This is a genomic window from Bradyrhizobium sp. ARR65 (genome assembly GCF_000472385.1).
GTDB lineage: Bacteria > Pseudomonadota > Alphaproteobacteria > Rhizobiales > Xanthobacteraceae > Bradyrhizobium.
Genome location: NZ_AWZU01000016.1, coordinates 57,405 through 113,673, shown reverse-complemented (window position 1 = coordinate 113,673; position 56,269 = coordinate 57,405). Strand labels below are relative to the sequence as shown.

The 56,269-nt window shown below is 63.8% G+C and carries 54 protein-coding genes (2 of these 54 only partly in view); 26 read left to right on the top strand and 28 right to left on the bottom strand.

Annotated elements, in window-relative coordinates; all coding sequences use genetic code 11:
* The 6 genes from F758_RS0119040 to F758_RS0119015 form a co-directional block, all read left to right on the top strand.
* Window positions 1-226, top strand: the final stretch of a protein-coding gene (locus tag F758_RS0119040; protein WP_024509360.1) for an ABC transporter substrate-binding protein. 806 nt of this gene lie to the left of the window's left edge; 226 of the gene's 1,032 nt are visible here — the last part of the coding sequence; its start codon lies beyond the left edge, outside the window; the stop codon is at window positions 224-226.
* Window positions 227-229: 3 nt separating this feature from the next.
* Window positions 230-1,039 carry an ABC transporter ATP-binding protein gene (locus tag F758_RS0119035; protein WP_024509359.1) on the top strand — a complete coding sequence of 270 codons (810 nt, stop codon included), beginning with the start codon at window positions 230-232 and terminating at the stop codon, window positions 1,037-1,039.
* Window positions 1,036-1,857, top strand: a complete 822-nt coding sequence (locus F758_RS0119030; RefSeq protein ID WP_024509358.1) for an ABC transporter permease — start codon at window positions 1,036-1,038, stop codon at window positions 1,855-1,857. Before F758_RS0119035 ends, F758_RS0119030 begins: the two co-directional genes overlap by 4 nt.
* Window positions 1,857-2,843, top strand: a complete 987-nt coding sequence (locus F758_RS0119025) for a 2-hydroxyacid dehydrogenase (RefSeq protein ID WP_024509357.1) — start codon at window positions 1,857-1,859, stop codon at window positions 2,841-2,843. Before F758_RS0119030 ends, F758_RS0119025 begins: the two co-directional genes overlap by 1 nt.
* Window positions 2,844-2,846: 3 nt before the next feature.
* Window positions 2,847-3,536, top strand: coding sequence for an AprI/Inh family metalloprotease inhibitor (locus F758_RS0119020; RefSeq protein ID WP_024509356.1), 690 nt, complete (start codon window positions 2,847-2,849; stop codon window positions 3,534-3,536).
* Window positions 3,537-3,633: 97 nt separating this feature from the next.
* Window positions 3,634-4,011, top strand: coding sequence for a hypothetical protein (locus F758_RS0119015; RefSeq protein WP_024509355.1), 378 nt, complete (start codon window positions 3,634-3,636; stop codon window positions 4,009-4,011).
* Between the two features lie 2 nt (window positions 4,012-4,013).
* Here F758_RS0119015 and F758_RS49655 read toward each other — a convergent pair whose 3' ends face one another.
* The gene (locus F758_RS49655) at window positions 4,014-4,166 is read right to left on the bottom strand and encodes a hypothetical protein (RefSeq protein ID WP_157450070.1); all 153 of its coding nucleotides are present in this window, start codon (window positions 4,164-4,166) and stop codon (window positions 4,014-4,016) included.
* Window positions 4,167-4,414: 248 nt separating this feature from the next.
* Here F758_RS49655 and F758_RS0119005 point away from each other — a divergent pair, with 248 nt between their 5' ends.
* Both F758_RS0119005 and F758_RS0119000 read left to right on the top strand, forming a co-directional pair.
* Window positions 4,415-6,154, top strand: a complete 1,740-nt coding sequence (locus F758_RS0119005) for an acetolactate synthase catalytic subunit (protein ID WP_024509354.1) — start codon at window positions 4,415-4,417, stop codon at window positions 6,152-6,154.
* Window positions 6,155-6,568: 414 nt separating this feature from the next.
* Window positions 6,569-6,874 (top strand): YMGG-like glycine zipper-containing protein, encoded by a 306-nt coding sequence (locus F758_RS0119000; protein ID WP_024509353.1) that lies wholly within the window; start codon window positions 6,569-6,571, stop codon window positions 6,872-6,874.
* A 215-nt stretch (window positions 6,875-7,089) separates the two neighbouring features.
* Here F758_RS0119000 and F758_RS0118990 read toward each other — a convergent pair whose 3' ends face one another.
* The 3 genes from F758_RS0118990 to radC all read right to left on the bottom strand — a co-directional run bounded on the left by F758_RS0118990 (window position 7,090) and on the right by radC (window position 8,397).
* Window positions 7,090-7,275 carry a hypothetical protein gene (locus F758_RS0118990; RefSeq protein WP_024509351.1) on the bottom strand — a complete coding sequence of 62 codons (186 nt, stop codon included), beginning with the start codon at window positions 7,273-7,275 and terminating at the stop codon, window positions 7,090-7,092.
* Window positions 7,276-7,384: 109 nt separating this feature from the next.
* A complete protein-coding gene (locus tag F758_RS0118985) occupies window positions 7,385-7,597 on the bottom strand; it encodes a hypothetical protein (RefSeq protein ID WP_024509350.1) in 213 nt (70 codons plus the stop codon).
* A 77-nt stretch (window positions 7,598-7,674) separates the two neighbouring features.
* The gene (gene radC / locus F758_RS0118980) at window positions 7,675-8,397 is read right to left on the bottom strand and encodes a RadC family protein (protein WP_024509349.1); all 723 of its coding nucleotides are present in this window, start codon (window positions 8,395-8,397) and stop codon (window positions 7,675-7,677) included.
* Between the two features lie 461 nt (window positions 8,398-8,858).
* Between radC and F758_RS0118970 the strand changes: the two genes are divergently transcribed.
* Entirely contained in the window at window positions 8,859-10,052 is a 1,194-nt protein-coding gene (locus tag F758_RS0118970; RefSeq protein WP_024509348.1) for an MFS transporter, read from the top strand.
* A 188-nt stretch (window positions 10,053-10,240) separates the two neighbouring features.
* Here F758_RS0118970 and F758_RS0118965 read toward each other — a convergent pair whose 3' ends face one another.
* The 3 genes from F758_RS0118965 to F758_RS0118955 are packed head-to-tail and all read right to left on the bottom strand — an operon-like array spanning window position 10,241 to window position 14,152.
* Window positions 10,241-11,215: a substrate-binding domain-containing protein gene (locus F758_RS0118965; protein ID WP_024509347.1), complete on the bottom strand. Its 975-nt coding sequence runs from the start codon at window positions 11,213-11,215 to the stop codon at window positions 10,241-10,243.
* Window positions 11,202-12,536 carry an ABC transporter permease gene (locus tag F758_RS0118960; protein WP_024509346.1) on the bottom strand — a complete coding sequence of 445 codons (1,335 nt, stop codon included), beginning with the start codon at window positions 12,534-12,536 and terminating at the stop codon, window positions 11,202-11,204. The genes F758_RS0118965 and F758_RS0118960 overlap by 14 nt, the downstream gene beginning before the upstream one ends.
* Complete coding sequence (locus F758_RS0118955) at window positions 12,533-14,152, bottom strand: sugar ABC transporter ATP-binding protein (protein ID WP_024509345.1); 1,620 nt, start codon at window positions 14,150-14,152, stop codon at window positions 12,533-12,535. The genes F758_RS0118960 and F758_RS0118955 overlap by 4 nt, the downstream gene beginning before the upstream one ends.
* Before the next feature lie 165 nt (window positions 14,153-14,317).
* Here F758_RS0118955 and F758_RS0118950 point away from each other — a divergent pair, with 165 nt between their 5' ends.
* Window positions 14,318-15,031, top strand: a complete 714-nt coding sequence (locus tag F758_RS0118950) for a GntR family transcriptional regulator (RefSeq protein ID WP_024509344.1) — start codon at window positions 14,318-14,320, stop codon at window positions 15,029-15,031.
* A gap of 72 nt (window positions 15,032-15,103) precedes the next feature.
* On the opposite strand, the gene map is transcribed toward F758_RS0118950, so the two are convergent.
* Both map and F758_RS0118940 read right to left on the bottom strand, forming a co-directional pair.
* Window positions 15,104-15,931 carry a type I methionyl aminopeptidase gene (gene map, locus F758_RS0118945; RefSeq protein WP_024509343.1) on the bottom strand — a complete coding sequence of 276 codons (828 nt, stop codon included), beginning with the start codon at window positions 15,929-15,931 and terminating at the stop codon, window positions 15,104-15,106.
* Window positions 15,932-16,029: 98 nt separating this feature from the next.
* Window positions 16,030-17,346 (bottom strand): mechanosensitive ion channel family protein, encoded by a 1,317-nt coding sequence (locus F758_RS0118940; protein WP_024509342.1) that lies wholly within the window; start codon window positions 17,344-17,346, stop codon window positions 16,030-16,032.
* 310 nt (window positions 17,347-17,656) lie between these two features.
* On the opposite strand from F758_RS0118940, the gene F758_RS0118935 reads away from it, so the two are divergent.
* The 6 genes from F758_RS0118935 to F758_RS0118905 all read left to right on the top strand — a co-directional run bounded on the left by F758_RS0118935 (window position 17,657) and on the right by F758_RS0118905 (window position 25,033).
* Entirely contained in the window at window positions 17,657-19,450 is a 1,794-nt protein-coding gene (locus F758_RS0118935; RefSeq protein ID WP_024509341.1) for a potassium/proton antiporter, read from the top strand.
* 284 nt (window positions 19,451-19,734) lie between these two features.
* Entirely contained in the window at window positions 19,735-20,928 is a 1,194-nt protein-coding gene (locus F758_RS0118925) for an ABC transporter substrate-binding protein (protein WP_024509340.1), read from the top strand.
* A gap of 12 nt (window positions 20,929-20,940) precedes the next feature.
* Window positions 20,941-21,813 (top strand): branched-chain amino acid ABC transporter permease, encoded by an 873-nt coding sequence (locus tag F758_RS0118920; RefSeq protein WP_051386960.1) that lies wholly within the window; start codon window positions 20,941-20,943, stop codon window positions 21,811-21,813.
* Window positions 21,814-21,818: 5 nt separating this feature from the next.
* Window positions 21,819-23,630 carry a branched-chain amino acid ABC transporter ATP-binding protein/permease gene (locus tag F758_RS0118915; RefSeq protein ID WP_024509338.1) on the top strand — a complete coding sequence of 604 codons (1,812 nt, stop codon included), beginning with the start codon at window positions 21,819-21,821 and terminating at the stop codon, window positions 23,628-23,630.
* Window positions 23,611-24,360, top strand: a complete 750-nt coding sequence (locus tag F758_RS0118910) for an ABC transporter ATP-binding protein (RefSeq protein ID WP_051386958.1) — start codon at window positions 23,611-23,613, stop codon at window positions 24,358-24,360. The genes F758_RS0118915 and F758_RS0118910 overlap by 20 nt, the downstream gene beginning before the upstream one ends.
* Before the next feature lie 193 nt (window positions 24,361-24,553).
* Entirely contained in the window at window positions 24,554-25,033 is a 480-nt protein-coding gene (locus tag F758_RS0118905) for a hypothetical protein (protein ID WP_024509336.1), read from the top strand.
* 218 nt (window positions 25,034-25,251) lie between these two features.
* Here the strand turns inward: F758_RS0118905 and F758_RS0118900 are convergent, their stop codons facing one another.
* From F758_RS0118900 to F758_RS0118875, 6 genes are all read right to left on the bottom strand, one after another.
* Entirely contained in the window at window positions 25,252-25,947 is a 696-nt protein-coding gene (locus F758_RS0118900) for an ABC transporter ATP-binding protein (protein WP_024509335.1), read from the bottom strand.
* Window positions 25,947-26,696 (bottom strand): ABC transporter ATP-binding protein, encoded by a 750-nt coding sequence (locus F758_RS0118895; protein ID WP_024509334.1) that lies wholly within the window; start codon window positions 26,694-26,696, stop codon window positions 25,947-25,949. The genes F758_RS0118900 and F758_RS0118895 overlap by 1 nt, the downstream gene beginning before the upstream one ends.
* Window positions 26,693-27,997: a branched-chain amino acid ABC transporter permease gene (locus F758_RS0118890; protein ID WP_024509333.1), complete on the bottom strand. Its 1,305-nt coding sequence runs from the start codon at window positions 27,995-27,997 to the stop codon at window positions 26,693-26,695. Before F758_RS0118890 ends, F758_RS0118895 begins: the two co-directional genes overlap by 4 nt.
* Window positions 27,994-28,941 carry a branched-chain amino acid ABC transporter permease gene (locus F758_RS0118885; protein ID WP_024509332.1) on the bottom strand — a complete coding sequence of 316 codons (948 nt, stop codon included), beginning with the start codon at window positions 28,939-28,941 and terminating at the stop codon, window positions 27,994-27,996. Before F758_RS0118885 ends, F758_RS0118890 begins: the two co-directional genes overlap by 4 nt.
* A 144-nt stretch (window positions 28,942-29,085) precedes the next feature.
* Window positions 29,086-30,318: a branched-chain amino acid ABC transporter substrate-binding protein gene (locus tag F758_RS0118880; protein ID WP_024509331.1), complete on the bottom strand. Its 1,233-nt coding sequence runs from the start codon at window positions 30,316-30,318 to the stop codon at window positions 29,086-29,088.
* Window positions 30,319-30,464: 146 nt separating this feature from the next.
* Window positions 30,465-31,253, bottom strand: a complete 789-nt coding sequence (locus tag F758_RS0118875; protein ID WP_024509330.1) for an IclR family transcriptional regulator — start codon at window positions 31,251-31,253, stop codon at window positions 30,465-30,467.
* A gap of 248 nt (window positions 31,254-31,501) precedes the next feature.
* Here F758_RS0118875 and F758_RS0118870 point away from each other — a divergent pair, with 248 nt between their 5' ends.
* The 7 genes from F758_RS0118870 (at window position 31,502) to F758_RS51900 (ending at window position 37,015) form a co-directional block, all read left to right on the top strand.
* Window positions 31,502-32,119 carry a flavin reductase family protein gene (locus F758_RS0118870; RefSeq protein WP_024509329.1) on the top strand — a complete coding sequence of 206 codons (618 nt, stop codon included), beginning with the start codon at window positions 31,502-31,504 and terminating at the stop codon, window positions 32,117-32,119.
* Between the two features lie 41 nt (window positions 32,120-32,160).
* Complete coding sequence (locus tag F758_RS0118865) at window positions 32,161-33,486, top strand: MFS transporter (protein WP_024509328.1); 1,326 nt, start codon at window positions 32,161-32,163, stop codon at window positions 33,484-33,486.
* Window positions 33,487-33,509: 23 nt separating this feature from the next.
* Window positions 33,510-34,370, top strand: a complete 861-nt coding sequence (locus F758_RS0118860) for a fumarylacetoacetate hydrolase family protein (RefSeq protein WP_024509327.1) — start codon at window positions 33,510-33,512, stop codon at window positions 34,368-34,370.
* Between the two features lie 4 nt (window positions 34,371-34,374).
* The gene (gene hpaH / locus F758_RS0118855) at window positions 34,375-35,178 is read left to right on the top strand and encodes a 2-oxo-hept-4-ene-1,7-dioate hydratase (RefSeq protein WP_024509326.1); all 804 of its coding nucleotides are present in this window, start codon (window positions 34,375-34,377) and stop codon (window positions 35,176-35,178) included.
* Window positions 35,179-35,198: 20 nt separating this feature from the next.
* Window positions 35,199-35,591 (top strand): RidA family protein, encoded by a 393-nt coding sequence (locus F758_RS0118850; protein ID WP_024509325.1) that lies wholly within the window; start codon window positions 35,199-35,201, stop codon window positions 35,589-35,591.
* 15 nt (window positions 35,592-35,606) lie between these two features.
* Window positions 35,607-36,482, top strand: a complete 876-nt coding sequence (locus F758_RS0118845) for an amidohydrolase family protein (protein ID WP_024509324.1) — start codon at window positions 35,607-35,609, stop codon at window positions 36,480-36,482.
* 182 nt (window positions 36,483-36,664) lie between these two features.
* Window positions 36,665-37,015 (top strand): Rossmann-fold NAD(P)-binding domain-containing protein, encoded by a 351-nt coding sequence (locus F758_RS51900; protein ID WP_245286532.1) that lies wholly within the window; start codon window positions 36,665-36,667, stop codon window positions 37,013-37,015.
* A gap of 566 nt (window positions 37,016-37,581) precedes the next feature.
* On the opposite strand, the gene F758_RS0118835 is transcribed toward F758_RS51900, so the two are convergent.
* The 4 genes from F758_RS0118835 to F758_RS0118820 form a co-directional block, all read right to left on the bottom strand.
* Window positions 37,582-38,169, bottom strand: coding sequence for a hypothetical protein (locus tag F758_RS0118835; protein WP_024509323.1), 588 nt, complete (start codon window positions 38,167-38,169; stop codon window positions 37,582-37,584).
* A 203-nt stretch (window positions 38,170-38,372) separates the two neighbouring features.
* Complete coding sequence (htpX, locus tag F758_RS0118830; protein ID WP_024509322.1) at window positions 38,373-39,314, bottom strand: zinc metalloprotease HtpX; 942 nt, start codon at window positions 39,312-39,314, stop codon at window positions 38,373-38,375.
* Window positions 39,315-39,422: 108 nt separating this feature from the next.
* Window positions 39,423-41,474, bottom strand: a complete 2,052-nt coding sequence (locus F758_RS0118825; protein ID WP_024509321.1) for an acetoacetate--CoA ligase — start codon at window positions 41,472-41,474, stop codon at window positions 39,423-39,425.
* Window positions 41,475-41,616: 142 nt separating this feature from the next.
* Window positions 41,617-42,117, bottom strand: a complete 501-nt coding sequence (locus F758_RS0118820) for a hypothetical protein (RefSeq protein ID WP_349542957.1) — start codon at window positions 42,115-42,117, stop codon at window positions 41,617-41,619.
* A 442-nt stretch (window positions 42,118-42,559) separates the two neighbouring features.
* Between F758_RS0118820 and F758_RS0118815 the strand changes: the two genes are divergently transcribed.
* Complete coding sequence (locus F758_RS0118815) at window positions 42,560-43,489, top strand: glycine/sarcosine/betaine reductase selenoprotein B family protein (RefSeq protein WP_024509319.1); 930 nt, start codon at window positions 42,560-42,562, stop codon at window positions 43,487-43,489.
* A 41-nt stretch (window positions 43,490-43,530) separates the two neighbouring features.
* The gene (locus F758_RS0118810; protein WP_024509318.1) at window positions 43,531-44,724 is read left to right on the top strand and encodes a CaiB/BaiF CoA transferase family protein; all 1,194 of its coding nucleotides are present in this window, start codon (window positions 43,531-43,533) and stop codon (window positions 44,722-44,724) included.
* A gap of 96 nt (window positions 44,725-44,820) precedes the next feature.
* On the opposite strand, the gene modC is transcribed toward F758_RS0118810, so the two are convergent.
* From modC to mepA, 5 genes are all read right to left on the bottom strand, one after another.
* Window positions 44,821-45,486, bottom strand: a complete 666-nt coding sequence (gene modC, locus F758_RS0118805; protein WP_024509317.1) for a molybdenum ABC transporter ATP-binding protein — start codon at window positions 45,484-45,486, stop codon at window positions 44,821-44,823.
* Between the two features lie 2 nt (window positions 45,487-45,488).
* A complete protein-coding gene (modB, locus tag F758_RS0118800; RefSeq protein ID WP_024509316.1) occupies window positions 45,489-46,184 on the bottom strand; it encodes a molybdate ABC transporter permease subunit in 696 nt (231 codons plus the stop codon).
* A 1-nt stretch (window position 46,185) separates the two neighbouring features.
* A complete protein-coding gene (gene modA / locus F758_RS0118795; protein WP_024509315.1) occupies window positions 46,186-46,983 on the bottom strand; it encodes a molybdate ABC transporter substrate-binding protein in 798 nt (265 codons plus the stop codon).
* Between the two features lie 168 nt (window positions 46,984-47,151).
* Window positions 47,152-47,682, bottom strand: a complete 531-nt coding sequence (locus tag F758_RS0118790) for a hypothetical protein (RefSeq protein ID WP_245286531.1) — start codon at window positions 47,680-47,682, stop codon at window positions 47,152-47,154.
* Window positions 47,683-47,853: 171 nt separating this feature from the next.
* Window positions 47,854-48,813, bottom strand: a complete 960-nt coding sequence (gene mepA / locus F758_RS0118785; protein ID WP_024509313.1) for a penicillin-insensitive murein endopeptidase — start codon at window positions 48,811-48,813, stop codon at window positions 47,854-47,856.
* Between the two features lie 506 nt (window positions 48,814-49,319).
* On the opposite strand from mepA, the gene F758_RS0118780 reads away from it, so the two are divergent.
* Window positions 49,320-51,545 (top strand): putative bifunctional diguanylate cyclase/phosphodiesterase, encoded by a 2,226-nt coding sequence (locus F758_RS0118780; RefSeq protein WP_024509312.1) that lies wholly within the window; start codon window positions 49,320-49,322, stop codon window positions 51,543-51,545.
* 1 nt (window position 51,546) lies between these two features.
* On the opposite strand, the gene F758_RS0118775 is transcribed toward F758_RS0118780, so the two are convergent.
* The 4 genes from F758_RS0118775 to lepA all read right to left on the bottom strand — a co-directional run.
* Window positions 51,547-51,948, bottom strand: a complete 402-nt coding sequence (locus tag F758_RS0118775; RefSeq protein ID WP_035722448.1) for a DUF1801 domain-containing protein — start codon at window positions 51,946-51,948, stop codon at window positions 51,547-51,549.
* Between the two features lie 156 nt (window positions 51,949-52,104).
* A complete protein-coding gene (locus tag F758_RS0118770) occupies window positions 52,105-54,072 on the bottom strand; it encodes a methyl-accepting chemotaxis protein (protein ID WP_024509310.1) in 1,968 nt (655 codons plus the stop codon).
* Window positions 54,073-54,190: 118 nt separating this feature from the next.
* Complete coding sequence (locus F758_RS0118765; RefSeq protein WP_024509309.1) at window positions 54,191-55,363, bottom strand: acyl-CoA dehydrogenase family protein; 1,173 nt, start codon at window positions 55,361-55,363, stop codon at window positions 54,191-54,193.
* Between the two features lie 186 nt (window positions 55,364-55,549).
* On the bottom strand, window positions 55,550-56,269 hold the final stretch of the coding sequence (gene lepA, locus F758_RS0118760) for a translation elongation factor 4 (RefSeq protein WP_024509308.1). Its footprint extends 1,092 nt past the window's final position; 720 of the gene's 1,812 nt are visible here — the last part of the coding sequence; the start codon falls outside the window, past its right edge — the gene reads right to left on this strand; its stop codon occupies window positions 55,550-55,552.

Genomic DNA, 56,269 nt, shown 5'->3' with positions numbered 1-56,269 from the left:
CGAACTGCTCGCCAATTCCGTCAGCAAGATGAAGGAATACGGCATCGTCGATTCCGGCGACTCGTTGAAAAGCGGCGTCGGCGCCATGACGGACGAGCGCGTGACCAGCTTCTTTCAGAAAATGGTGAAGGCGGGCGTCGTGCGCCCCGACCTCGACTATCGCAAATCCTACACGCTTCGCTTCGTCAATAAGGGCGTTGGCCTGGATTTGCGGCCAAAGAACTGACGGATGGTGCAGGTCTTGTCCGATATCGACGCGGATCTTGCGGGACTCTCCGTCAGCCTGCGCGGCGTCACCAAAACCTTTGAAGGCGGAATTTCGGCGCTCGGACCTCTGGACCTGAAAGTCCGCAAGGGCGAATTCCTGGCGCTGGTGGGCCCCTCAGGTTGCGGCAAATCGACGGCGCTACGCCTGATCGCGGGGCTTGCCACGCCGACCACGGGCACCGTCCAGACATCCCGCCATGATCGTGATGCGCGGCCGGGCCACGCCATCGGCTTCGTGTTTCAGGAGCCGACGCTGATGCCGTGGACCTCGGTGTGGGAGAACGTGCGCCTGCCCTTGAGACTCGCGCGCACTCCGGCCGCCGCGGCGGACGTGCGCATCAGGGAGGCGCTGGAGCGCGTCGGTCTTGCCGAATTCGCGCAGAGCTATCCCCGCGAACTCTCCGGTGGCATGAAGATGCGCGTATCGCTGGCCCGCGCGCTGGTGACCGACCCCGATATTCTCTTGATGGACGAGCCGTTCGCCGCGCTCGATGAGATCACCCGCTTCCGGCTCAACAACGACCTGCTTGCGCTGTGGCGCAATCTGCGCAAGACCGTCATCTTCGTCACCCACTCGGTGTTCGAGTCCGTTTATCTGTCGCAGCGCGTGGTGGTGATGACCTCGCGCCCGGGCCGCATCGCAGCCGAGATCGGCATCGCAACGGTCGAGCCGCGCGGCGAGGAGTTCAGAACGTCCGCCGCCTATGCCGATTACTGCCGTAAGGTTTCCGCGGCGCTGGCGCCGGCCTATTCCGGGCGGTCCGCGCTATGAGCGCTCAAGGCAAGAAGCAGGTTGCCGACGGTGGCAACGCCTTGCGGCTGTTGCGGATCGTGCTGCCGGTGCTCGTGCTGGCGCTGGGCCTGATCGTCTGGGAACTCGTGGTGCGCCTCAATGACATTCAGCCCTATGTGCTGCCCGGACCGGTACTTGTCTTCAAGACCTTGATCAGCGATTGGGACGTGCTGTGGCAGTCGCTGCTGACGACGCTGCTTACGACGCTTGAAGGTTTCATTGCCGCATCCGTCGGCGGTATCGGGCTGGCGCTTCTGTTCAACCAATCAAAGCTCCTGGAATATTCGTTGTTCCCCTATGCGGTGATCCTGCAGGTGACGCCTGTCATCGCGATCGCCCCGCTGCTGCTGATCTATCTGCCGCAGCAGACCGCCGTCGTCGTCTGCGCCTGGATCGTCGGATTTTTTCCGGTGCTGTCCAACACCACGCTGGGGTTGAACTCGGTGGACCGCAATCTCGCCGGTCTGTTTCAGCTTTATGGCGCCTCGCGCCTCCAGGCACTGCGGCTGCTCAAGTTGCCCTCGGCCTTGCCCTATATTCTCGGGGGCTTGCGCATCGCCGGCGGATTGTCGCTGATCGGCGCCGTGGTCGCGGAGATCGCGGCGGGCACCGCGGGGGCAGGGTCCGGACTTGCCTATCGGATCGCCGAATCCGGTTATCGTCTGAACATTCCCCGCATGTTCGCGGCGCTCCTGCTGTTGTCGCTTGCCGGGATTGTCATCTATGGGTTGCTGGCGCTAATTTCGCATCTCGCATTGCGGCGCTGGCATGAAAGCGCGCTTGGAAAGGAAAGCTGATGGCGGCCGGAACAATCTCCTCCGAAAAAATCGATCTCCTCGTGCATGGACCGCGCAAGCCGATCGTTGATGACGGTTTTCCCGATCAATTCGTGCTGCATCATTTCGAGACCACGGGCGATCTGGAACGGCTGACGCCGGAAGTAGCCGCAAAAATCCGCGGGCTCGCGATTACCTACAATTCGGTGCGCGCCGATGCCAAGACGCTGGCGCGGTTTCCGAAGCTCGAGATCGTGTCCTCCTTCGGCGTAGGTTACGATCATGTCGATGCCGCCTATGCCCGCGATCACAACATCATGGTCACCAACACGCCTGACGTGCTGACCGAAGAGGTCGCCGATCTCGCCATGGGCCTTCTGATTGCGACCCTGCGCGAGTTCGTCAAGGCGGACAAATATCTGCGCGCCGGTCTGTGGCAGACGCAGCAATATCCCTTGAGCGCCGGCTCGCTGCGCGACCGCAAGGTGGGCATGGTCGGCATGGGCCGGATCGGACAGGCGATCGCGCGGCGGCTTGAGGCCTCGCTGGTGCCGGTGGTCTATCACACCCGCAATCCGGTTCCGGGCCTGTCCTATCAGCATTATCCCAACCTGATGGAGATGGCGAAGGCGGTGGATACGCTTGTCGTCATCGTCCCCGGCGGGGCGGGAACGGCGAAGATGATCAACGCCGAGGTCATGAAGGCGCTGGGGCCGCGCGGGGTCATCATCAACGTTGCGCGCGGCACGGTTGTGGATGAGCAGGCGCTGATCCACGCGCTCAAGTCTGGGACCATTCTGGCGGCCGGGCTCGACGTGTTCGAGCGCGAGCCGCACGTGCCGGATGAGCTGAAGGCGATGCAGAACGTCGTGTTGCTGCCACATATCGGCTCGGCCTCCGTGGTCACGCGGAATGCGATGGACCAACTCGTCGTCGACAATCTCAAGGCCTGGTTCGCCGGCAAGCCGCCGCTCACACCGGTGGCGGAAACGCCCATAAAGGCTTAAGCGATGAAACATGCCGCGTTGCTTGCGTGTGCGCTCCTGGCGATGCCGGCCGTGTCGCCCGTGTGCGCGCAGGACGCGGCAAGCCTGAAGCAGGAGATGATCGGCCAGTGGGAGCTGTCCACGACCGATCGCAGCAAGACCTGCGTGGTGACGCTGAAAGGGGATTCGACCTCGCATGGGTTGAAGCTCGCGCTCGAGCCCGGCTGCGCAGCGGCACTGCCCTTCACCAAGGACATCACCAACTGGAGCATCAAGGGGCTCGATATCGTCCGGCTGCAGGATGCCAAGGAGGAATCGGTCCTCGATTTCACCGAGGTCGAGACCGGCATTTTCGAAGGCGTTCGCCCCAACGAGGGCGTCTATATCCTGCAGAACCTCGCCGCCGCCCGCTCGCTCGCCAAATCGATGGACCAAATGATCGGGGACTGGGCCATGGTCCGCGGCGACGGCAACACCGTCTGCGGCCTGACGCTGACCAACAACGATGCCGGCAGCGATAATTTTCAGGTGTTCCTGAAACCGAAATGCGATCCTGTCATCGCTGCGTTCGCGCCGACGCAATGGCGCCTGGAGCGCGGCCAGATCCTCCTGATGTCCGATCGCGGCGAGACCTGGCATTTCGAGGCGGATGATAATGCACAGTGGCGGCTGGTGCCCGATAGTGCCGATCCGCTGATCATGCTGCGGCAGTAAGCGGCTTCGGCCCCCCGGGGGCGGAACCCTGGCGAGCCAGCAAGCGTTGGCTCCATCTCATGTTGTGCGATGCCTGCCGGCCACTGGAGCAGCAGCCATGGCGAAGAAAAAGGTCTTGGCGATCGGGATCGATCCGTCCTTCGTGGATTTTTCGGCCCTGCCGCAATTCACGCCCGAGCTGTTTCGCCAGCACATCGATACCCAGGTCGATCGGGTGCGCGATCTCGGCTACGACGTCACGCTGTGCTTGATCGATCTCGGCGATACCGCGGAGGCGGTGACCGCCGACGCGCTCAGGGCCGTCGCCTTTGATTGCGTGCTGATCGGCGCGGGCCTCAGGCAGCCGCCGGAGCGGCTGCTGCTGTTCGAAAAGATCCTCAATCTCGTGCACCGGCTCGCGCCGACCGCCGCGATCTGCTTCAACACTACGCCCGCCGATACGGCAGAGGCCGTGCAGCGCTGCATCGGGTCTTGAAGCTAGTGTCCTGAACCAGAAGTTCGCGGTATTTGCCGGGCGGTTGCCGAGGTATTGTATCGGCAGAAGCGTTCGATGGAAGCGAGGATGATCAGACCGTCGTCGTTCAGTTCCATGACTTCGCCAAAATCCATCTGCTCGCCTTTGCCCGGCATCGCGCGGATACTCCCAGATCAGGCGCTTGCCGTCGGTGAGCTAGCCGGTCTGATAATACGGCCGGACGTGCGACTTGCGTTAGCCAGGCTGCGCAATTAGCAGCCGCAGTGTCGCAACTCCCGTGCGAATTGCGCATATCGTCATTTCCGAACGCCCGCGATGCAGGAACGATGATCGCCCGCGCCAATTGACGCAACAGATCCGCTCGGCGGATTTGCCGGAAACAACGCATCAAGGATGATCGATCATGCTCGACCGCACTCAAACCGTTGCCGATCGCATCGCCAATGCGCTTCAACGTCACGGGGTTTCGTTCGCCTTCGGACAGAGCGTGCCGTCCGCGGTAATACTCGCGTGCGAGGCGCGCGGCATCAGGCAAATCACCTATCGCCAGGAGAACATGGGCGGTGCGATGGCCGACGGTTTCGCGCGCATCTCGGGCCGGATTCCCGTGATCTTCTGTCAGAATGGACCTGCGGCGGCCATCATGGTCGCGCCGTTCGCCGAGGCGATGAAGGCCGGCAGCCCGATCGTGGCGCTGATCCAGGACGTCGAGCGTGCGCATATCGGCAAGAATGCGTTCCAGGAATATGATCATCAATCGTTGTTTGCGCCGGTCACCAAATGGTTCCGGCGCCTGGAGGACCCGGACCAGATCGACGATTTGATCGATGCGGCATTCGTTGCCGCCGGTACCGGCCGCCCCGGCCCCGCGGTGCTCATGCTGCCGCTCGATCTGCAGCGCGCTAAAGCGAGCGGCCGCTTGCGTCGCAGCCTTCGGCTCGACGCCTGGCCCATCGATCGGCCGCGTCCGCCGCAATCGCTGATTGTGCAAGCGGCTGAACTGATCGCATCCGCCGAGAATCCGGTGATCGTTGCGGGAGGCGGTGTTCACGCATCGCAAGCGAGCGCCGTGCTTGCAAGGCTGCAGGAAGAAGCAAGCCTGCCGGTTGTGACCACCAATATGGGCAAGGGCGCAGTCGCTGAAACGCACCCGCTCTCGGCGGGGCCGCTTGGCGCGTTGAATGGACCCGGCTCGCTCGGCCGCCACACCAGGCCTTTCTTGGATGAGGCGGACGTCATCCTGCTGGTCGGCACCAGGACCAATGAAGACGGCACTGACGCATGGACACTGATCCCGCGGCAGGCGCGGCTGATTCACATCGACATCGATCCGGAAGAGATCGGCCGCAACTATGAAGCCATGCGGTTGCTCGGCGATGCGCGCGAGACGCTTGCGGCGCTTGCAGAGACGACCTTCGCCTGCGACCTCGCGAAGCGGCGGGCGGCGCGCGCGAAGCTTGAGAGGCGGATCGCCGATGCCTGGGCCGCCTTTGATGTCGACCGGGCAAAGGAGGCCCGCAGCGACGCCGCGCCGATCCGGCCCGAGCGGATCATGACTGCGCTGCAAGCGCATCTCGACGACGATACGATCGTCGTCGCCGACGCAAGCTATGCCTCCAACTGGGTGGTCGGCTATTTGCGCACCGCCTCACCACAAACGCGCATCATCACGCCACGTGGGCTGGCGGGTCTCGGCTGGGGCTTTCCGCTTGCGATCGGCGCCAAGCTGGCGCGGCCGCAGGCGAAGGTTGTCGCTGTGGTGGGAGATGGCGGTTTCGGCCATGCCTGGGCGGAGCTTGAAGCGGCCGTCCGCACGGGTCTCGCGCTGACGGTGGTCGTGCTCAACAACGCCGTGCTCGGCTACCAGAAAGATGCCGAACAGGTGAAGTTCGGCCGCTACACGTCGTCGGGACATCTCGGCCGTGTCGATCATGCGGCGATCGCCCGCGCCTGCGGCGGAAGAGGTGAGGTGATCGAGACCGTCGCCGATCTGGACGTTGCGCTCGATGCCGCGCTCGGGGCGCAGGCCGTGACCCTGCTCGACGTCAACACTGATGCGTGCGCGCATCCGCCGGTCTCGCTCTATGCCGGCAAGCTCGACCACGCGACGGCACAGGGCATCATTCACGAAGCAGTCCCGTAGCGGCCGTTACCGAGTTTTGTTGCGGCGCTTTTTCGCAACGCGCCGCTTTGCACGTCCGCGCTCGAGATCACGGCGGGCTCTCCGCCTGGTCTGCTCGGAATATTGCCCTTTGGGCGGCGCAGGAATCCTTTTACCTGCCCGCCGTTCACGTGACAATTTGATGGCAAGGGCTTGCGCCTGCTTTTTGCTCTTGGCCATGCTGAACTCCTCTCGATGAGACATGACCATGGGTCAATAGCGGTCCCGCGACAGCGTTCCCTCACGTTCGACATCGGGCCGTCATGATTGGTTGCTGTGTCGCGGCGGCAGGTTGAAGCGCTTTTCCCGCGCGAGGCGAAGGCGAAGCGATTGACTTGCGCCAAAGCGATTGCGAACAAGCGTCGTGGAATGAAACGCAAATGGAGAACTGCACGGATGTTCAAAAAGCTTGGAATTGCCGCGTTGCTGGCGCTCTCGGTCGCGATGCCCGTTCATGAGGCCGTGGCCCAGGATACGCTGGGCGGGGCGCTGTTGGGCGGTGCTGCGGGCGCCATTGTCGGCGGCGCGGTCGGAGGGGGCCGCGGTGCAGCAATCGGCGCGATCGTCGGCGCGGGCACAGGCGCGGCCATTGCCAGCGAGGGCGAGCGCCGCCGCGGCGGCTACTATTATTATCGCGATGGTTGCTACATCCAGCGTCCCGACGGCGCCTGGATCCGCGTTCGTCCGCGCTACTGCTATTGACTGCAATATCGTCGAATGACGCCGATCAGTTCGGAGAGGCGCCCGGCGGTGCCTCTCGATTGATCGGCAATATTGCTGAACTCGGCGCAGCTTGAGCGCGACTCAGTCTCACCTTTGCGGTCGCGCCGGATCTCGCCGAAGATGATGCAGTCGTGTGTGCGAACGCCGAAGAGCGCGGCGGTCGCGCATCCGTTCAAGCTTACAGGCCGGATTGATTATATATCAGAGCGATCCGGTAGCGGGTCGATTCGCGCGACCTGGCAAGAGAACGTGTCGACTTGCGCCGGCATGATCGGGCCGCTCACTTTTTCAACCCAATCCAAGAACCTGTCGATCAGGTAAACGGGCGTCAGCATCGCCAAGCCCACGCCCCACATCCGCACCGCTGTCTCGTTCATCATCGATCCCCTCCTTCGATGACGAGCTTTTCTGACACACATCCTGCGGAACGAGAAGCGGATAGTAAATGGATGGTAAATGGGCGGATGAGCCGAATCAATTTCATCCCCTTCAGGCTTGCCTGCCGCCCTTGCCGACGCGTCGCGCTTCGGATGTCCATGGCAGCTTCGCGTTGCTGAGCTTGCGCCTTCGCAATGGCTGCAGCTTGAGCCATGCAGCCTGCTCCCGCCCCACCTCCGCTTCTGCAATGACCTCTAGTCTAATCGCATCGATCTCACCGGACGAGAGGACTGTGCCGGGACCATACTTCATCGGCTTCTCCATGGATGTGTCTCGGTCCTGGGAGTGTTTGGGTTCTTGACGGGAATACGTGGTCCGAAAGACCTTCTGGCGCGGCGGAGCTACATCAGCCGCATCCCCTTCAGGCTCGCGTGCCCGCCTCTGCCGACGATGATATGGTCGTGCACGGCAATCCCGAGCGGCGCGGCGATGTCCACGATCGCCTTCGTCATCCGCACATCCGCCTGCGATGGCGTGGGATCGCCCGAGGGGTGGTTGTGCACCAGGATGATCGCGGTGGCGGAGAGTTCGAGCGCGCGCTTGATCACTTCGCGCGGATAGACCGGGGTGTGGTCGACCGTGCCGGTCTGCTGCACCTCGTCGGAGATGAGCTGGTTGCGCTTGTCCAGGAACAGGATCCGAAATTGCTCCTTGTCCGCAAAGGCCATGCTGGTGCGGCAATAGTCGATCACGTCGCTCCATGACGAGAGCAGCGTCCGCTGCTTCAATTCACCCTTCGCGATGCGGGGGGCCGCCGCGGCGATCAGCTTGAGCTGGCTGATCGAGGCGTCGCCCATGCCGTCGACCTCGCGGAGCAGCGTTTCCGGCGCGTGGATCACTTCGGCGAAGGAGCCGAATCGTTTCAAGAGCGCCTTGGCGAGCGGCTTCATGTCGCGCCGTGGCTGCGCCGCGAACAGCACCATCTCCAACAGCTCGTAGTCGGTGAGCGCATCCGCGCCTGATTGACGAAAACGCTCGCGCAGGCGCTGCCGGTGGCCGTGATAATGCGGCTCCTCGCGTGGCCCTTTGGGCTGGTCCTGAGACGGGTCGGGTTGTTCGGCCATCGCCACCAATGTGCCGAGGCGGAAAAGATTTGCAACCCTGAAGTGCGAGGGCGGCACGATCAGGCCGCAATGCGCGCAGGGTGGGCATTCGCACGGACATTTGAGTTGAGCTCGCCGATGATGACTTCCAAAACCGGCTCATCAACGCCGTAGCTGTCCCGCTTTCGCATGTCGCGTCACGGGCCATCTTGCCAAGGCGGGAGCGATCATTAAGTCATCCTTGTAGGTCATCCTTCGCGATTTGGTCCGGCGGGGGCAGGCGGACAAATCGATTTCAAAACAAGCTTGATCCGGAGGGAGACGCCACGCGGCTCGGGGCTGCAGAGCCTTGTGCCTGCGTCCAAGGCCGGCCGTCGCTATCGGAGGTGCCGATCATCGTCGGCATCGCCGCGAACTAACTCGCCTGATCTTTTGGCAAATCTCGGGGAACGCCCGTTCCCAGCAAAGGAAAATCAAGAAACATGACCACGATCGCTTCCGATCTGCCGGGCGACTCGCAAGAGGTTTCGGGCTGGATCACTCTTCTGCTGGCCGCATCGTGCGGCCTGATCGTCGCCAATCTCTACTACGCGCAGCCGCTGGTGGGACCGATCGCCGCCGATCTGGGGCTGTCGCCGCAACTCGCCGGGCTGATCGTGACCATGACACAGATCGGCTATGGCGCCGGTCTATTGCTGATCGTGCCGCTTGGAGACCTCGTCGAGAATCGCAGGCTCGTCATTGCCGTGACCGGTCTTGGTGCCCTGGCGCTCGCCGGGGCCGCGCTGTCGAGCGCGCCGCTGCCGTTTCTCCTGGCATCCCTGCTCATCGGGCTGGGATCGGTGGCCGTGCAGATCCTCATTCCCTATGCCGGCCATCTTGCGCCCCACGCCGTGCGCGGCCGGGTGGTCGGCAACGTCACCACGGGCTTGATGCTGGGCATCATGCTGGCGCGTCCCGCCTCGAGCTTCATCGCGGCGGTGTCGTCCTGGCACGTGGTCTACGGCATCTCGGCCGCGATCATGGTCGCGCTATGCCTGGTGCTCCGCCGCTCGCTGCCGGTCAGTGAGCCGAGGGCGCGCCTCGGCTACGGCAAACTTCTGGCTTCGATGGTGCACCTGGCGCGGACCACGCCGGTGCTACGGCGTCGCGCGCTCTACCAGGCCGGTCTGTTCGGCGCGTTCAGCCTGTTCTGGACCACGGTGCCGCTGGTGCTCGCGGGCCCCGGCTTCCGTTTCTCGCAAGCCGGCGTTGCCTTGTTCGCGCTGGCCGGCGTCGCGGGTGCCATCGCTGCCCCGCTTGCGGGCCGCATTGCCGACCGCGGCTGGACCCGCCCCGCCACCGCTTTCGCCATGCTGCTGACCGCCGGCGGTTTTGCGCTGACCCGGTTCGGTGAACTGGGCTCGCCGCTGTCGCTGGCCGCATTCGTGGCGGCGGCGATTGCGATTGATTTCGGCGTGCAGGCCAATGTCGTGCTGGGTTACCGCGCGCTGTTCGTGCTGGGCGCGGAGCAGCGAAGCCGCCTCAATGGGCTTTATATGACGACGTTCTTTCTCGCCGGCGCGGCGGGCTCGGCGATCGGCGGGTGGGCTTATGTGCAAGGCGGCTGGACGCTGGCGGCCTCAATCGGCGGCGCGCTGCCGCTATTGGCGCTGATCTATCTCGCGACGGAATGAGGTAGAGCGGGATGAATTGCGTGGATCGGCCGGCGGACTCGTTCCACCTCTGCCCAAGCATTGCATCCGGCCATACGAAGCATCATCCAGCGCAATCCAGGGCACCGTGCGGGCTTACCAACGGACACAGAAGGACGACAAAAGCCGCGCCGATCTGGCGCGGCTTCCTCGCGGCATGATCGGTCCTCTCAGAGCAGCCCGTTCTTCCTCAGGATCTCCGGGGCGTTGTCCTTGGTGATCAGCATGGTGGGCAGTGTGATCACCGGCGGGATCTTCTGTCCATTGAGCAGCTTGACTGCCTGGCGCAGCCCTTCCGCGCCAGGCGTCGCATAGAGGAACGTCGCGGTCAGAAGCCCCTTGTAGACCCAGGTTGCGCCCTCGTCCGGCAGGCCATCGATGCCGATGAAGAACTTGATGTCCTTCTCACGGCCGGCATCCTTGGCGGCAAGATAGGCGCCGTAGGCCATCGGATCGTTGTGGCCGTAGACGAGATCGATATTCTCGTTGTTGCGGAGCGCCGTGGTCATGATGTTGTAGGCCTGGTCCTGCTTCCAATCGCCTGACTGGTTGTTGAGCAGGTATTTGATGCCTGGTTCCTTATCGGTGAGGGCGTGGAAGCCGTCATGGCGATCATGCGCCGGCTGCGTGCCCATGCCGCCCCAGATCTCCACAACATTGCCCTTGGCCTTGCCTGGCCCGCCCAGCAGCTTCACCGCATGCTCGCCGGCTGCGCGTCCGATTGCGAGATTGTCGCCGCCGATGAACTCGGTGATCCGCTTGGTCTCGACGTTGCGATCGAGCACGATCACCGGAATTTTGGCGTCGATCGCCTTCTCGACCACGCCGGTGAGCCCGGCCGATTCCTTGGGCGAGATCAACAACACGTTCACCTGCTGCACGATCAGGTTCTCGCAGTCCGCGACCTGCTTCTCGGTCTTGTCCTGGCCGTCGGTGATGATCAGGTCGATTTCGGGATGCTGCTTCGCCTCGGCCTGGATCTCCTTGTTGAACTGCACGCGCCACGGCTCGAGCGTCGTGCATTGGCTGAAGCCGACCCTCCATTTGGCCGCGGCCCGGGCCGGCGTCCATCCCACCGGCAGATAAATGGTCATCGCCGCACCGGCGGCGGTCGCCGACATCCGTAGAAATTCACGACGCTTCATCGAGGTCCTCCCTTGCAAATGGCGCGTTCGAGGCGCTCAGCGGCCGAATTGGTTCGGCCGATCCGGTTTCGCTCGCGCGTTTTGCGGCAGGAAGCCGCCATCGCGCGACGAGCTGTCCGAGATTCTGTTCCTGCACCAGCACGGTGCAGACGATGATCAGGCCCTTCATCACGAGCTGCACGTTGGAATCGATGTTCTGGAGCTGCAGAATGTCCGATAACAGGCCAAAGATCAGGACGCCGACAAAGGTGCCGGCGAGACCGCCGCGGCCGCCCATCAGGCTGGTGCCGCCGATCACGACGGCTGCGATGGCGTCGAGTTCGAGGCCAGTGCCGGCGTCCGGCTTGCCCTGCCGGTACTGCGCGACAAACAGCACGCCCGCGATGCCCGCGAGCAGGCCGGACAAGAGATAGGCAGTGAACTGGACCCGGGCGACCTTGATGCCGGAGAGTTTGGCGGCCTCGGCATTGCCGCCGATCGCATAGATGTAGCGGCCGAACGTCGTGAAGCGCAGGATTGCGCCGAAGATCAGGATCGCGGCGAGAAAGAACGCGCTCGGCACCGGAATGAGTCCCCAGAGCATCGAACGCAGGGCTTCAAAGGCCTCGGTCGCGTTGGTGCCGGTATAGACCGCGATCACCGCATTGTCCTGGCCGGCCGTGAGGCGCCCGATGCCGAGCGCGCTGACCATCATCGCCAAAGTGACGATGAACGGCTGCAATCGCCCGGTCACGATCAGGAGGCCGTTCACGGAGCCAAGCAGGAGCGTCACGCAAGGGGTCACCAGCAGGACGCCGAGCACGCCGAACTTGGTCGAAAGCTGGCTCGCCGCGAACCGGCAGACCAGCAGGGCGGCGAGGAGACCGAGCAGCGCCGGGATGCCAAAGCGCTGCCAGGTGCCGAGCGCGACCTCGCGGCGGGCGCCGGCCGTCACGTCGCGGCCGCGGGCAATGCCGTGCAGCACGAAGCGGGCGAGACAGGCGACCGCGGCGAAGCTGACGAGCGTCGCCGCCGGCACGCCGATCACGGAGGCCGCGGTCCAGCCCGGCTTGGTGAGCAGCATCGCGCAGACGATGGTGGAAAAACCCATCAGCGAGCCGACCGAGAGGTCGATGCCGCCGAGCAGGATGACGATGGTCATGCCGGTGGCGACGAGCCCGGTGATCGAGACCTGGCGCAATACGTCGGTCAGATTGGCGTAGGACAGGAAGATGTTGTGGCCGGAGGAGGTGCGCGGCGAGGCGGCTGCGCCGATTGCGCAAATGATCAGGAGCCCCCAATAGAGCTTGGTACGCGACAGCGCGCGAAGCAGGCGTGTCATTGGCTTTCCCACGGATGAGCGGCCATGCCCGGTGCGGCCAAGCGCATGATCCGCTCCTGCGTCGCCTCGTGGCGTCGCAAGAGGCCGGTCTGATGTCCCTCGCACATCACCAGGATCCGGTCGGACATCAGCAAGAGCTCCGGCAATTCCGAGCTCACGACGACAATGCCCAGGCCCTGCTCGGCAAGCCCGAAGATGAGCTGATAGATCTCCTGCTTGGCGCCGACATCGATGCCGCGCGTCGGCTCATCGAGCAGAAGGACGCGTGGTTCTGTGGCGAGCCATTTGCCGATAACGATCTTCTGTTGATTGCCGCCCGAAAGCGTCGCGACGGTCTGGTCGATATTCGCGCAGCGTACGGAAAGCCGCTGCACCACATCGTGCGCGAGCCGGCTCTCGCGGGCGAAATCCCGTATGCCGAAGTGAGACAACGCACCAACGGAGGGCAGCGCGACATTGCTGCGGATGGAGGCCGCAAGGTGGAGGCCGCGCGATTTGCGATCCTCGGTCACGAGCGCAAGGCCGAGCCGATAGGCGTCGGCTGGCGAGTTGATCTCGGCGATTGCGCCGTCGATGGCAATCTCGCCGCCGCGCCAGCCCGCGGCTGCGCCGAAGATCGATTCCAGAATCTCGCTGCGACCAGAGCCGAGCAGGCCGCCGACGCCCAGGATCTCGCCGCGACGCAGGTCGAAGCTCACGCCGTGGAGCACGCGTTTCCAGCCGTGGACGGCAGGCTGATCGAGTGTGAGATTGCGCACCGAGAGCACGAGCCCACCATTAGCGCTGGTAGTGCGGTGGCTCGCGGCCATGTCGCGGCCAACCATCGCCGAGATGATCGTGCCGTGCGTAAGCTCGCCGATATCAGCAGTTAGCACCCGCCGGCCGTCGCGCAAGACCGTGACGCGGTCGGCAAGCGCGAGCACCTCGTCGATGCGGTGGGACGTGTAAATGATGGCAACCCCTTCCGACCGCAACTGGCGCACCACCTTGAACAGCGTCTCGCATTCCGGCGTCGACAGCGCCGAGGTTGGCTCGTCCATGATGAGGACGCGGGCGTCGAGCGAGAGCGCTTTCGCGATCTCCACAAGCTGTTGCTCGCCGACGCGCAAAGCGGCGACGCGGCTTTCCGGATCGATGTTGACTTCAAGGCGTCGCAAGAGGCGCGCCGCAGCCCGCGTCATTCGCCGACGGTCGATGATGGTGCCGGCGATGAGCGGTTCGCGACCCAGAAAGATGTTGTCGGCGATACTCAGTTCCGGAACCAGATTCAGTTCCTGGTGGATGATGGCGACCCCGGCCGCCTCGGCGTCTCGCACGCCAGCGAATGCGGTTGCGAGGCCGCCGATCCGAACAGTGCCGGCGTAGCTGACGTGCACGCCGGCCAGGATTTTCATCAGCGTGCTCTTGCCGGCTCCGTTCTCGCCCATCAGGGCATGCACTTCGCCGCGGCGCAGATCGAAATCGACCTCGCGCAGCGCCGTCACTCCGGCGAAGCTCTTGGTGATCTGCTCGGCCGCCAGCACGGTTCGTCCCGGCGCCTGCCCTGCCTCGAGGGGGCGCTGCAGGGAAGGAAGGCGTCCATTGGGCCCGCCCGGCGCGTTCGCCTGCGTCTCCATTGGCTCACGTCCCTCCCCGGCTTGCCGGCCCCTTGTGTCCGCTGAATCGACGGCGCCTGGGGCGGGCGACTATTTTTGATTATCTGATATGCTAGTTATATGAGAGGCGGCTCGTCAAGCCTCCAAAGGGCGAAGAGAGCTTCGTCGCCAACGGGAGTGACATTGATGCATTCGATCGGGGGGTTCAGCGCGGGGGCGGTCGCGCCGCGCGGCCGCGGCGGCCGCGAATCCAAGGTTGACCGCGCGTATCGGGCGCTGAAGCAAGCCATCGTCTCCGGCAGCCTTGCCCCGGAGATGCCGATCGACAAGAACGAATGGTGTGCGCGGTTCGAGGTTTCGCGGCTGTCGATCACGAGCGCGATCAACCATCTTGCCTTCGAAGGGCTGGTGATTATCGAGCCCCAGCGCGGCTCCTATGTCGCGCGGATCCACCTTGCCGACGTCAAGCAATGGATGCTGATGCGCCGCGCGCTTGAAATGGAGGTGGTCGCCTCCTGCGCGACGAGCTTGTCAGAAGAGGGGCTCACGAAGCTCGCTCAGAATCTCGCCTATCAACGCGCAGGGCTCGCCAGCGGCGACCTGCAGGGCTTCCACGAACTCGACACGCGCTTCCACCGGCAGATGGCGGAGAGCCTGGGGCTGGCACGGATCAGCGAGGTGCTGGATCCGATCCGCACGCATCTGGAGCGTGTTCGCCGCACACTGTTGCCCGAGCCGGGGCGCATGCAGGAGACATTCGCCGAGCACGAAGCGATCTATCAGGCGATCGCGGCGCATGATGGGAATCGCGCGCGGCGTGAGATGGCAAACCATCTCGATCGCGTCGCTACCGAACTGCAGGCCTTCGTGACGCGCCATCCCGACTTCTTCGACCCGTAGCGCGAAGGCAGTTGTCGAGATTGATGTCTCTCCGCAGCCAAGCTCACTCTGCGAAACGGAGAGAGGAGATGATCACTGACCCGCGACCGGCGGTTTCTCGCCATTGCGCTCGGACAGCGTGAAGATCTCCACGCCGTCGGCGGTCACGCCGACCGAATGCTCGAACTGCGCCGACAGCGAGCGGTCGCGCGTCACCGCGGTCCAGCCGTCGGAGAGGATCTTCACATGCGGCTTGCCGAGATTGATCATCGGCTCGATGGTGAAGAACATGCCGGGCTTGAGCAGCACGCCCTCGCCGGGCCGGCCGACATGGATGATGTTGGGCTCGTCATGGAACATGCGGCCCAGCCCATGGCCGCAGAAATCGCGCACCACGCTCATGCCCTGCGGCTCGACGAAGCTCTGGATGGCGTAGCCGACGTCGCCGGTGGTGGCGCCCGGTTTCACCGCGGCGATGCCGCGCATCATGGCTTCATAGGTGACCTCGATCAGACGCTCGGCCTTTCGCGCGATCGGCTGGATCGCATACATCCGGCTGGAATCGCCGTACCAGCCGTCGACGATGAAGGTCACGTCGATATTGATGATATCGCCTTCCTTCAGCGCGCGGTCGCTCGGCATGCCGTGGCAAACCACGTGATTGAGCGAGGTGCAGGTCGAATACCGATAGCCGCGATACATCAACGTCGCGGGATAGGCCTCATGGCTGAAGGCGAATTCCCGCACGAACTCGTCGATCCGCGAGGTCGGAACCCCGGCCTTGACGATGTCGGTGAGTTCGTCGAGGCACTTTGCCACCAGCGCGCCCGCCTTGCGCATGCCGGCGAACCCGCTCGGCCCGTGCAGCTTGATTTGCCCGGTCTTGCGTAGGGACGTATCGGTGGCTTCGACGTAGCTCATGAAGGGATCGCGGTCTTTCCGGGAAAATGGGGTGATTTGCGCCCTAATCTAGTGATTACGGCATCTTTCGCAAGCCGAGTTGCGCCTTGAGATCCCGTTTAGGTTGAAGACTCCACCGTGGTTTCTACCGGCAGCACCCCGCCGCGGACGCGGATTTCGCGCACCGGATAGGGAACATGGATGCCCTCGCGCTTGAAGGCGTCCCAGAGCGAGAGCATCACCTCGCTCTTGACGCTGTCCATGCCATCGGGGTCGGCGATCCAGAAGGTCAGGGAGAACTTCATGCCGGCGTCGGTGAACTCGGTGAGCAGGCAGCCCGGCGGCTTGGCTTTGAGCGCGCGCGGGGCGCTTGCGGCGATATCGATCGCCAGTTTGCAGACCAGCCGCGGATCGGCGTCGTAATTGGTGGCGAAGTTGACCTTCACCAGCGTGTTCTTGTCGGTGTAGGTCCAATTGGTCACCTTCTGCGTGATCAGGTCCTCGTTGGGGATCAGGAACTCGCGTCCGTCGCCGGCGGCGACGGAGATGTAGCGGGTGTTCATGGCGCTGATACGGCCCGAATTGTCGCCGATGGTCACGAGATCGCCCGGTTTCACCGACTTGTCGACCAGGAGGATAATGCCGCTGATGAAGTTGGCGACGATCTTCTGCAGGCCGAAGCCGATGCCGACGCCGGCGGCGCCGGAGAAGATCGCGAGCGCCGAGAGGTTGATGCCGACCGCGCTCATCGCCACCGCGACGGCGAAGATCATCAGCCCGACCCGGATCATCTTGACCAGAAGCACCTGCAGCGAGGGCGTCAGGTCGCCGGATTGGGTGATCCGGCTCTCGGCAAAATTACTGACGACATTGGTCAGCCACAGCGCCAGGATCAACAGCACGCCGAGCTTGATCAGAAGCAGCGGCGTCAGCCGCAAGCCGCCGAGCGTGATGGCAACTGAGTCCAGCGCATCGATGACGGAATCGAGTTGGCCGACAATGCTCAGCGCCGCGACCAGGAAGGCCCCCACGGACACCACGCGGACCACAAAGCTGTTGTGAATGCCGGAGGCGACCAGGCGAATGATCAGCCAGGCGAAAGCCAGTTTCGCCGCGATCATGACCAGATAGCTGCGGCTCGGCCAGGTCGCCAGCACCATCACGTTGCGCGTCAGCACCATCAAGGCCGCGAAGACGGCGACCCATGCGCTGCCCACCAGCACCCGAACGGTTCTTCGCAACAGCAACGGCCAGCGCGTTGCCAGTGAAGTGGTATCGATCCGAGACTGAATGAGGGCGCTGACGGCGAACGCGATACCGGCACCTGCGAGCACGAGCCCGAGCTGGAAATAGAACCAGGGCGAGGTCACCTCGGCACCGACCGAGCGTGCGGCCGAATGTAGGAGATCCAATATGTCTTTCAGGTTGAAGTCCATCGGCAAAGTCTCGTCCTCGACACCGCGTGACCGGCGCGGATGCCTTTTGGGTGAATCAGTTTCCGCGGCACGCAGTTCACCGCTCCCCAGCGGGGCAGACGTGAACTGCAGCTCAACCCAATCTCCTCATGCTCTAGCGCATTTGATGTGAAATTGGCGCAGATTTCCATAGCCGCGCCGTGCACGCGATCCGAACAGGACAGCGCCAAATCGGGCATATCGACGCGATGCCCAAAAATGGGTTGGCGCAGCACGGTCACGACGATAAGGATGCAATTCCAGCGATTTGCCAGCGATCCGCGCGACCCTCATGGCCTCTCTCGACTCCGTCAGCATTGCCATTCTCTTCGGCGCGGTCCTGGTCATGGCGGGCATTCTGTCGAGCCTGCTTGCACTGCGCTTCGGCGCGCCCTTGCTGCTGGTGTTTCTGCTGATCGGCATGCTGGCCGGCGATTCCGGACCCTTCCACATCGAGTTTAACGATGTACGTACCACCTATCTGGTCGGCTCGGTGGCGCTGGCCCTGATTCTGTTCGACGGGGGATTACGCACCCGCGTTCAGACCATTCGCGCGGTGCTCGCACCCTCGATGATGCTGGCCACGGTGGGCGTGCTGCTGACGGCGCTGATCACCGCGCCGGTGGCCAAATATGCGCTCGATCTGAACTGGGCCGAGGGGCTTCTGGTCGGTGCGGTGGTGGCCTCGACCGACGCCGCGGCGGTGTTCCTCCTCGTGCATGCGCAGGGTTTGCGCTTGCGTCCGCGCGTCGGCGCGACGCTGGAGGCGGAATCCGGCAGCAACGATCCCTTCGCGGTATTTCTGACGCTGATGCTGGTCGAGTTCATTTCGGCCGGCCAGAGCACGGGCAGCCACGTGGTGCTCGAATTCTTTCGCGAGGCGGTGCTCGGCGGCGTCGTCGGGGTGATCGGCGGAAGGGCGGTGGTGGTCGCGCTGAATCGCGTGGCACTGCCGCAGGGGCTGCATGCGCCGTTCGTCACCACGGCGGCGCTGGTGGTCTTCGGCGCGGCGCAAATCGGCCACGCCTCGGGCTATCTGGCGGTCTATCTCGCCGGCATCGTCATCGGCAACCGGCCGACCCGGGCGCATAATTCCGTCGTGACCTTTCTCGATGCCGCGACCTGGCTCGCGCAGATCGTGATGTTCGTCCTCCTGGGCCTCTTGGTCTCGCCGCATCGGCTTGCCAGCAGCGTAGGGCCCGCGGTCGTCGTCGCGCTGGTGCTCATGCTGGTAGCGCGGCCGGCCGCGGTATTCTTGTGCCTGGCGCCATTCCGCTTCAGCTGGCGCGAGAAGGTCTTCATCGCCTGGACCGGCCTGCGCGGTGCCGTCGCCATCTTCCTGGCATCGATCCCGATGCTGGTCGGGCTCGGGAAGGCCTATCTTTATTTCGATGTCGCCTTTGTGGTCGTCATCATCTCGCTGCTGTTGCAAGGCTGGACGCTCGCGGCCGCGGCGCGGCGGCTGCATGTAGCGCTGCCGCGTTCCGATCGCGGCCCGCGGCGCGTCGAACTTGATCTGCCCGGCCAGCTCGAGCAGCAGCTCGTCGGTTATCCCGTGCGCCCGAAGAGCCTGTTTTTCCGCCGCGGCCTGATCCCCTCCTGGTCGAAGCCGACATTGGTCATCCGCAGTGAAAACATCCTGTCGCCCACAGAGGCCGACCCGATTGCCCCAGGCGATTACATCTATCTGCTGGCGCCGCCGGAGAAGGCCGAAGCGCTGGACCGCTTCTTCGTCGACATGCAGCCGAGCTCCGCGCCCGATCCACATCTGCTCGGCGACTTCATGGTGTCAGGCGAGCACACGCTCGGCGAAGTTGCCGAGGTCTACGGCGTCAAGGTCAGCGAGGATGAATCCAAGCTGACGCTGGCCGATTATTTCGACATCCATCTCGATCACGCGCCCAAGGAGGGCGCGACCGTGGCGCTCGATGCCATCGTGCTTGTCGCGCGCAGCATCTCCGGCGGGCGCGTCAATGTCGTGGGCTTACGTCTGCCCGAGGAAAAAGACGAGCAGCAGCCCTTGACACGACCCGAGCGGCTCAAGCGCAGGCTCAGCGAGCTTTGGTCGCAGGTCGCGGGCATTTAGCTGGCGAGCACCTCATAGTCTTGCCCGAGAGCCATCGTCCAAAGGCTCAAGAACATTTTCGAACCACTGATCCGTCCGCACGGGCTTGACCGCCGCCAGCATCGATCCAAAAATGGCATCGGTCGATGCCGGGTTTGGCGTGGTAGCTTTCGTTGCGCTTTTCTAGGAAATAGCCTGCCTATACCGAAACATAATCGAACATAATAACATCGAGGCTCCCTGGCCTCGAGAAAAAGCTGAACAAGAAGTGCGCAAAATGAAGCGCACAGGGAGGAAGCCTGAAGATGATCATTTCACGACGCGGATTCACCTTGGGCGCAGCAAGCGCGTTCGGTCTTGCTTCGCAAGGCGCATTCAAGCCCGCTTTCGCCCAGTCCGAGCCGATCAAGATCGGCTGGCTCGGGGCCCTGACCGGGCCGAGCTCTGCGCCGGCCATCGGATTCGACCGCGGGCTGCGTTACGCCGTCGATGCGGTCAACGCGTCGGGCGGCGTCAAGGGACGCAAGATCGACCTCATCACGCGCGACACGCAAGGAGATCCGACCAAGGCGGTGAACGCGACGCAGGAGATGATCAGCTCGATCAAGGTGCACGCCATCTGGGGCCCGACCAATTCGGGCGAAGCGCTGGCGACGACGCCGATCATGGCCCGGGCCAAGATGCCCAACATCCACCCTTGCGTCGTCAACTCCTTGATCGACCCCGTCAAATATCCGAATGCGTTCCGCATGGCGCCCTCCAACTCGCAGTGGGACGACGCCGTGCGCAATTACTGTCTCAAGATCCTGAAGGTGAAGAAGGTCGCGGTCATCGGCGACACCACCGGCTATGGCACCACCGCGGCCGGCGACTCCGTCGCCGCCTTCAAGAAGGACGGCGCCGACGTCGTCTACTCGGCGCAAATCGATGCCACCCAGCCCGACATGACCCCTGACATGCTGCGCATGAAGAATGCAGGCGCCGAGGCGATCGTGTCTTGGAGCACCTCGACCGGCATGGCGGCCCGTCTCTTCAATGCGCGTGCCGCGTTGAACTGGGACGTCCCATTCGTCGGCCATCCCTCGCTGGGCTCCGGCGAGGTGGGAAAATTGATCGAAAAGCCGGCAAACTGGGACAAGGTCTACACCGTCAACTACCGAAGCTGCAGTTTCGACGCTCAGGGCAAGCTGCCGGAGCGGACCCAGGCGTTCCTCGACAAGGCCAGCGGCAAGATCGACCTGAAAGACACGCTGTTGTGGTGGGTGCTATCAGGTGTCGACGTCATCGAACTGCTCTCGAAAGCGGTTGCCGAATCCGGCGGCACGGCCAGCGAGGGCATCATCAAATATCTGAACGGACTGAGCAAATATCCGGGTCTGTTTGGCGACTACACCTGGTCACCGACGCAGCATAATGGCTATCCCACGGACGAGGTCGTCATGGGGGCCGCCAACTCGTCGAAAGACGGGGCTTTGAACCTGGCGCCGGGCTACGGTTAGGACGATAGCGCGATGGCGCTCGGCGGAACCCTGGCCTCGATCCTCGCGACGGGGCTTGCCATGGGGGCGATCTACGCCCTCATTGGCGTCACCTACAACATTATGTTTTCCACTTCGCGCGTGATGAGCTTCACCGCGGGGCAACTCGGCATGCTCGGCGGCGTGCTCGGCTCGTTCTTCATGCTTCGCCTTGGCTTGCCGCTGATCCCGGGCTTTGTGCTGACGCTGGTCGCCTGTGCCGTGATCGGCATTGTCACCGAATTGTTGGCGGTGCGGCCGGTGCTCAAGAGCCTCGATCAACACCTCTATGTGCTGTCGACGCTCGCGCTGGCGCTGATGATCCAGCAGGTGACAGCGATCGAGTGGAGCACCGAGCCGCAGGCCTTTCCGCGGCTGTTCGGCCTCGGCTCAGGCGTGCTCGACGAGAAGTTCTGGCTGCCGATTGTCGCCTGCGCGCTCGTGATTGCGGGGCTGGAGTGGATGCAGCGCGCCACGCTGGTTGGCCGGGCCTTCCTGGCGGTGGCCGAAGACAACTTCGCCGCCCGTGCGCTCGGCCTGCCCGAGCGCAATTTGCGCGTCTTGAGCTACGCGCTGGCGGGCGCCATCGGCGGGCTCGCCGGCTTTGCCGGCGGCGAGCTGATGCTCGCATTCTTTGCCAATGGCGCGCTGCTGAATTTCTACGGCTTCGTACCTGTAGCACTCGGCGGGCTCGGCAACAATCGCGGCTCGATCGTCGGGGGGCTGGCGCTTGGCATTTTCCAACAGGCGGCAAACTTCCTGGTCGGCGGCATCTTTGCCTCGGTGGCCGTATTCGTCGTGTTCATTGTCGTGCTGCTGGCCTGGCCGCAGGGCCTGTTCGGCCTATCGACCGGAAGGCGTGTGTGATAGCCATGGCGGATCATTCGCAAGTAGCGGTGGCCGCGGCCGAGGCGGCCAAGCACTCAGCCAAAAATGCCTGGATCGGCAAGACGGCTCCGTTCGCGGCGATCGCGGCCGTGGCCGTCATCCTGCCCCTTGTCGGTAACGATTACTGGGCCGTGATTGCCTCACGCGCCGCGATCTATTGGGTGCTGGTCGCGGGACTCAACCTGATCGTCGGCTTCGCCGGCCAGCTCGCCATCGGCTATGTCTCGCTATTGACGCTGGGGGCCTATGTCACGAGCGTGCTCGCCGCGGGCAATGTCCTGCCGGCAATGCCGCTGCCGATCTGTTTCGCTGCCGCCGCCTTCACGGGCGGCGTCTTCGGCGTCATCGTCGGATTGCCAGCGCTGCGGCTGCGCACCTTCTATTTCGCGATTTCGACGCTCGGCTTCGCGACCATCGTCACGCAGATCGCGCTCGCCTGGCAGAGCGTGACCGGCGGCGGCATCGGCCTGCCGGGGCCGGAATTTCCGGCGCCCATCAACACTCCTTGGGGCTTTTATGCCTTCTGTCTCGCGGCGGCGGCGCTCGCGACCTGGATTTCCTCCAATGTCGCGCACAGCCGGTTTGGTCGTGCCCTGGTCGCGATCCGCGACGCCGATGTCGCGGCGGAGGCCAACGGCATTTTGAAGGCGAAGCTCCTGGTACCGGTGTTCCTGCTCGGCGGCGCGATGGCGGCGATTGCAGGCGGGCTGTTCGCGACACTGCAGACCTACATCACGCCCGACGCCTTCACCTTCGATCTGTCGATCCTGTTCTTCATCGCCATCCTGATCGGCGGACGCGGTTCGATTCTGGGCCCGCTGCTCGGCACGGTGCTGCTGACGATCCTGCCCGAGATTGCCGCGCCGCTGGCATCATGGTCGACCTTTCTCTACGCGGTGCTTCTGCTTGTCATCGTGCTCGTCGTGCCCGGCGGCATCGCCGACGTACTCGATTTCAAGAACCGGCACGCGCTCACGAGCGGACGGGCGATCGTCCCGAGGCCGTCGCTGCTTTCCGGTGTCTTCGCACACCGGCCGGACGCGGAGACCTTGACGCTCAAGGAGATCGTCCTCACCTTCGGCGGCGTCCGTGCGCTGGACGGGCTCGATCTCCAGATCAAGGCCGGCGAGGTGCATGGCTTGATCGGTCCCAACGGCAGCGGCAAGACCACAGCGCTCAACGTCATCTCCGGCTATTACGCTCCGCGTCAGGGTGAGGCGCGGATCGGGGACCGCCTGCTTCCACCCGCGCGGCCGGAGCTGCGGGCCACCCTCGGCATCGCGCGCACCTTTCAGACGCCGCGGATCGTCGGCGAGGAGACCGTGCTCGAAAACGTCATGATCGGCGGCACGGTTTCCGGGCGCGCGGGCTTCCTGGCGACGCTTCTGGCGCTCCCTGGACGCGGTCGCGACGAGCGCGACCTGACGGCGCGGGCGATGCGTGCGCTGGAAACGGTCGGGCTCGAGGCGTTGGCGGAGGTGAGAGCGAACCGGCTGCAACACAGCGAGCTGCGCTTTGTCGAGATCGCACGCGCCTTGATGCTGGCGCCCTCGGTGCTGCTGTTGGACGAGCCCGCGGCGGGATTGTCGCCGGACGAAATCGAGCGGCTCGGCGCGCTGATCACGGAGATCAGCAAGCAGGGCACGGCGGTGCTGCTGGTCGAGCACCATTCCGATCTGATCTTTGCCATTTGCCAAGAGGTGACCGTGCTCAACCAGGGCCGCGTGCTGGCGAGAGGAACGCCGGCCGACATTCGCGGCCACAAGGAGGTGATCAGTGCCTATCTCGGCGGCTGAGGAAGCACTGCTCGACGTGCGCGCGCTCGAAAGCGGCTACGGCAAGATCGGCGTCCTGCATGGCGTCTCCCTGCAGGTGCGCGCGGGCGAGGTGGTCGCCCTGCTCGGTCCCAACGGCGCCGGCAAGACCACGCTGTTGCGTGCGATTTCCGGCCTGCTGCCCTGGAGCGCCGGCGATGTCGTTTTCGACGGGCGCTCGCTGGCAGGTCTCGGACCGCGCGAGACGGCCCGTGCCGGCCTTGTCCATGTCATCGAAGGTCATCGTGTTTTCACCCAGCAATCGGTTTTCGACAATTTGCTGCTTGCCGGGTACGACGTGCCGCGTCACGAGCGTGCCCAACGCATCGACGAAGCCTTGAGCTACTTCCCCGAGATCGCGGCCAAGCGCAAGGAGCTCGGCGGTGCACTCAGCGGCGGGCAGCAGCAGATGCTGGTGGTTGCCCAAGGCCTGGTGCGCCGCCCGCGCCTCCTCATGCTGGACGAGCCGTCGGCGGGATTGGCGCCGGTACTGGTCGATCGCGTGCTGAGCGTGGTCGGCGAGTTGCGTCGCAAGGGCACTGCCGTGCTGCTTGTCGAACAACTCGTGGAGAAGGCGCTGGCGAGCGCGGATCGCGTCTACGCGCTGGCGCGCGGGCGCGCGGTGCTCGAAGCGGCAACCGGTACTCCCGATCTCGCCGATCGGATCGAGCACGCCTATTTCGGTCACGCGGCGTCCCACGCCGCACCTTGAGCGGGCAATTCGGCGGGATTTACCGCTGCGAATGGCCTCTCCGCATTCGGCCGCACCCGATCAAACCCTGAACCTTTCCTCCATCGCTCAGACTTATTAATTGCGTGCCGGTTGGCGAGGGCTTTCGTCCGTGCCGCAACGCAAAGCTGGGGCGCATTGCATCATTTGATTTCAGCAAACGCAGGAGGAGCCCATGCGCGAGTCTATCGCCATTTTCCTTTCTGGCGTGGCATTAGTTCTTATGGCGTCGACCGCTTTGGCCGGCGAGCAGGTGCTCGAGTTCAAGCTGGTGACCAAGCCGATCGATTATAAGGTAACAGAGGCCGCGAACATCGAAGGCCAGTCGGTCGCGTCCGGCAAATTGTTCGGCGTGGCTTTCTTCAAGGACGGCCGTATCGCGGTGAAGGATTTCGTCAACTCGGCGGATTTGCTCAAGGGCTCGGGATCGATTCACGGCTACAGCACGTACACCTTCGAGGACGGATCCTCGATCACGGCTCGTTACGCCGGTTCGGTCAAAGACGGCAAGTCGAAGGGCGAATATACCATCCTTTCGGGCACCGGTGCCTATGCGAACGCCACGGGCACGGGCAGTTTCGAAAGCGTGCCGAGCGGATTCAAGGGCGCCGGTCTTTATGACGGCAAGTTCGTCATCAAGACGCCCGGCTCATAGAGGCCCGTGACGCGCGCGGCCTAGGCTCGTCATTGCGAGGAGCGAAAGCGACGNCTCGCTGCGCGAGCTATGGCGAGGCGTGAAGTCCCGCCGAAGCGCCTTTGCGCGTAGGCGGAAGCAATCCAGGCCGCATCCGCGGAGAAAGTCTGGATTGCTTCGCTCGCGCTCGCAATGATGACGGAGGTCGAGCGCGCGATTCACGCACATCGGCGACCGCTCTAAACCTCGAGCCACTCCCTGCGCACGGCGTCGTTGTCCCTGAGCTCGTCGGGCGTGCCCTCGAACACGATGCGGCCATGGCCCATGATGTAGACCCGATGCGAAATCCTGAGCGCGATCGATAGCTTCTGTTCGACCAGGAGAATGGCCACGCCCGCTTTCGCGATATGCGCGATCAGGTCGCCGACCTGCTGTACGATCAGTGGCGCGAGACCCTCGGTCGGTTCATCGATCATGATGAGCTCGGGGTCGCCCATCAGGGTCCGGCAGGTTGTCAGCATCTGCTTTTCGCCGCCGGACAGCACACCGGCGGGCGTATCGGCGCGCGCTGCGAGGTTCGGGAACATGTCGAGCATGTCCTGAAGTCGCCATTTGCCGGGACGACGCGTATCCTTGATGCCGAGCAGCAGGTTCTGACGGACCGTGAGGCCGGGGAAGATGTCGCGGTGCTCCGGCACATAACCGAGCCCTAACCGCGCGATCTTGTGGCTCGGGAGTCCTGCGATGTCCTGTCCCTTGAAGCGGATCCTGCCCTGTGGCGGCACCTCGCCCATGATCGCCTTGACCGTGGTTGAGCGGCCGACGCCGTTGCGGCCAAGCAGGCTCACCACCTCGCCGGCCGAGATGGAGAGATCGACACCCTGGAGGATGTGGCTCTTGCCGTAATAGGCGTGCAGATCCCTGACCTCGAGCATCAATGCGCCTCCTCGCCGAGATAGGCTTCCTTGACCTTCGGGTTGCCGCGGATCTCCTCGGGCGTGCCGGAGGCGATGATGCGGCCGTAGACCAGGACCGAGATACGGTCGGCGAGGCCGAACACCACGCTCATGTCGTGCTCGACGATGACAAGGGTGCGCCCCTCGGTGAGCCGGCGGATCAGGGCGACGGCGCGTTCGGTCTCCGCGTGGCTCATGCCGGCGGTCGGCTCGTCCAGCATGATGACGTTGGCGCCGCCGGCGATGGTGATGCCGATCTCGAGTTCGCGCTGCTCGGCATAGGTGAGAAGTCCCGCCGGCACGTCGCGGCGGTGGCTTAAATGAATGTCCTCCAGGATCTCGGCAGTGCGTCGCCGAACCTCCGGCAACTCGTCCACGTTCTTCCAGAACCCATAGCGGTAGCCGGTGGCCCAAAGCACGGCGCAGCGAACGTTCTCCCACACGGTCATGCGGGCGAATACGTTGGTCACCTGGAACGAACGCGACAGGCCGCGCCGATTGATCTCGAACGGCCGCAATCCCGAGATGACGTCGCCGTTCAGCCGGATCTCACCCGAACTCGGCCTGATATAGCCGCTGATCAGGTTGAACGTCGTGGACTTGCCGGCGCCATTGGGGCCGATGATGGCGTGGCGCTCACCTTTCGCGACGCTCAGATTGAGGTCGTGGATGATGCTCACATTGCCGAAGCGCTTTTCGACGGCGCGAACTTCGATGGCTGGCGTCACGCGAGATACCCCCGGTCACGGGCGATGCTGCCGGCGCGGTCCCAGGCGTCTGCGATGCGTCGCCAGGTGATGCGGCCGACGATGAAGCCGCCGACGATCAGGATGGCTGCCGTGACCCAGGTCGCAGGTGCGGTCGCGTTGAACGGGATGCCGAGCAGGTTGATGATGTTGCCGTCGCCCTCGCTCGCGGTGTAGCGCGCCACTGTCTCGATCGAGAGAATGACACCGCAGGCCAGCGCCAGCGTCGGGAGCGCGGCGACCAGATAGGACGGAATCACCATGGTAAGCGTTCCGGCGCGGATCAGCGGCCGGTGCATCATCAGAAGGCCGGCAATGCCGCCCGGCGCGAACATCACGATGGCGATAAAGATGATGCCGAAATAGAGCTGCCAGACGCTGGTCACATTGGTCAGCCCGAGCTGCAGATAAGTCACCAGGATGGCGCCCAGGATCGGACCAAAGAAATAGGCCGTGCCACCGATGAAGGTCGCGAACAGCACCAGGCCCGACTGCACCGCCCCGAGATAGGCGGAGTTCGCGATCTCGAAATTGACCGCGGCCAAGCCGCCCGCGATGCCGGCAAAGAAGCCGGCAAAACAATAGGCGAGATAGCGAACGACGTGAGGATCGTAGCCGATGAACTCGACACGCCCGGGATTGTCGCGGACCGCATTGCAAATCCGCCCGAGCGGCGTGCGGGTGAGGGCGTACATCGCCATCGCGGCGACAAAGACCCAGAATGCGATCAGGTAATAGACCTGAATTTGCGGCCCGAAGCTCCAGCCGAAGATGTGCGGCAGCGCGGTGCGATCGGTGGTGATGCCGGATTCGCCGCCGAATACGCTGCGCAGGATCAGCGACGAGGATGCGACCAGTTCGCCGATGCCGAGCGAGATCATCGCGAACACCGTGCCCGCGCGCCGGGTCATCACCCAGCCGATCAGGAGCGCGAAGGCGAGGCCGCCGATGCCGCCGACCAGCGGAATCAGGGGCAGCGGGATCGGCCATCCCCGCGCGGCGACTGCGTTCATCAGATGGACGGCGGCAAAGCCGCCAAGCCCGTAATGAACCGCATGGCCGAATGAGAGCAGGCCGGTCTCGCCAAGCAGAATGTTGTAGGACAACGCGAAGATAATCGCGATACCGATCAGGCTGAAGGAGGTGAGCGAGCCGCCCGAGGAGAAGACCAGCGGCAACACGACGAGCGCAATCGCCGCGATTGCCCAGAGACCGTAGAAGCGCAAGGCTTGGCCGGATGGCGTCGCGGCGATATCAGGCGCGGAAGTCATGGTGCTGGTCATGTTTCGCGCGTCCCGAGCAGGCCCATGGGACGGACGATCAGGATCAGCACCAACAGCACATAGGGCAGAACCGGCGCGATCTGGGCGATCGTGACATTCCAGATGTCGCTGAGGACCGAAGGTCCGACGCTCGAATCCAGCGGCCCGAACGCACTGGCGAGCGAGCCGTTCAGCGCGACCGCAAAGGTCTGTACCAGCCCGATGAAGAGCGAGGCGATGAATGCGCCCGGCAAGGAGCCGAGGCCGCCGAACACGATCACGACAAACAGGATCGGGCCGAGCAGGGCGGCCATGTCGGACTGCGTCACCAGCGCCGGACCGGCGATGACACCGGCGAGCCCGGCAAGCGCGCTGCCGACGCCGAACACCAGCATGAACACCCGTCCGACATTATGGCCGAGATGTCCGACCATGTTGGGATGCGTCAGCGCGGCCTGCACAATCAGTCCGATCCGGGTCCGCTTGAGCGCGATCAGCAGCGCCACGAAGATCGCGACCGAAACCGTCAGCATGAAGATCTTGTAGGCGGGATAGTTGGTGGAGAACACGGTGAAGGCCGGAAAGTCCAGCGCCGTCGGCACGCGATAGTCCACCGGGCTCTTGCCCCAGATCATCGAGACGATTTCCTCGATGGCAAAGGCGAGCCCGAAGGTCAGCAGCAATTCGGCGACGTGCCCGTGCTTATGGGTGTTGCGCAGGCCGTACCGCTCGACCGCCATGCCGACCGCGCCGACAAGCAGCGGGGCGAGCACCAGCGCCGGCCAGAACCCGATCCACTTGGTGAGCTGATAGCCAAAGAATGCGCCCAGCATATAGAAGCTCGCATGGGCGAAATTGAGCACGCCCATCATGCTGAAGATGACGGTGAGCCCACTGGACAAAAGGAACAACAGCATCCCGAACAGGACGCCGTTGAGGGTCGAAATTACGATCAGCTCAAGCACGTTTCACTCGTTGGTAGCCACGCGCGCCTTGCGTGGTCGCGGAGCAGCGACCTGGAATTGCCGCTCCGTCGGCTCTGGCCTGGTGGCGACGCAGACGTCGGTCCCGCTCCGGATCTCCGGAGTGGGAACGGACGCGCGCGCCCGTCATGGCCGCGTCATCTTGCAGGTGGTGGGCAACACGGTCTGCGGCGTATCGACCTTTGAGACCAGGCGCCAGCCCCAGCCGGTGTTCTCCTCGTCGAACGGCTCCTTCTCGCTGCGGCTGCCGAACGAGGAGATGTAGATCGGTTGGAAGAACTGATGATCGTCCTTGCGCATGATACCGCTGCCGCCATCGAGAACGTCGAACTTCATGTCCTCGAGCGCGGCGGCAACTTTCACCGGATCGATCGAGTTGGCCTTTTCGGCGGCCGCCTTGAACATGCGCATCTCGTTGACCGCGCGCGGATACCAGAGCGACAGGCCGACCTTGGCCCGGAATGCCTTCTCGAACTCCATCGCGGCCTCATCGCCGGAATTGGCGAAGCCTTCGGTGATCTGAAATACCTGATGATCGAGATTGGCCTGCTTAATCGCGGTCGGGCCGCCGGCACCGCCGGCATAATAGGTGTACCAGTTGACCTTGAGCCCGGCATCGGCCGCCGCCTTCAGCAGGAGGGCGATATCCTGTCCCCAATTGCCGGTCACGACGCTATCAGCGCCCGACGCCTTGATCTTGGCGATATAGGGCGAGAAGTCGGTGATCTTGAGCAGCGGGTGCAGTTCGTCGCCGACAATTTGCACATCAGGCCGCTTTTCTCCCAGCATCTTGCGCGCCTGGGTCCGCACCGACTGGCCGAACGAATAGTCCTGGTTGATCAGATAGACTTTCTTGATGGACGAATTGCCCTTCATGTAATTGGTGAGGGCTTCCATCTTGATGTCCGAGTTGGCGTCCCAGCGGAAATGCCAGAAGCTGCACTTCTCGTTGGTCATGCTCGGCTCGACCGCGGCATAGTTGAAGTAGAGCACTTCCTTGCCGGGGTTGCGCGTGTTGTTCTTGGTGACGAAATCCTCCAGCGCCGCGCCGACCGAGGAGCCGTTGCCTTGGGTGATGTAATGAGCGCCCGCATCGATCGCCTTCTGGGCCTGAACGAGGCTTTCCTGCGGATTGGTCTTGTTGTCGAGCGGCAGGATCTCGACTTTATGACCGAGAATGCCGCCCTTGGCGTTGAGTTCATCGGCCAGATACTGAAAGGTTTTCAACCCGCCTTCGCCGACACTGGCGCCGCCCCCGGAGAGAGGATCGATATAGCCGATCTTGACGGTGTCCTGCGCGTAGGCAGCCCCACTGAGCATCGGCAGGGTCACGGCGATGACCCTCGTTATCTTGAGCATTTTCTTGTTTCCTCGCTTGCGTGTCGACTTTGGTATTGGCCGTGTTGCGCGGCACAATTTCAGCCATACTGCGCGAATGACTCCGCGTTGACAAGTCCGGCGCCTTTCCGCGCGGCGGAATGGCGCGCGGGCTGAAACAGCGGCGATCACGGCGATCGTATCTTCTGCTCGATCGACCGGGCCGCATCCAACAGAATCTCGGCCAGCTCCGGCTCACGACGAGGGCCAAGCCGCATGCGAACCGCTGACACGGTTATGGCTGCCGCCGGACGGCTATCGGGGGTCTTGATCCATGTGGAAATGGACTTCGTGCCCGGCACGAGTCCCACTTCGCGCAGATTGTAGCCGCGCCGTCTTGCGGCCGCGATCTGCGCCAGCACGGTCGCCGCGTTGGTTCGATACGACACGAACCTCGCCTCATTGGCTGCGACGATCTTTCGCGCTTCCTGGGCCGGCATCGCGGCCAGGATCGCTACCCCCGCGCTGCTGACGCCAAGCGGGCGCCGCGCACCGATCTCGATCGAAAGCACCTGGATCGGGAAAGAGCCGATCCTGCGGTCGACGCACAGCGTATCGTTGCCGGTGCGCACCGTGAGAAACAGGGTGTCGCCGACCTCTCGCGAGGTCCGCTTGAGAATCTCGTCTGCGGCCGCGAGCAGCGGCGACCGTGAGGGGCGGGCCAGCGCGAGTTCAGGGACCTGACTGCCGATCGCGTAGCGGCCAGTTTTTTCGTGGCGCTCGACGATTCCTTCTTCGATCAGCACATGAACGATCCGATGCACGGTCGGGCGGGTCAGTCCGGTTGCCTGCACGACCTCGGCGAGCGGCAGGCCGGTCTCACGGCCTGCGGCCAGAATGCGCAGGACCGCCAGCGCGCGGCGAATGGCTTGCGCCCCTCGCCTCGGTTCCGTCTTCGGAGCGGCTCCCATGTCCATGATGTCAGGCACCCCATCGTCCATATTGTGGACAGAAACGGCACAATTCGGTCGACACGTAAAGGCCCCGGATCGGATGATTGCGCGTCGGATCGGGCCGTCCTCGATCAGGCTCGCAACAAAAGATGGTGGACCGTGATCCATCCAGGGAGGATGCGACGAGATGTCTCGCAACAGCGGTGGTTGCCACAGGCGCAGCAACGGCCGATCTCGGCGCCGCCAGGCGCGGGCCTGACCGCGACGCAGCCATGCGGATCGATCCTTCCGAACTCGGCGCGGAGCGGATTTACCGGCTGATGACCGGTATCGTCGTGCCGCGCCCGATCGCCTGGGTGACGAGCTTGTCGGCCAAGGGTGTCGTCAACCTCGCGCCCTTCAGCGCCTTCACCTTCGTCTCGCAGAAGCCGCCGATGCTCGCGGTCAGCATCGGCCGCAAGGCCGGCGTTTACAAGGATACTGCGCATAACATTCTCGATACCGAAGAATATGTCATCCACATCGCCGACACGCCGCTGATGAGCGCGCTGCACGAGAGCTCGGTCGAGCATCCGCCAGATGTCAGCGAGGTCGAACTGCTTAAGCTCGAGGTGCGGCCGAGCGAGCACATCAAGGTGCCGCGGCTCGCGGCACCGCCGGTTGCCATGGAATGCCGCTTCCGGCAGTGCCTTGAGTTCGGCGAGGCGCGCAGCCGTCTGATCGTCGGCGAGGTCGTGATGTTTCATATCCGCGACGACCTCGTGAACAACGGCAAGATCGAAACCGAGGCGCTCGATCCGATCGCCCGCATCGGCGGTCCCCGCTACGCGCGGCTCGGCGAGATCGTCACGCTGCGCACCGTATTCCAAACCCCGAAGTCGCCCGACTGAACAGCGCGCCGGCCGCGGGACCCAGCAGAAGCAACTTCATCATGGTCGAACATTCCGCACTTTCCTCAGCCGGCACCTACACGACGCGCGAGCGTGCCGCCATCATCTTTTCCTGCATGCTCGGCTTCGCGCTCGATCTGTACGACGTGCTGATCATGCCGTTCCTAATGAGCTCGATCCAGGCGTCGCTGCACATTTCGCTGACGCAGGTCGCGAGCGTCACCAGCCTGACCCTGATCGGATCGGTGATCGGTGGCGCGTTGTTCGGCTGGCTTGGGGACCGCCTCGGCCGTAAGCAGGCGCTGCAGCTCACGCTCGGCGTTTTCGCGGCCGGCTCGATCGCCTCCGCCTTCGCCTGGGATTATCCGAGCCTCGCGATCCTGCGTTTCATCACTGGAGTCGGCCTTGGCGGTGAGTGGGGCGCGGGCATGGTGCTGTTCAACGAGGCCTGGAACAAGGATCGCCGCGGTCTCGGCAGCGCGTTCATCCAGGGCAGCGCGGTGCTGGCTAGCGCCGGCGCCTCGATCGTCGGCGTCTGGGCGACCACGTCCTTCAGTCTCGATTGGGGCTGGCGCGTCGCGCTGCTCACCGGCGGCTCGCCGATCGTCCTGATGATCTTCATCCGCTTCTTCATGCCCGAATCCAAGGCCTGGCTGCAGTTCGACCGCGCGCGCAAGAGCGGTCTGGTCGAAAACAAGGTGAAGACCACCAACACGCTGCTCTTGATGTTCAAGGGCAGGCTGTTGCCGATTTCGCTGATGTGTCTCGCCTGGATGATGGCCTACATGTTCAGCTATTACGGGATCGTCGTCTTCATGCCGACTTTGATGCAGAAGTCGCTTGCCGCGCCGCCTGAAGTGGTGCGCAACATCTCCGTCATCGCCTCCGTCGTTGGCGGCTGCTCCTATATCAGCATGGGCGCGCTCAACGATGCCTTCGGTCGCCGCTTCGGCGCGCTGGTGCCGGGGCTCTCCTGGGGCGTGATGGCGGGCTGCCTCTATATCTTCGCGCACGAGAAATACGCGGGAAGCCTGCTCGGTTTCCCGATGTTCTGGACTTACATCGCGTTCGTGATCGGCAATTCCGCGCTTGGCGTGGTCGGGACCTGGCTGTCGGAGATCTACCCGATCGAAGTGCGGTCGACCGCGGTGTCGGTCATCTACATGGCCGGTCGCGGCGTCGGCAGCTTCGCGCCCGTGGTCGTGCCGATGGCGGCGGCGCTGTTCGGCGGCGAGCTCGCTTTTGGCATGCTGGTCGTCGTGCCCGCGATCATCGTCTTTCTTGCGATGACTCTGTCACTTCCGGAAACGCGCGGCCGCGAATTGACGGGCGTCGAGAACGGAAACCACAGCAGCCAGCCGGCCTGACGCCGGCGACGAGGATTTGTCATATGCGACTGTTGAGCTATCTGGTGAACGGCGAGCCGCGCTACGGCGCGGCCGTCGAAGGTGGGGTTGTCGAGCTCTCGCGGCGGATCGGACGCGATTTCCCGGACCTGAAGGCGCTGATCGCTCGCGATGGATTGGCGGCTGCCCGCCAGGCCGTTGCGGGCGAGAAGCCCGATTGCGCGCTCGATCAACTGGCGTTGCTGCCACCGGTGCTGACGCCGGAGAAACTCTGGTGCATTGGCGTGAACTACATGGACCGTAACGCCGAGTACAAGGACAATTCGGATCTGCCCAAATATCCCAGCCTCTTCGTCCGCAGCATGTCCTCGGTGGTCGGCTCGGGACAGGGACTCGAGAAGCCCAGCGTATCGGACCAGCTCGACTATGAAGGCGAGCTCGTGCTCGTGATCGGCAAGCAGGGGCGCCACATTCCGCGTGAGCAGGCGTGGTCGCACATTTTCGGGATGACGCTGTGCAACGAAGGCACCGTGCGGGACTGGCTTCGCCACGGCAAGTTCAACGTCACGCAAGGCAAGAACTTTGATCGCTCCGGCAGCATCGGCCCTTGGATCGTGACCGCGGATGAGTGCGATCCGCGCGGTCCGCACGACATCATTACCCGCGTGAACGGCGAGGTACGTCAGCAGGACTCGACCGGGCGCCTGATGTTCCCGTTCGATGCCCTGATCGCCTATCTCTCCACCTTCGCCACGTTAAAGCCCGGCGACATGATCGCAACGGGCACGCCGACCGGCGCAGGTGCGCGTTTCGATCCGCCGCGCTGGCTCAAGGTCGGCGACGTGGTCAAGGTGGAATCCTCACGCATCGGCGTGCTGCGCAATATGGTGGTGGCGGAAGGCTAGCACCATGCTCGATCAAGCCACCATCAAGCGTCTCGCCGAGCGGCTCGACGAGGCCGAGCGCAGCAAGAAGCTCATAACCATGTTCACCCGCGAGCATCCTGACCTGACGATCGAGGATGCCTACGCGATCCAGCGGGCCTGGACGCAGCTTCAGCTCGGACGCGGTCGCGTCATCAAGGGTCACAAGATCGGTTTGACGTCGAAGGCGATGCAAAGCGCGGTCGGGATCGCCGAGCCGGATTACGGCGTGCTGTTCGCGGACATGTTCTATCCCGATGCGACCGAGATCCCGTTCGATCGCTTTCACGCGCCACGCATCGAGGTCGAGCTCGCCTTCGTGCTGAAGGCGCCGCTGCGCGGGCCGGATTGCACGATCTTCGACGTGCTCAACGCTGCCGACTATGTGACGCCGGCGCTCGAAATCCTCGAAACCCGCATGCATCGCGTCGATCCCGAGACCGGGAAGACCCGAAAGGTCATGGACACGATCTCGGATAATGCCGCGAATGCCGCGCTGGTGTTGGGCGGGCGACCGTTCCGGCCGCTGGAGGCTGACTTGCGCTGGATCGGCGCGCTTCTGTTCCGCAATGGCCAGATCGAGGAGACGGGACTGGCGGCCGGCGTGCTCAACCATCCCGCGAACGGGATCGCCTGGCTTGCCAATCGGCTGGCGCCGCATGACGAGCATCTTGCGGCCGGCGAGGTCGTGCTCGCCGGATCCTTCACCCGTCCGATCGATATCCGCCGCGGCGACACGTTTCATGCCGATTACGGCGCCTTCGGCTCGGTGTCCTGCCAATTTGCGTGATCTGGAAGGAGAACAGCGTCATGATGGATCAAGTACGGCGCAAGAGCGTCCATATCGGCGGCTTCAAGCACGCCAATCCGATTCCGAACGCCTGCCGGATCGGTAATCTCGTGATGTCAGGCGTCATCCTCGGCCGCGATCCGGCAAGCGGCAACATGCCTTCGAGCCTGGAGGCGCAGTGCGCCAACATGTTCGTCCACATGAAGGCGACGGTGGAAGCCGCGGGCGGCAGCACCGATGACATCATCAAGATGACGGTGTGGCTCAAGGATCGCTCCCAGCGCGGTCCGGTCAATGCCGAATGGCTGAAGATGTTTCCCGACGAGCATTCGCGCCCCGCGCGTCATTCCCTGCAGATGGACATGGAAGGCGGCGCGTTGGTGCAGTGCGATTTCACCGCCGTCATCGACTAACGCGGACCCACGCCCATGCCGACCTATCTTCCCTTTGATCCGAACCCGCGCCGGCCCTCAAAGCTGCCGCCGCCCAAGACCGTCGACAGCCAGTTCCATGTGCTCGGGCCGCTGGAGAAATATCCGGTGCGTCCCGGCGCCGCCTATCAGATGCCGAGTGCGACCTGGGAGGCGGCGCTACGCATGCACAAAGCGCTTGGGATCGAGCGCGGCATTATCGTGCAGACGACGACTTATGGCGCCGATCACGCGGTAGTGCTGGATGGTCTCGCCGCCATGGGCCCGAACTATCGCGGCTGCGCCAATGCGCTGGTGTTCGCGGAGGCGAACGACGCCTATCTCGCGAGGCTGCACCATGCCGGCGTGCGCGGCGCGCGGTTCAGTTTCCGCCAGGAGCTCGGGGCGGTGCTGTCGGACAAGGATTTCGCCCGCGCAATCTCGCGAATCCGCGAGCTCGGCTGGTATGTGAAGATCCAACCCGAAAAGGACGGCATCATCTCGAGCGTCGAGAAGTACGAGGACCTCGACGTACCGGTGCTGATCGATCACATGGCCCGGCCCGATCCCACCCGCGGCAAGGACGATCCGAACCTGCGCAAGATGCTGGAGCTGCTCGCGAAGGGCAATTTCTGGGTGATGCTCTCGCTCGGCGAGAAGACCTCGAAGGCCGGTCCGCCCTGGGATGACGTCATCTCGATTGCTCGCTCCTATATCGAGGCCGCGCCAGATCGCTGCGTCTGGGCGAGCGACTGGCCGCATCCGGTCTCTGTGGTGCAGCCGCCCAACGACGCCGATCTGTTGGAGCTGATGTATCGCTACGCCTCCGACCAGGCGACGCTGGAAAAGATCCTGGTTCACAACCCGGCCAAGCTGTTCGGGTTTCCCGATTGAGCGGACGGCAAGCTGGAGCACGCTCCTTCATGCGCGGCTGTAGCTGAATTAGCGCAAGTGCTGGGAAACGAATTGGGACCTCGTTCGTTCCCGGTTTGATGACAGCCATCCTGATCTCGGGCGCTGGGATCGGCGGACCGGCGCTTGCCTTTTGGCTGAAGGCCGCCGGCTTCGAGCCGACGTTGGTCGAGCGTGCTCCCGCGTTACGCAGCGGAGGCTACGTGATCGATTTTTGGGGACTGGGCTATGACATCGCTGAGCGGATGGCATTGCTCCCGGAGATCAATCGCAATGACTATCATGTCCAGGAAGCGCGAATCGTGGATCACGCTGGCCGGCGGTTGGCTGGCTTCGGCACCAAGGTCTTCTCCGAACTGACCGGTGGGCGCTATGTGACCCTGCCGCGCAGCCGCCTGTCGCGCTTGTTGTTCGCCAAGGTCGAAGATCGCATCGAAAGTATTTTCGGCGACGAGATTGTCGCGTTTGAAGAGCTGCCGGATTGCGTCCGGGTCGAGTTGAAAAAATGCGGGTGAACGTCGCTTCGATCTTTTGATCGGTGCGGACGGCCTCCATTCAGCCGTTCGCAGGCTCGTCTTCGGGCCGCAGGCGCAGTTCGAGAGACATCTCGGCTATGTGGTCGCAGCATTCGAGGTTGATGGCTATCGTCCGCGCGACGAGGATGTGTATCTGATCTATGGACAGCCTGGCCGGATGGTCGGGCCTACGTGCTGGCGGGTGAACTCGCTAGCGCGCGTGGTCGTTATCAAGAGGCATTTGCCAGATACGGCGCGCTGTTGAGGAGCTATGTCGATACCAAGCAGCGTGGCGCAGAGCGCTTTGCCGGTGCGTTCGCGCCGAGAACGCGCGCGGGCATGCTCTTCCGCAATCTCGTTGTTATAACCTTCGCCATACCTGGCCTGGCAAGGCTCGCTGTGGGCGGGGATATCGCGGATGCCTTGCAGCTTCCCCATTATAGCTGGCCGTCGCTTGAGCAATTGCTAGCCGCCTGACTATCCGCGTTCAATCGCGATCGCCGCGAAACGGGCGCGCGGACGAGAGTTTGCACGATACTTGTATGCAGCGTTCCCGCGGGACGCGCTCAATCCTCCTTGATCCATTCCGCGAGCGGCATGACATCGGGCGGTTCGGCGTAGCCGTGGGTCCACATGTCCACGACCCATTCGACCTTGGTCGCGCGGTCGATGAGCACAGCGGTATTGTGCGGCAACTGCAGCACCAGTGCGTTGCCGCGGTAATGCGGGTCGCCGACGGTATGATATTTCAGAAGTCCCCACTCCTGCAGGACGAGCAGCAGACTCGTCGTGTTGCGGGTGGTATCCCAGCAATCGAAATTGTGCGTGGAGTCGAGTGCGCGAATGTCGGCTTTCGCCACGCGCTTGTCCGTGCCAATGACCGGCCCCATGCGGCGATCGAACCAGACCATGGCCTTCTGCACCGCGGCTCGCTCCGCGGCGGCTGAACCGCGCCCGCTTGCGAGAATCTTGCCGAGCGCGCTGCGGTCGGCGGGCGTGAAGTCCAGCATTTCGCGCCGCCGGCAGACGAAACCATAGCACACGGTCATCGATCGCGCCGACGGAGGGAAGATCGACACTGTCGTGTAGAGGGCCGACTGGGCAGCCGACAGTTCGACCGCTGCGGCCGGCGTGGCGAGGCAGCACCATCCCATGGCACACAATCCAAATGCAGCCGCTCCCAAACCACTCCGCGCGAGCCTTGCAGCAGTCGCGCGCGGTTGCTTCCTATTCGCAAGCCTCATCGACGGTCTTGAGCCCCTGCCGGAATCTATCGGAAGGGTAACGCGGTGGCGTCGCGATGCCAAGAGAAGCGCTTGCCGGACCGGGATAACTCCGCGAGCCCGCGCGCCCCGCCTCACCCCCAGGGGCCGCGAGGACGTGGCGAGCGGCCCCACGGGTTACGCGCGGAGTCGTCGGTCTCGGCCCGAGTCCAAGGCCCAGCTCCCGGCGTGCCGAGTTCGGTCGCGAGCTGCTGCAAGGCTGCGATGCGGTTCGCGGTCGACGGATGGGTCGCAAACAGGTTGTCGATGCCGTGGCCCGACAGCGGATTGATGATGAACAGGTGTGCGGTTGCCGGATTGTGCTCGGCATCCATGTTCGGGATCTGGTGGGCGGCGCTTTCGATCTTAGCGAGCGCGGAGGCGAGCCACATCGGCTGCCCCGCGATGCGCGCGCCGAGATTGTCGGCGGCGTATTCGCGCGTGCGGCTGATCGCCATCTGCACCAGCATGGCGGCGAGCGGCGCCAGGATCATCATGACGATCGACGCGATCGCACCGGGGCCGCTGTTGTTGTTGCGGTGGCCGCCGAAAAATATCCCGAACTGCGCGAGCATCGAGATTGCGCCGGCGATGGTCGCGGTGACCGTCATCAGCAGCGTGTCGTGATGTTTGACATGGGCGAGCTCGTGGGCGATCACGCCGGCAAGCTCTTCGCGGCTGAGGGATTGCATCAATCCGGTGGTCACGGCCACCGCCGCGTTTTGCGGGTTGCGGCCCGTCGCAAACGCGTTGGGCTGCGGGTTCTCCATCACGAAGACGCGCGGCATGGGCAGGCCGGCACGGCCGGCGAGCCCCGCCACAAGCTCGACGAGCTCGGGCGCGGAGTTTCGGTCGACCTCCTGGGCGCCGTAGGTCGCCAGCACCATGCGGTCGGAATTCCAATAGGCGAACAGGTTGGTTGCGCCGGCGATCAGAAGCGCGATGATCGCGCCCTTGCCGCCGCCGATCAGGTAACCGACGCCCATGAACAGGGCTGTGAGGCCCGCCAGCAGGATTGCAGTTCGGAAATAATTCATCACCGCCTCCCTCCTGCCGCGCCGGGGCGCGCGGCAGCTCCTATTCAGGTAGGGATCGGGGTTGCGGCGCCGCAAGATGGTGTAGGTGCGTCGCCGCGCCGCGCACTGCTACGCGGCGCTTCTCCCCAGGTAGTTCCTGGCAAATTCCAGATACCAATCCAGGCATCCAGGATTGGCCATCGCTTCCTTGTTGATGACTTTCTCCACGGCATGACCGAGCAGGAGTTTTTTGATCGGCAATTCCTGTTTCTTGCCGGACAGTGTCCGCGGAATCTCGGGGACAGCGATAATCTCGTTTGGCAGGAAACGGCGCGACAGGCCGGATTCAATCGCCCTGTTGATCTTGGCCTGCATCGCCGCATCCAGCGCGATGCCCTCGCGCAGCACCACGAACAGGGGCATGTAGCTTTCGCGCCCGAGATATTCGAGGTCGACGACCAGGGAATCCAGCACCTCCGGCAGCGCCTCGATCGCCGAGTAGAGTTCGCTCGTGCCCATGCGCAGGCCATGGCGGTTGATCGTCGCATCACTGCGGCCATAGATCACACAGGAGCCGTCCGGATTGATCTTCAGCCAGTCGCCGTGACGCCAGACCGGTCCGCGGCCGCTGCCGTCGAAATTGTCGGGATAGGTCTCGAAGTAGCTCGCGCGGTAGCGCTGGTCGCCTTCGTCGTTCCAGAAGCGCAGCGGCATCGAAGGCAACGGCTCGGTGCAAACGAGTTCGCCGACGTCGCCGATCACGGCGCGGCCTTGGTCGTCGAAGGCTTCCACCGCGCAGCCGAGCAGGCGGCACTGCATCGTACCAGGCGTTTGCGGCAGTTCGCGATTTCCCCCGATGAAAGCGCCTGCAAAGTCGGTGCCGCCCGATATGTTCGCCCACCACATGTCTTCTTGCGCGCCGTTGCCGTTGATCTTGGCAAGTGCCGCAAAGCGCGTATTGAACCATCCTTGCGTGTCGGCGCTCAGCGGCGAACCTGTAGAGCCAAGCGCGCGCAACTGCGAGAGGTCGCCCACGGATTCAAGATCGATGTCGGCCTTGCTGCAGTTTGCAAAGAATGCCGCGCCTGCACCAAAGAAGGTCGCCTTCGCGCTGGCGGCGAAGCGCCACAGTGTCGTCCAGTCCGGCTTGTCCTTGGATCCGCCGGGGCTTCCGTCGAAGATGCAGCAGGTCGTTCCGTTCAGAAGCCCGTTGACTTGCGAGTTCCACATGATCCAGCCGATCGAGTTGTACCAGTGGAAACGCTCGCCAAAAGAGTTCGGCTGATAGCTGCAGCCGATATCGTTGTGCAGCGTCATAAGCGGCAGCGCCACCACAACGACACCGCCATGGCTGTGAACGATCGGCTTTGGCAGGCCGGTCGTTCCGCTCGAATAGACGATCCAGAGCGGGTGGTCGAACGGCAGCCAGGCCGGCTCGAATGTGTCGATCGCAGTGCTTCTGCTGGAGAGGATTTTCGACAGCAGCGGATCGGATGTCGCCGGATCTTCCTTGCCATCGCTCTGCAGAATGAAGTGCTCGACTGACGGCAACGCGCGGCGCAGCTCGTCGATGACGGCCCGGCGATCGTGCCGCCGGCCGGCATAGGTGACGGCGTCGCAGGCGATCAGCACCTTTGGCTCGATCTGTTTGAACCGGTCGATCACCGCGGGCGCCGCCATATCAGGCGCACAGACGCTCCAGATTGCGCCGATGCTCGCGGTGGCAAGAAACGCGATGATGGTTTCAGGGACGTTCGGCAGGTAAGCCGCGACGCGATCACCGGGGCCGACGCCTTTTTTCCTCAGGTACAGGGCAAGCGCCGCCGCCTGCCGCCGCAGTTCCGGCCAGCTCGTTTCCTTCAGCACGCCGTCTTCGCCGCTGGCAATGATCGCCGGCATTCCGGCGGCGTCCGCCGCCTCGACGTGCCGGAACACCTGTTGCGCGTAGTTCACCGATGCGCCCGGAAACCAGATCGCGCCCGGCATCTTGCGCTGGCTCAGCACGGCGCGAAACGGTGTCGCCGATTGCAGGTCGAAATAGTCCCATATGCTCCGCCAGAAGACGTCGATGTCGCGCACGGACCACTGCCGCAATTCCTCGTAATTGGAAAAACTCAGGCCGCGTTGATCGGCGAGCCAGCGGCGATAGAGCGTGATCTGGGGGACGTAAGGTGCTGTCATGGTCGTTGGGGTTGGGTTGCGGAGGGGGTTGCCCGGCTGAGATCTCAGCATAGCAGAAGTTCCGCAGGGGATATCATCGCAAGGCGGCCCGGGCCCCCGCCGCGTGGCAAGCCGCAATCCCGACCGCGTGCCGGCGGGTGAGTCAGCGGCGAGCGCCGAAGGCAAACGGAGAAGCGCCGGGCAGCAAGGGTGAATTGATGTCGCCGTCGATGCGGCTCGACTGCTGCGTGTAGCCGACCCCGAGGGACAGGCTGACATTCGGCGTGGCCTGGATTTCCACGCCCGCATGCGCGCTATAGCCGGGCAGTGTGCTGGACACGGAGTCGAAGGGAGCAAAAGGGCCGCCGATGCCGGAATTGTATTTCAAGGTGTCGAAACCGGCGTAGACCGTGAGGGGCAGTCCGCCCGCGCTTCCGAAGTTGTAGCCGAACTGCACGCCTTCGGTAGAGAGCAAGCCGAAATTGCCAAAAGCGGCATTCTGGGTCATGCCGCTCATGCTCAAACCCAGGCCGCTGCGTTCGCTGCCGACAAACCAGCCGTTCGGGAAATTGTAGCGCGCATAGGAAAAGCCGCCGCCTCGGGCGTCGCTGGCCTCAAAGCTCGGAAAGTCGCCGTACGTGTTCACGTCCTGGCCCGCGGCCATGTTTCCACTGAAGCCGAGGGGCCAACCCGGGATCCAATATGTCACAGGGGCGGCCTGGGCGTGGGCCGTTCGCGCGCCCACACAGAGCGCCGCCAATACGAGTGCGAGACCCAATTTGCCTGAGAAAACGGACATCTGCGCTACCACCAACGTTCTGCAAACTATACGCTCCAGCGTCGTCCCGGACAAGCCAACGGGTCTGCGCGGAAGCGCGGCCCCATAACAGGCTCCGCGCAGATCCAAGACCAACAGCCACAGGATCTGGTTTTTGCGAAGGACGTTGTCCGATCGAGTTCATCTTGGCCTTCGCCGGGACGACTCCACGGCACAGCCGGGCAGCGCTGCTATATCTGCTGTTGAGCAACAGGCGAACTAACCCTACTCTTGGAGCCAAGACATAACGCAACGGTGGAAACCCCAGAGAGACATCAGAGACACCAGCATGTCCGTTCCCTCAGATGAACAATTCGGCTTCGCGCCCGACTACGATGCGCCCGTGCCCTATATGCAGCGCACCCGCGAATACTACGCCGCCATTGGTTACACGACACCGTACCGCTGGGCGCACTACGTCGACGCGCCGTTCCAGCCCTTGAAAAAACCGTTGGCGCAATCGCGCGTGACGATCGTCACAACGGCCGCACCCTATGATCCGGCGAAGGGCGATCAGGGGCCCGGCGCGCCCTACAACGGCAGCGCAAAATTCTACAAGGTCTACGACGGCGATACGTCGAAGCCGCACGATTTGCGTATCTCGCATATCGGCTATGATCGCAAGCACACCAGCGCGACCGACAGCGGCACCTGGTTTCCGCTGCCGCAGCTCTTGCAGGCGCAAGCCAAAGGGCGCATCGGCGAGGTCGCACCGCGCTTTTTCGGCGCGCCGACCAACCGCAGCCACCGCGTGACCATCGATATCGATGCGCCCGATATCCTCGCCCGCTGCATCGCCGATCACGTCGATGCCGTCGTGCTGGTGCCGAATTGCCCGGTCTGCCACCAGACCACCGCGCTCGTCGCCCGCCATCTCGAGGCCAATGGCATTCCCACCGTGGTGATGGGATGCGCAAAGGACATCGTCGAGCACGCGGCCGTGCCGCGCTTTTTGTTCAGCGACTTCCCGCTCGGCAATTCCGCCGGCAAGCCGCATGACGTAGAATCGCAGGCGGTGACGCTCGAATTGGCGTTGCGTTTGTTGGAGCGGGCGTTCGGCCCGCGCACCACCATGCAATCGCCGCTGCGCTGGAGCGAGGATGCCTCCTGGAAGCTCGACTACAACAACATCGCGCAGATGAGCGAGGGCGAACTAGCGCGGCGGCGCGCCGAGTTCGACAGGCAAAAGGAGATCGCGCGGGGCAATCGCGCCGCCTGACGCTGGCAGTCGTAACAAAAAACCATCGGGAGGAGACCGAGGTGACCCGACCGTTCGAGGGCGTGAAGATTCTCGACTTCACGCAGGTGTTGGCCGGTCCCTATGCGAGCTACCAGCTTGCGCTTCTGGGCGCCGACGTGATCAAGGTGGAGCGCCGGGATGGCGAGGACATGCGCCGCACGCCGCTCAGCCGCGAATGGGCCGAGCGCGGTCTCGCCCCGGCCTTTCAAGCCATCAACGGCAACAAGCGCAGCCTGACGCTTGATCTGCAAAAGCCGCAAGCCGTTGCCATCGTCAAGCAGCTCGCCGCGCAAGCCGACGTGGTGATGGAGAATTTCCGGCCCGGCGTCATGGACAAGCTGGGCATCGGCTATGAGGCGCTCTCGGCAATCAATCCACGGCTGATCTATTGCGCGATATCGGGCTTCGGCCAGACCGGTCCGGAGCGGCTTGCCGCCGGCTATGACGGCAAGATCCAGGCGATGAGCGGCATCATGGCGATCACGGGTCACCCCGAAACCGGGCCGACGCGTGCCGGCTTTGCGGTGTGCGACGTGCTGTCCGGCGCTACGGCGGCGTTCGGCGTCTCCAGCGCGCTGTTTCAGCGCAGCCATACCGGCAAGGGCCAACTTGTCGACGTCTCGATGCTGGAAGCGTCGCTCGCGTTCCTGTCGGGGCAGATCGCCGACTACTCGGTGGCCGGCCATCGCCAGCAATTGTCCGGCAATCAGGCGGTGAGCCGCAAGGTGACGGCAAATCTGTTTAAGGCAGGCGAGGGCTATTTGCTGCTCGCCGTGAACAATGAGAAGCAGTACCGCGCGCTGATGATTGCGCTCGGCCGCGAAGATGCGCTGGCCGATCCGCGCTTCGTCGATTGGTTCGCACGGCAGGAAAACGAGCCGGCGCTGCGCGCCATCATCGAGGAGGCGCTTGCCAAGAAGGATCCGCGGGAGTGGGAGAAGATCCTGGACACAGCCGGCGCGCCTTGCGCCAGCATCTGGAAGATCGAGGAGATCATCGATCACCCGCACATCGTCGCGCGCGGCGCCATTCAGGAGATCGACACGGCTTACGGCCGCCTGCGCTTTGCCGGCAGTGGCTTTAAGCTCGCCCATGGCGGCGGCCGTCTCGATTCAATGGCACCCGCACTCGGCGCCCATACCGACGAGGTGCTGTCTTCGCTTGGCTACGATGCGGACGCGATCGCGGATCTGCGGGCGCGAGAGGTTGTCTGAATTCCAAGCTCCGTCATTCCGGGGCGGTGCAAGGCACCGAACCCGGAAATCTCGAGGTTCCGGGTTCGCGCTTGCGCGCGCCCCTGGAACGACAGCCTATCCCGCCAGCACTTTCACCCCGCCGAAGGACGTCACCCGTCCATTCTTCAGCAGCACAATTTGCGTGGCAAGCTGGCGCAGTTCGGCGGGGTCGTGGCTGACATAGACCATGGGAATCCGCGCCTCGTCGCGTAGCCGCACCAGGTAGGGCAGGATTTCCGCGCGCCGCCCTTCGTCCAGCGCTCCCAGCGGCTCGTCGAGCAAGAGCAGCCGCGGCTTCGACAGCAGGGCGCGGCCGAGCGCCACGCGCTGGCGCTCGCCGCCCGACAATTTGCCGGGCCGGCGAGACAGCAGATGCCCGATGTCGAGCAGGTCGGTGACGCGCCTGCGCTGGGCTGGATCATCGGCGATGCCGTTCATGCGCCGCCCGTAGTCGAGATTTTGCGCCACATTGAGATGCGGAAACAGCCGCGCATCCTGGAACACATAGCCGATGCGGCGTCGCCAGGCCGGGATATGAATGCCCTTTTTGGTATCGTCCAGGATCTCCCCGTCGATGGAAATGGTGCCGCGATCGGGCTGCAAGAGCCCCGCGATCATGTTGATCAGCGAGCTCTTCCCGGCGCCGGAAGCGCCGAACAGTCCGGTGACACGGCCTTCACTGGTGAAGGAAGCCGACAGCGAGAACTCACCGAGCTGCTTTTCGATGTCGACGCGCAGCATCGTCAATTTCCATGCAAGCGCCTGGTGGCGCGGCGGGCAAACCATTCCGCGCCGATCAGTGCGGCAACGGCGATGATGACGGACACCACGACCAGCCGCAACGCCGCGGCATCGCCGTCCGGCGTCTGGATCAGCGAATAGATGGCGGATGAAATGGTCTGGGTCTCGCCCGGGATGTTCGAGACGAAAGTGATGGTCGCGCCGAACTCGCCGATCGCCTTGGCAAAGCCGAGCACCATCCCGGCGAGCACGCCCGGCAGGGCCATGGGCAAGGTGACCGTCAGGAATACGCGAAATGGTGTGGCCCCCAGCGTCTCAGCCGCCTGCTCCAGCTTCTGGTCCACCGCTTCGATCGACAGCCGGATCGGACGCACCAGAAGCGGGAACGCCATGACGCCGCAGGCGAGTGCAGCGCCGGTCCAGCGGAAGGCGAAGACGATGCCGAGCGTATCGGCGAGCCAGCCGCCGACGAGGCCGCGCCGGCCGAAAGTGAGCAGCAGAAGATATCCGGTCACGACCGGCGGCAGCACCAGCGGCAGATGCACCAGCGCATCGAGAAACGACTTGCCCCAGAAGTCGCGGCGCGCAAGCAGCCAGGCCAGCGCGATCCCTAGCGGGGTTGCCACGAGTGTCGCCACCGAAGCGACCCGCAGTGACAGCAGGATCGCAGTCCATTCCGTCGGCGTAATCTCGATCACGTCAGGATGTCGGGTGGATCAGATACGTAAAGCCATATTTTTCGAAGACGGCCTTGGCCGCCTGCGAGCGCAGATAAGCGAGATATTCGGTCGCCTCCGACTTGGCGTTTGCGGTCGCCGCGACGGGGTAGATGATCGGCGGATGCGTGTCGGCCGGAAAGGTGCCGACGATCTTGACGCCGGGCTCGACCTTGGCGTCGGTCGAGTAGACGATCCCGAGGGCGGCCTCGCTGCGCGCCACCAGCGTCAGTGCGGCGCGCACGCTTTCCGCCATCGCGAACTTCGGCTCCGCGGCCTGCCACGCACCGAGCTTTTCCAGCGCGGCTTTGGCATATTTGCCGACCGGCACCGATTTGACGTCGCCGGTCGCGATGCGGCCATCGCCGGCGAGCTTTGCCAGGTCGAAACCGGGACCGATCGTGACATTGTCGATCTTGGAGTCTCTCGGCGCGATCAGCACGATGCTGTTGCCGAGCAGATTGACACGGGTCGCTTCGTTGATGTCTTTCTTGCCGATCGCGTAGTCCATCCAGTCGGTGTCGGCAGAGACAAATATGTCCGCGGGCGCGCCCTGTTCGATCTGCTTTGCCAGCGTCGAGCTCGCAGCATAGCTGGCCGAGACCTTGACGCCGGTCTTTGCCGTGAAGGCCGCATCGACGTCGTCAAGCGCATTCTTCATCGAAGCGGCGGCGAATACGGTGAGCGTCCTGTCCTCGGCGCCAGCAGGCGAATTCAGCCATCCGCAAAGAACGGGGGCAAGCAGGAAGGCGGCAAAGCGAAAACCGGCAAAGCGATGCATCATGGCGCTCCATGCGCGCCCGGCGCGCGGCAAGCGCGCGCAAAGCGGGCGTCGGGATTTTAGGATTGCGACAGGCGGAAGCGCCGTTCCGCGCATCCCCTTTGGCTTACGGCCGACCGGGATGTCACGGGCGGAACATAACAGCCTGAGGCGTCGCGTAAAGTCCCTTCATTCCGATGGCAGGATGGCGACGGATATCTGCTCATCTTCTGAGCCGCTGATTTGCAGGACCAAGGGACTCGCCGCGAGCTCGTATTTCATGGTCTTGCGGATTCCGTCGCAATCGGTGGCGCCGCTGAAGGCTTTGGGCTTGAGGAAATGCCCGTCCTGGATGACATCGACCCAGGCGCCGGACGACAGGCTGATGGTGTAGATGCCGGCCTTGGGCGGATCCTTGAAGCGCGTGAAGCCGGCGAATGTGCCCTCCTTCGGCGCGCGTTCGGGCGGCATCGGCAGCTTGGCCTCATTCGGCGCGACCAGCGACAGCGTGACACCGCCCGCGGATATGGCGGCGAGCTCATCGCCCGAGGTGAGCTTGGCTCGGTCCGGCGCGGTCAGCGCTGCGCGTTCGCGATCGATCGGCCATTTGAACTTATCGCAGCCGCTTGGCTCCTCCGCGGCCAGCGCGGGCGCGGCCAAGGCAATGAACAGCAGCGCGACGAGGCTACTTTTGATCCGGCCACGTGGATTGATACGCATGGTGATCCCCATAAAACCGACGGCACACGGGCAACGCCCGCGAGCCGAGCCGGCTTGCAAAACCGCAAGATTGACAGGACCACCGTCCCACGCTTCGGTGCGCGCTTACGGCGCCACCACGGCGAATATTAGCTTACCCGCATCGCCGACGGATAGCCCGCCCAGGAGGCGTTACTGCTTGGCGTAGTGCTTGGCGTCCGGTGCGTTCAACACTTGCCGACAGGCTGCGGGCAATTGCGCGAGCGTGATGCCGTGCTCCGGCTTCGGCGGCTCTTTCGGCGGCTCGGGGTGAAGGATCGAATCCTTGAACCAATAGGCGAGATCGGAGGACGCGCAGCCGTCTTCCTCCGGCTGATCCTTCTGGCCCTCGCAGGCGCCGTCGTCGGGCGGGCATCTCATGCGGATGTGGAAATGATAATCGTGGCCGTACCAGGGGCGGATCTTTGCAAGCCAGCTACGGTCGCCCGTCGCCTCGCGGCACAGCGCCTTCTTGATCGCCGCGTTGACGAAGATCCGCTGCACGCGCGGCTCCTGCGCGGCATCGCGCAACATCGTGAACTGAAAGGGCGTGAAAACCTTGGAATCGACGTCGAGCCGGTCGTCGCGAACCATCATGGTCGCTGCCATGTCCTCGCGCTGTTCGCGCGAGAGCAGGTGATCGGGCATAGGGGTCAGCCAGATGTCGGCATCGAGCCCGATCTGATGGCTGGCGTGGCCCGTCAGTGCCGGGCCGCCGCGGGGCTGGCCAATGTCGCCGATCAGAATTCCCGGCCAGCCGGTGTCCTTGTGCACTTTCGCCGACAAGCGCTTGAGCAGCGCGATCATGTCCGGGTGGCCCCAATTCCTGTTACGCGACAGCCGCATCACTTGCCAGGTGTCGCCCGTGATCGGCATCTCCATGGCGCCCGCGATACAGCCCTTGGAATAGGAGCCGATCGCGCGTGGCGGCATCGCCGCCGGCAGCACCTTCCGAGCGAACAGTTCCTTGGCGGGTAGCTTGGGATCGTTGGGATTGGCAAGCGGCGGCAAAGGTTTCGGGTCGAGGCTGCCTCTGTCCTGGGCCAGGGCCGCCGAAGCCGTGGCACAGAGGGTGCTGAACAGGAGCGGGATGAGAATCTGGCGGATCAGCATCGCATCACCCTAAGTAGAGAATAGAATAGCACGAAAGCGGCCGAAATGTCCCAGTCGCAATTGCTTGATCCACTGCCGCCGGGCGTGGCCAGGCAGGTGCTCTGGCCTTCGTTCCACACGTTTGCCACGATTTGATGGCCGCAGCTCGAACGCTGCGCGACGTGGCCAAGACGCGTATTTCTTAACTGCGCGATAACCCTTTTCGCGATTGATCAAATTTCATGCGCGCAAACGACGATGGGCGATTCCCTGAGCAGGCGACTCGCATATTACCTGGCGCTAAGCGAACTGCGATGATTTGGTGTCGAGGGTTGCCAACTGCGAGTTGTGTCGCAAGGCCGTGATCCACTTGTGCCTGATGCCTCGCCTCACAAAAGGGCAGGCCGCGATGCGGAAATGGAGAGGGGGTTCGCACGCTCTGCGAGAGGCCAAAGCGGAAAGATACCTTTTTTTTAAGACACTTGGCTGAAAACACGGGCCGCGCAGAATGCGAGTGGGGGCGCTCGATGCCGAGAATCCGGCCAGTCAAAAAGAAACTCAAGCGTGCGGTGGCCGCCCGCAAGTCGCGCCGTCCCGTCAAGCCCACGCCGAAGCTCGCAGGGGAGCGCCAGCGTTCTATCCTTCAAGCCGCTGAGATCGCCCGCGCCGAAGCGGAGGCCGCGATCACGGAAGCGCGGAAGTCACACGAGCGGCTGCGCGAAGCAATCGAGATCCTGCCGCAGGGCATCGTCTTTCTCGATGCGGAGGGACGCTATATCCTCTGGAACAAGAAGTACGCGGAGATCTACAGCCGAACCGCAGACCTGTTCGAGCCGGGTGTGCGGCTGCAGGATACGCTTCGCGTCGGCGTCGCCCGTGGCGATTACCCCGAAGCCGTCGGGTGCGAAGAGCAATGGATCGCCGAGCGGCTCGCCAAGATGCATCAGCCCGGCGAGCGCCATGAGCAGAAGCTCGCGGACGGCCGCACCATCTTGATTGAGGAGCGGCTGACCAAGGATGGCGGTGTGGTCGGCTTGCGCGTCGACATCACCGAGCTGAAGCAGCGTGAGGCATCATTCCGTCTTCTGTTCGACGGCAATCCCGTTCCGATGATCGTCTGTGCGCTCGACGACGGCCGCATTCTCGCCGTCAACGACGCCGCGGTCGAGCATTATGGCTATGGCCGGGCGGAATTCGAAAGGCTCACGATTCGCAATCTGCAGGCATTCGAGAGCGAGCCGCCATGGGATGGCGCTCGCTCGAACGACGAGCAGGCGGCGCGGACCTGGAAGCATGTCAAGGCCGACGGATCGCTGATCGATCTTGCCATCTATTCCCGTGAGCTCGTGTACAAGGAACGGCCCGCGATGCTGCTGGCGCTGATGGACATCAGCGAACGCAAGCGCGCGGAGGCGCGGCTCGCCTTTTTGGCCCAGCATGACGGACTGACCGGGCTGCCGAACCGCAACCTGCTGCGGCAGCAGATGGATGATGTTCTCGCGCACACGCGCCGGAGCGTCGACAAAGTCGCGGTGCTGGTGCTCGGGCTGGACAACTTCAAGGCGGTCAACGACACGTTCGGGCACGGCGTTGGCGATCGTCTGTTGCGCGCCGTTGCCAAGCGCCTGCGCTCGAGCCTGCGCGAGGAAGACACGCTTGCCCGTCTCAACTCCGATGAGTTTGCCGTCATTCAGAGCGGACTGACGCGTCCTGAAGACGCGGTGCTGCTCGCCCGGCGCCTGCTTGAGGCGATCGCCGATCCCTTTCTGTTCGACGGCCATTCGCTCGTCATCGGCGCTACCATCGGCATCGCGATGGCGCCCAGCGATGGCGATGATTCGGAAAAATTGTTGAAGAACGCCGATATGGCGCTGTCGCGCGCCAAGAACGACTCGCGCGGCACCTTCAGCTTCTTCGAAGCCGGCATGGACGCGCGTGCGCAGAGCCGGCGCAAGATTGAGACGGATCTGCGCGACGCCATCCAGAACGAGCAACTGCGGCCGTATTACCAGCCGCTGGTCGATCTGTCCCGCGGTCGCATCACCGGCTTCGAGGCGCTGGTGCGCTGGCCGCACCGGGAGCGCGGCATGGTGTCGCCGGCTGAGTTCATTCCGGTCGCCGAGGAGACGGGCCTGATCAACGGGGTCGGCGGCCTGATGCTGCGGCGCGCCTGCATGGACGCGGCAAGCTGGCCCGACGAAGTTCGCGTCGCCGTGAACCTGTCACCCGCGCAATTCCGCACTGGCAATCTGCTGGCGCTCGTGATGGATGCTCTGAGGCGGTCAGGCCTGGCGGCCAAGCGGCTGGAGCTCGAGATCACGGAGACGCTGCTCCTGGAGAAGAGCAGCCAGGTGCTGGCGACGCTGCATGCGCTTCGCGCGCTGGGGGTGCGCATCTCCATGGACGATTTCGGCACCGGCTATTCCAGCTTGAGCTATCTGCGCAGCTTCCCCTTCGACAAGATCAAGATCGACCAGTCTTTCGTGCGTGATCTCGGCGCCAATCGCGAGGCGCAGGCGATCATTCGCTCGATCGTCAGCCTCGGCAAGGGGCTCGGCGTCACCATCACCGCCGAAGGCGTGGAGACCGAGGCCGAGCTGAGCTGCCTGCGCGCCGAAGGATGCGATGAAGGGCAGGGCTTTCTGTTCAGCCGCGCCCGTCCCAATGATGAGATCGTCGAGCTCTTGCGCGCGCAGCGCGGAGCGGACACAGCTCCGCTGGAGTCGAGCCCGGCGAAGGTGCGCGTCGCGTGAATTACCTGATGCGCGTGTTCTTGTGCTTGTCGAGATGATAGGTGAGCGCAAGCGCCACGCAATGGCGAAGTGCCCTCTTCGGCAGAGGCCTCGCGCCGTCAAGCAGAATGCTTCGATTGCCGCCGTAAGTGAGTTCCGGATGGAGCTCGCGAAACGTTTCGACCAAATTGGTCTGGCAATGAAAATAGACGGCGTATTGGTTGGCCGCGGATTTCACCTGGTCGATGCGGATGGTGCTGCCGCTCTTGGTTTCGCTGGTGAGATAGCTGACCTGTCCCCATTTGATGGCTTCTTCCAGCGCACCTACGCCTTCGATGGCGCTGGCGGTATCGAAGATCAGCCGCCGGAGCGCCAGCAATTTTGCCCGCAGCGGCCTCGGGTAGCTGCTGAATATTGCCGCCACGGAGGGATCGGGAGGAGCCGGGCGGCGGCTCGGCCGGGCGTTCGTCGCACGCTTTCTCGATTGCATCGGCATCGCGGTGCACCCCTCTCGGCGTGGCGATCCTGGCGCGACTACCCTCGCGTTGACGACGCGAATTCGGTTCGTCGATCCAGTTAGCTAGGCTGCGTCGCGCAGGCCGGCCAGGAACGTATCCACGCTTTCGAACAACGCGGCGGCGTGCCGGCTGAGCTGGCCCGATGCCGTCATCACGCTTTCCGCCAATGCGCGCGAGCGGTCGGCTGCATGGCTTGCGCCGGCAACGTTCTGCGAGACCTCGCTGGTGCCGGCTGCGGCCTGCTGCACGCTGCGCGCGATCTCGCGCGTAGCCGAATCCTGCTCCTCGACCGCGGCAGCGATGCTGGCGGCAATGCCGCTGATGTCGCGGATGGTCTGGCTGATGCCGCCGATGGCGGTGACGCAATTGCCAGTCGCGGACTGGATCGCGGCGACCTGGGCTGCGATCTCCTCGGTCGCCTTCGCGGTCTGGCCCGCGAGCTCCTTGACCTCGGCGGCGACCACGGCGAAGCCGCGACCGGCTTCCCCTGCGCGCGCCGCTTCGATCGTTGCGTTGAGCGCGAGCAGGTTGGTCTGGCTCGCGATCGCGTCAATCAGCCGCAGCACGTCGCCGATCCGCTCCGCAGCGGAGGCAAGGCTTGCGACCATTTCCGTGGTCTTGTCGGCCTTGCCGACCGCTTCGTCCGCAACGCCCGAGGAGTGGGTCACCTGACGGCCGATCTCCGCCACCGACGAGGCAAGCTCCTCCGTTGCGGCGGCCACCGTGCCGACACTGGCGGACGCCTCCTCCGATGCCGCAGCCGCGGCCGCCGCGCGTTGCGAGGTCCCGTTCACGCTGGTGGCGATCTCGCCGGCGGCGCGTTGCATCTCTTCGGTGGCCTTCGCGACAGCGGCCACCACGCTCTTGACATCCGCTTCGAAACGATCGGCCATTTGCTTCTGCAGCGCTCGCTTCTCGCGCTCGGTCTCCAGCTTGGCCGCCTCCTGCGCCTCGCGCAGCTTCTGCGTCTCGATCATGTTAAGGCGGAAGACGTCCACCGCCTGCGCCATGGTGCCGACCTCGTCCATGCGGTCGCCGCCCGGAATGGCCACCGACGTATCGCCGCTCGACAGGCGGTTCATCACCGCGGTGATCGCGGTCAGCGGACGCGACATGCCGCGGCCGAGCAGGAAGGCCAGCAGGGCGGCGCCAGCCAGAATGACGAGCGTCGCCAGCAGCAGGGTCGTTTGCGCGCGGGTCGCGGCGGCTTCGTATTCGGTGATATCCTTGACGATCTCGAGCACCGCGAGCGGCTGGCCGGCATAATTGTTGATCTGTCCGATATAGATGGCGGCCGAATGCCCCTGGAACGTGAGCTCGCGGTGCAGTGTCGCACCCCCGAACACGGCCTTCAGCTCCTCAGGCGTGGCAACCTCGACGTCACCGAAGGTGGAGGACAGTCTCTTAAAGCTCTTGCCGTCGAACCATTGCACGGCGAGGTCGATGCCGAAGCGCTGCTTGGCACGCTCGACGAACTCTTTGCCGAAGGCGGCGCCGACGTCGACATTCGCAAAGGCCTTGCCGTCTCGCATGATCGGCGTCATGCCAAAAATCCCCAGCGACTCCAGCGCCGGTTCGGCCCCGACAATTTGCCGGCCGGCCCTGAGGGCTTCCGCAACCGTGATGCGGCGCTTGGAGACATCGTCTCCGAAGGTCTTGGGGTTGTGTACCCGGTAGAATGTGGTCGCCGGGGGCGTCTGGAACGAGATCAGCGGGATGCCTTGCTCCTTCAGCGCCTTGTTGGCGCCGACAAGCAGCGCGCCCAGCGCGTCGCGATCGCCTTTGGCAATGGCGTCGGCAACCGGCGGCAGCGCCGCGATGGTCGAGCTGACGGCGAGCGTCGCGCGCCCCTCATAGTCGATCGCGGCGACCACGCTGTCATAATCCAGCTTGAGCTGCTGTTCGAGCGCGAGGCGCGTCAGCGAGCGTTGCTGCAGGATCGAGAAAGTCCCGAGGATTCCGCAGGCCGCCGCGACGGTAAGCGAAATCGCGAGGATCAGGCGGGCGGCGATGGAACGAAGCTTGAACATGGGCATTCCCGAACTTCACCAGAGTGGTTCGGGATACCCAAGATTGATTAATATTGCTTAATGCTACGGTACGTCTGCGCCTAGCCATAAGTCGCAGCCGCGCGGCGCTACGATCCGCTCAGCGCGTCATGGGCGGCCCTTGCAGCTCGCCCGAAAGGATCGCCCGCCCGGCGTCCTCGTAATGGGTGTCGCGGGCCTGGATTTGCTGGGCGATGGCATGCATGTCGCGGAAGCGCCGCTCGAACGGGTTTGCGGCGAACACGGCGGTGGCGCCGGCCATGTGATAGGCGGTATCGACCACGGAGGCCGCCTGGTGGATCGTCCAGGTTGCGGCGATGCGGAGCGCGATCCGATTATCTTCGGAGATGGCTGCGCCGGCTTCCAGATCGCGCCAGACCTCGGCTGCGGTGGCGTAGAGATAGGCCCGCGCGGCTCGCAAGGAGGCCTCGGTGCGGCCGATCAGGCCCTGAACGGCGTTGTTCTCGCGCATCGCGGAAAGGCCTTGCGGCGTCTTTTTGCGCGACAGCTCGATCGCGGCATCGAGCGTGGCGCGCGCCACGCCTAGCGCGGTCGCGGCAAAGCCCATGCTGAACACCATGTTGGTGGAGAGCTTGTAAAGCGGCCCTGCCTCGCGCAAGGCCGCAGGCTCGTCGCGAAGCGCTGTGTATTTTTCCGGGATGAAGAGATCGTCGACCGAATAGGAGTCGGTCCCGGTGCCCTTGAGGCCGATGACGTCCCAGACGTCATACATCGTGGCGCTGGTCACCGGAAACAGGATGGTGCGAATTTCGGGCGAACCGTCCGGTCTCTTGCGCGGCGTGCCGTCTGCTTCCTCGATTCTAACATGCGCGCCGAGCCAACTCGCCTGCCGTGAGCCCGACGCGAAATCCCAGCGCGCGCTCGCTTTGTAACCGCCGGGGACCGCGCGCACCGAATGGGCGATGGCCCCCCAGGCCAGGATGCCCGGTGCCGTGTTGAAGATCTCCTCCGCGACGTCGTGATCGAGATAGGCCGCGATCATGGCGCAGACGCTGCATTGGCCAAGACACCAGGCGGTTGATGCGTCGGCCTTGGCGACCTCCTCCTGCATCTGCATGAACACTTCGAGCGGCGCTTCCGCGCCGCCCAAGTTCTGCGGCAACAGTGCCCGATAAAGGCCGTTCTCGATCAAGGCGGCGGTGACCGCCGGCGTCAGCCGCCGTGTCCGTTCGATCTCCTCGGCCTCCCGCGTGATCAGTGGTTGCAATGCGCGTGCGCGCTCGACAAGGCCGAATGCGGGAAGCCGGTTCATTCGCGTTTCCTCCGCCCTTTTTGGGTCTGATTGGAGGTCGCAATGGTGATCTATCCGGCGGAAGAGAGCAAGATGGGCAACACTGTCATTCCGGGGCGCGCTGAAAGCGCGAGCCCGGAAATCTCGCGCCACAATCTCCAGATTCCGGGTTCACGCCTATCGGCGTGCCTCGGAATGACGTCAATTTCAGCTATCCACCTTCAGCGCGGCGATAAAGGCTTCCTGCGGGATGTCGACCTTGCCGAACTGGCGCATCCGCTTCTTGCCTTCTTTCTGCTTCTCCAAAAGCTTGCGCTTGCGCGTGATGTCGCCGCCATAGCATTTCGCGGTGACGTCCTTGCGCAGTGCGCGCACGGTCTCGCGCGCGATCACCTTGCCGCCGATCGCCGCCTGGATCGGAATCTGGAACATGTGCGGCGGGATCAGCTCTTTCATCTTTTCGACCATGGCGCGGCCGCGGCCCTCGGCACGGGTGCGATGCACCAGCATCGACAGCGCATCCACCGGCTCGCCGTTCACCAGAATCTGCATCTTCACGAGATCGGCGGGCCTGTAGTCGGTCAGGTGATAATCGAACGAGGCGTAGCCCTTGGAGACGGATTTCAGGCGATCGTAGAAATCGAACACCACTTCGTTCAGCGGCAGGTCATATTTCACCATGGCGCGGCTGCCGACATAGGTGAGCTCTTTCTGCGAGCCGCGCCGGTCCTGGCAAAGCTTCAGCACGCTGCCGAGATATTCGTCCGGCGTGAGGATGGTGGCCTCGATCCAGGGCTCCTCGATCTCGGCGATCTTGACCACGTCGGGCATATCGACGGGATTGTGGATCTCGATCAGCGAGCCGTCGGTCAGATGCATCTTGTAGATCACGCTCGGCGCGGTCGCGATCAGGTTGAGATCGAATTC

Excerpts from the sequence above, each read along its gene's own strand:
- F758_RS0119035 (WP_024509359.1), top strand. The coding sequence starts at position 230 with ATGGTGCAGGTCTTGTCCGATATCGACGCGGATCTTGCGGGACTCTCC.
- F758_RS0119030 (WP_024509358.1), top strand. The coding sequence starts at position 1,036 with ATGAGCGCTCAAGGCAAGAAGCAGGTTGCCGACGGTGGCAACGCCTTG.
- F758_RS0119025 (WP_024509357.1), top strand. The coding sequence starts at position 1,857 with ATGGCGGCCGGAACAATCTCCTCCGAAAAAATCGATCTCCTCGTGCAT.
- F758_RS0119020 (WP_024509356.1), top strand. The coding sequence starts at position 2,847 with ATGAAACATGCCGCGTTGCTTGCGTGTGCGCTCCTGGCGATGCCGGCC.
- F758_RS0119015 (WP_024509355.1), top strand. The coding sequence starts at position 3,634 with ATGGCGAAGAAAAAGGTCTTGGCGATCGGGATCGATCCGTCCTTCGTG.
- F758_RS49655 (WP_157450070.1), bottom strand. The coding sequence starts at position 4,166 with ATGCCGGGCAAAGGCGAGCAGATGGATTTTGGCGAAGTCATGGAACTG.
- F758_RS0119005 (WP_024509354.1), top strand. The coding sequence starts at position 4,415 with ATGCTCGACCGCACTCAAACCGTTGCCGATCGCATCGCCAATGCGCTT.
- F758_RS0119000 (WP_024509353.1), top strand. The coding sequence starts at position 6,569 with ATGTTCAAAAAGCTTGGAATTGCCGCGTTGCTGGCGCTCTCGGTCGCG.
- F758_RS0118990 (WP_024509351.1), bottom strand. The coding sequence starts at position 7,275 with ATGATGAACGAGACAGCGGTGCGGATGTGGGGCGTGGGCTTGGCGATG.
- F758_RS0118985 (WP_024509350.1), bottom strand. The coding sequence starts at position 7,597 with ATGGAGAAGCCGATGAAGTATGGTCCCGGCACAGTCCTCTCGTCCGGT.
- radC (WP_024509349.1), bottom strand. The coding sequence starts at position 8,397 with ATGGCCGAACAACCCGACCCGTCTCAGGACCAGCCCAAAGGGCCACGC.
- F758_RS0118970 (WP_024509348.1), top strand. The coding sequence starts at position 8,859 with ATGACCACGATCGCTTCCGATCTGCCGGGCGACTCGCAAGAGGTTTCG.
- F758_RS0118965 (WP_024509347.1), bottom strand. The coding sequence starts at position 11,215 with ATGAAGCGTCGTGAATTTCTACGGATGTCGGCGACCGCCGCCGGTGCG.
- F758_RS0118960 (WP_024509346.1), bottom strand. The coding sequence starts at position 12,536 with ATGACACGCCTGCTTCGCGCGCTGTCGCGTACCAAGCTCTATTGGGGG.
- F758_RS0118955 (WP_024509345.1), bottom strand. The coding sequence starts at position 14,152 with ATGGAGACGCAGGCGAACGCGCCGGGCGGGCCCAATGGACGCCTTCCT.
- F758_RS0118950 (WP_024509344.1), top strand. The coding sequence starts at position 14,318 with ATGCATTCGATCGGGGGGTTCAGCGCGGGGGCGGTCGCGCCGCGCGGC.
- map (WP_024509343.1), bottom strand. The coding sequence starts at position 15,931 with ATGAGCTACGTCGAAGCCACCGATACGTCCCTACGCAAGACCGGGCAA.
- F758_RS0118940 (WP_024509342.1), bottom strand. The coding sequence starts at position 17,346 with ATGGACTTCAACCTGAAAGACATATTGGATCTCCTACATTCGGCCGCA.
- F758_RS0118935 (WP_024509341.1), top strand. The coding sequence starts at position 17,657 with ATGGCCTCTCTCGACTCCGTCAGCATTGCCATTCTCTTCGGCGCGGTC.
- F758_RS0118925 (WP_024509340.1), top strand. The coding sequence starts at position 19,735 with ATGATCATTTCACGACGCGGATTCACCTTGGGCGCAGCAAGCGCGTTC.
- F758_RS0118920 (WP_051386960.1), top strand. The coding sequence starts at position 20,941 with ATGGCGCTCGGCGGAACCCTGGCCTCGATCCTCGCGACGGGGCTTGCC.
- F758_RS0118915 (WP_024509338.1), top strand. The coding sequence starts at position 21,819 with ATGGCGGATCATTCGCAAGTAGCGGTGGCCGCGGCCGAGGCGGCCAAG.
- F758_RS0118905 (WP_024509336.1), top strand. The coding sequence starts at position 24,554 with ATGCGCGAGTCTATCGCCATTTTCCTTTCTGGCGTGGCATTAGTTCTT.
- F758_RS0118900 (WP_024509335.1), bottom strand. The coding sequence starts at position 25,947 with ATGCTCGAGGTCAGGGATCTGCACGCCTATTACGGCAAGAGCCACATC.
- F758_RS0118890 (WP_024509333.1), bottom strand. The coding sequence starts at position 27,997 with ATGACCAGCACCATGACTTCCGCGCCTGATATCGCCGCGACGCCATCC.
- F758_RS0118880 (WP_024509331.1), bottom strand. The coding sequence starts at position 30,318 with ATGCTCAAGATAACGAGGGTCATCGCCGTGACCCTGCCGATGCTCAGT.
- F758_RS0118875 (WP_024509330.1), bottom strand. The coding sequence starts at position 31,253 with ATGGACATGGGAGCCGCTCCGAAGACGGAACCGAGGCGAGGGGCGCAA.
- F758_RS0118870 (WP_024509329.1), top strand. The coding sequence starts at position 31,502 with ATGCGGATCGATCCTTCCGAACTCGGCGCGGAGCGGATTTACCGGCTG.
- F758_RS0118865 (WP_024509328.1), top strand. The coding sequence starts at position 32,161 with ATGGTCGAACATTCCGCACTTTCCTCAGCCGGCACCTACACGACGCGC.
- F758_RS0118860 (WP_024509327.1), top strand. The coding sequence starts at position 33,510 with ATGCGACTGTTGAGCTATCTGGTGAACGGCGAGCCGCGCTACGGCGCG.
- hpaH (WP_024509326.1), top strand. The coding sequence starts at position 34,375 with ATGCTCGATCAAGCCACCATCAAGCGTCTCGCCGAGCGGCTCGACGAG.
- F758_RS0118850 (WP_024509325.1), top strand. The coding sequence starts at position 35,199 with ATGATGGATCAAGTACGGCGCAAGAGCGTCCATATCGGCGGCTTCAAG.
- F758_RS0118845 (WP_024509324.1), top strand. The coding sequence starts at position 35,607 with ATGCCGACCTATCTTCCCTTTGATCCGAACCCGCGCCGGCCCTCAAAG.
- F758_RS0118835 (WP_024509323.1), bottom strand. The coding sequence starts at position 38,169 with ATGGGATGGTGCTGCCTCGCCACGCCGGCCGCAGCGGTCGAACTGTCG.
- htpX (WP_024509322.1), bottom strand. The coding sequence starts at position 39,314 with ATGAATTATTTCCGAACTGCAATCCTGCTGGCGGGCCTCACAGCCCTG.
- F758_RS0118825 (WP_024509321.1), bottom strand. The coding sequence starts at position 41,474 with ATGACAGCACCTTACGTCCCCCAGATCACGCTCTATCGCCGCTGGCTC.
- F758_RS0118820 (WP_349542957.1), bottom strand. The coding sequence starts at position 42,117 with ATGGCCGCGGGCCAGGACGTGAACACGTACGGCGACTTTCCGAGCTTT.
- F758_RS0118815 (WP_024509319.1), top strand. The coding sequence starts at position 42,560 with ATGTCCGTTCCCTCAGATGAACAATTCGGCTTCGCGCCCGACTACGAT.
- modC (WP_024509317.1), bottom strand. The coding sequence starts at position 45,486 with ATGCTGCGCGTCGACATCGAAAAGCAGCTCGGTGAGTTCTCGCTGTCG.
- modA (WP_024509315.1), bottom strand. The coding sequence starts at position 46,983 with ATGCATCGCTTTGCCGGTTTTCGCTTTGCCGCCTTCCTGCTTGCCCCC.
- F758_RS0118790 (WP_245286531.1), bottom strand. The coding sequence starts at position 47,682 with ATGCGTATCAATCCACGTGGCCGGATCAAAAGTAGCCTCGTCGCGCTG.
- mepA (WP_024509313.1), bottom strand. The coding sequence starts at position 48,813 with ATGCTGATCCGCCAGATTCTCATCCCGCTCCTGTTCAGCACCCTCTGT.
- F758_RS0118780 (WP_024509312.1), top strand. The coding sequence starts at position 49,320 with ATGCCGAGAATCCGGCCAGTCAAAAAGAAACTCAAGCGTGCGGTGGCC.
- F758_RS0118770 (WP_024509310.1), bottom strand. The coding sequence starts at position 54,072 with ATGTTCAAGCTTCGTTCCATCGCCGCCCGCCTGATCCTCGCGATTTCG.
- F758_RS0118765 (WP_024509309.1), bottom strand. The coding sequence starts at position 55,363 with ATGAACCGGCTTCCCGCATTCGGCCTTGTCGAGCGCGCACGCGCATTG.